General features: G+C 66.0%; 57 protein-coding genes (1 of these 57 only partly in view). 43 read left to right on the top strand and 14 right to left on the bottom strand.

Going from position 1 to position 55,008, the window contains the following annotated elements:
* Both AC5P67_RS12980 and AC5P67_RS12985 read right to left on the bottom strand, forming a co-directional pair.
* On the bottom strand, positions 1–246 hold a 246-nt coding region (locus tag AC5P67_RS12980), incomplete at its 3' end, for a hypothetical protein (RefSeq protein ID WP_495214754.1).
* Positions 246–488, bottom strand: a complete 243-nt coding sequence (locus AC5P67_RS12985; protein ID WP_062605950.1) for a hypothetical protein — start codon at positions 486–488, stop codon at positions 246–248. The genes AC5P67_RS12985 and AC5P67_RS12980, both read right to left, overlap by 1 nt.
* A 243-nt stretch (positions 489–731) precedes the next feature.
* On the opposite strand from AC5P67_RS12985, the gene AC5P67_RS12990 reads away from it, so the two are divergent.
* On the top strand, positions 732–1,688 hold the full coding sequence (locus tag AC5P67_RS12990) for a hypothetical protein (RefSeq protein ID WP_495214757.1): 957 nt from the start codon (positions 732–734) through the stop codon (positions 1,686–1,688).
* A 317-nt stretch (positions 1,689–2,005) separates the two neighbouring features.
* Positions 2,006–2,191, top strand: coding sequence for a hypothetical protein (locus AC5P67_RS12995; protein WP_146257105.1), 186 nt, complete (start codon positions 2,006–2,008; stop codon positions 2,189–2,191).
* A gap of 966 nt (positions 2,192–3,157) precedes the next feature.
* Here the strand turns inward: AC5P67_RS12995 and AC5P67_RS13000 are convergent.
* Together AC5P67_RS13000 and AC5P67_RS13005 are read right to left on the bottom strand one after the other, a co-directional pair.
* Positions 3,158–3,961: a hypothetical protein gene (locus AC5P67_RS13000; protein ID WP_146257106.1), complete on the bottom strand. Its 804-nt coding sequence runs from the start codon at positions 3,959–3,961 to the stop codon at positions 3,158–3,160.
* Positions 3,958–4,167, bottom strand: coding sequence for a hypothetical protein (locus AC5P67_RS13005; protein ID WP_062605944.1), 210 nt, complete (start codon positions 4,165–4,167; stop codon positions 3,958–3,960). Before AC5P67_RS13005 ends, AC5P67_RS13000 begins: the two co-directional genes overlap by 4 nt.
* A 61-nt stretch (positions 4,168–4,228) precedes the next feature.
* On the opposite strand from AC5P67_RS13005, the gene AC5P67_RS13010 reads away from it, so the two are divergent.
* The 3 genes from AC5P67_RS13010 (at position 4,229) to AC5P67_RS13020 (ending at position 6,116) form a co-directional block, all read left to right on the top strand.
* The gene (locus AC5P67_RS13010) at positions 4,229–4,912 is read left to right on the top strand and encodes a hypothetical protein (protein WP_062605942.1); all 684 of its coding nucleotides are present in this window, start codon (positions 4,229–4,231) and stop codon (positions 4,910–4,912) included.
* Between the two features lie 427 nt (positions 4,913–5,339).
* On the top strand, positions 5,340–5,525 hold the full coding sequence (locus AC5P67_RS13015; protein ID WP_231098201.1) for a phage major capsid protein: 186 nt from the start codon (positions 5,340–5,342) through the stop codon (positions 5,523–5,525).
* Positions 5,526–5,582: 57 nt separating this feature from the next.
* The gene (locus AC5P67_RS13020; RefSeq protein ID WP_053091941.1) at positions 5,583–6,116 is read left to right on the top strand and encodes a hypothetical protein; all 534 of its coding nucleotides are present in this window, start codon (positions 5,583–5,585) and stop codon (positions 6,114–6,116) included.
* Between the two features lie 5 nt (positions 6,117–6,121).
* Here the strand turns inward: AC5P67_RS13020 and AC5P67_RS13025 are convergent, their stop codons facing one another.
* Positions 6,122–6,772, bottom strand: a complete 651-nt coding sequence (locus tag AC5P67_RS13025) for a hypothetical protein (protein ID WP_146257112.1) — start codon at positions 6,770–6,772, stop codon at positions 6,122–6,124.
* Positions 6,773–7,379: 607 nt separating this feature from the next.
* On the opposite strand from AC5P67_RS13025, the gene AC5P67_RS13030 reads away from it, so the two are divergent.
* On the top strand, positions 7,380–7,808 hold the full coding sequence (locus AC5P67_RS13030; protein WP_180849171.1) for a hypothetical protein: 429 nt from the start codon (positions 7,380–7,382) through the stop codon (positions 7,806–7,808).
* A gap of 333 nt (positions 7,809–8,141) precedes the next feature.
* On the opposite strand, the gene AC5P67_RS13035 is transcribed toward AC5P67_RS13030, so the two are convergent.
* The gene (locus AC5P67_RS13035; RefSeq protein WP_143568313.1) at positions 8,142–9,107 is read right to left on the bottom strand and encodes a hypothetical protein; all 966 of its coding nucleotides are present in this window, start codon (positions 9,105–9,107) and stop codon (positions 8,142–8,144) included.
* An 891-nt stretch (positions 9,108–9,998) separates the two neighbouring features.
* Between AC5P67_RS13035 and AC5P67_RS13040 the strand changes: the two genes are divergently transcribed.
* The 4 genes from AC5P67_RS13040 (at position 9,999) to AC5P67_RS13055 (ending at position 12,758) form a co-directional block, all read left to right on the top strand.
* Complete coding sequence (locus AC5P67_RS13040; RefSeq protein ID WP_329754706.1) at positions 9,999–10,388, top strand: hypothetical protein; 390 nt, start codon at positions 9,999–10,001, stop codon at positions 10,386–10,388.
* 585 nt (positions 10,389–10,973) lie between these two features.
* On the top strand, positions 10,974–11,426 hold the full coding sequence (locus AC5P67_RS13045; protein WP_171968966.1) for a hypothetical protein: 453 nt from the start codon (positions 10,974–10,976) through the stop codon (positions 11,424–11,426).
* 240 nt (positions 11,427–11,666) lie between these two features.
* Positions 11,667–12,131, top strand: a complete 465-nt coding sequence (locus AC5P67_RS13050) for a GFA family protein (protein ID WP_329754705.1) — start codon at positions 11,667–11,669, stop codon at positions 12,129–12,131.
* A gap of 162 nt (positions 12,132–12,293) precedes the next feature.
* A complete protein-coding gene (locus AC5P67_RS13055) occupies positions 12,294–12,758 on the top strand; it encodes a GNAT family N-acetyltransferase (protein ID WP_171968977.1) in 465 nt (154 codons plus the stop codon).
* 7 nt (positions 12,759–12,765) lie between these two features.
* Here AC5P67_RS13055 and AC5P67_RS13060 read toward each other — a convergent pair whose 3' ends face one another.
* A complete protein-coding gene (locus AC5P67_RS13060) occupies positions 12,766–13,326 on the bottom strand; it encodes a GNAT family N-acetyltransferase (RefSeq protein WP_099485195.1) in 561 nt (186 codons plus the stop codon).
* A 146-nt stretch (positions 13,327–13,472) separates the two neighbouring features.
* Between AC5P67_RS13060 and AC5P67_RS13065 the strand changes: the two genes are divergently transcribed.
* Positions 13,473–14,366: an AraC family transcriptional regulator gene (locus tag AC5P67_RS13065; protein ID WP_171968967.1), complete on the top strand. Its 894-nt coding sequence runs from the start codon at positions 13,473–13,475 to the stop codon at positions 14,364–14,366.
* On the opposite strand, the gene AC5P67_RS13070 is transcribed toward AC5P67_RS13065, so the two are convergent.
* Entirely contained in the window at positions 14,314–15,144 is an 831-nt protein-coding gene (locus AC5P67_RS13070) for a universal stress protein (protein ID WP_111193875.1), read from the bottom strand. The two genes, AC5P67_RS13065 and AC5P67_RS13070, sit on opposite strands and share 53 nt — an antisense overlap.
* Before the next feature lie 172 nt (positions 15,145–15,316).
* On the opposite strand from AC5P67_RS13070, the gene AC5P67_RS13075 reads away from it, so the two are divergent.
* Complete coding sequence (locus tag AC5P67_RS13075) at positions 15,317–15,883, top strand: TetR/AcrR family transcriptional regulator (protein ID WP_005409404.1); 567 nt, start codon at positions 15,317–15,319, stop codon at positions 15,881–15,883.
* A 31-nt stretch (positions 15,884–15,914) separates the two neighbouring features.
* On the opposite strand, the gene AC5P67_RS13080 is transcribed toward AC5P67_RS13075, so the two are convergent.
* Positions 15,915–16,274, bottom strand: coding sequence for a response regulator (locus AC5P67_RS13080; RefSeq protein ID WP_005409405.1), 360 nt, complete (start codon positions 16,272–16,274; stop codon positions 15,915–15,917).
* Positions 16,264–17,427, bottom strand: a complete 1,164-nt coding sequence (locus AC5P67_RS13085) for a two-component system sensor histidine kinase NtrB (RefSeq protein WP_425519437.1) — start codon at positions 17,425–17,427, stop codon at positions 16,264–16,266. Before AC5P67_RS13085 ends, AC5P67_RS13080 begins: the two co-directional genes overlap by 11 nt.
* Before the next feature lie 151 nt (positions 17,428–17,578).
* Here AC5P67_RS13085 and AC5P67_RS13090 point away from each other — a divergent pair, with 151 nt between their 5' ends.
* Genes AC5P67_RS13090 through AC5P67_RS13110 form a run of 5 tightly spaced genes read left to right on the top strand, consistent with a single transcriptional unit; the run spans position 17,579 to position 23,395 of the window.
* Positions 17,579–20,680, top strand: coding sequence for a hybrid sensor histidine kinase/response regulator (locus AC5P67_RS13090; RefSeq protein WP_043035067.1), 3,102 nt, complete (start codon positions 17,579–17,581; stop codon positions 20,678–20,680).
* Positions 20,677–21,501: a CheR family methyltransferase gene (locus AC5P67_RS13095; RefSeq protein WP_005409408.1), complete on the top strand. Its 825-nt coding sequence runs from the start codon at positions 20,677–20,679 to the stop codon at positions 21,499–21,501. The genes AC5P67_RS13090 and AC5P67_RS13095 overlap by 4 nt, the downstream gene beginning before the upstream one ends.
* The gene (locus tag AC5P67_RS13100; protein ID WP_005409409.1) at positions 21,501–22,076 is read left to right on the top strand and encodes a chemotaxis protein CheB; all 576 of its coding nucleotides are present in this window, start codon (positions 21,501–21,503) and stop codon (positions 22,074–22,076) included. The genes AC5P67_RS13095 and AC5P67_RS13100 overlap by 1 nt, the downstream gene beginning before the upstream one ends.
* Positions 22,073–23,206 carry a hybrid sensor histidine kinase/response regulator gene (locus AC5P67_RS13105; RefSeq protein WP_043035068.1) on the top strand — a complete coding sequence of 378 codons (1,134 nt, stop codon included), beginning with the start codon at positions 22,073–22,075 and terminating at the stop codon, positions 23,204–23,206. The genes AC5P67_RS13100 and AC5P67_RS13105 overlap by 4 nt, the downstream gene beginning before the upstream one ends.
* 54 nt (positions 23,207–23,260) lie before the next feature.
* Complete coding sequence (locus AC5P67_RS13110) at positions 23,261–23,395, top strand: hypothetical protein (RefSeq protein WP_005413152.1); 135 nt, start codon at positions 23,261–23,263, stop codon at positions 23,393–23,395.
* Between the two features lie 15 nt (positions 23,396–23,410).
* Here the strand turns inward: AC5P67_RS13110 and AC5P67_RS13115 are convergent, their stop codons facing one another.
* The gene (locus AC5P67_RS13115) at positions 23,411–23,731 is read right to left on the bottom strand and encodes an ArsR/SmtB family transcription factor (RefSeq protein ID WP_087803408.1); all 321 of its coding nucleotides are present in this window, start codon (positions 23,729–23,731) and stop codon (positions 23,411–23,413) included.
* A gap of 86 nt (positions 23,732–23,817) precedes the next feature.
* On the opposite strand from AC5P67_RS13115, the gene AC5P67_RS13120 reads away from it, so the two are divergent.
* From AC5P67_RS13120 to AC5P67_RS13130, 3 genes are all read left to right on the top strand, one after another.
* Positions 23,818–24,255 carry a YeeE/YedE family protein gene (locus AC5P67_RS13120; protein WP_111687203.1) on the top strand — a complete coding sequence of 146 codons (438 nt, stop codon included), beginning with the start codon at positions 23,818–23,820 and terminating at the stop codon, positions 24,253–24,255.
* Positions 24,252–24,665, top strand: a complete 414-nt coding sequence (locus tag AC5P67_RS13125; protein WP_024956887.1) for a DUF6691 family protein — start codon at positions 24,252–24,254, stop codon at positions 24,663–24,665. The genes AC5P67_RS13120 and AC5P67_RS13125 overlap by 4 nt, the downstream gene beginning before the upstream one ends.
* Positions 24,666–24,734: 69 nt before the next feature.
* Positions 24,735–25,787: a linear amide C-N hydrolase gene (locus AC5P67_RS13130; protein ID WP_099524042.1), complete on the top strand. Its 1,053-nt coding sequence runs from the start codon at positions 24,735–24,737 to the stop codon at positions 25,785–25,787.
* Here the strand turns inward: AC5P67_RS13130 and AC5P67_RS13135 are convergent.
* Positions 25,784–26,563, bottom strand: a complete 780-nt coding sequence (locus AC5P67_RS13135) for a DUF6491 family protein (protein WP_099473053.1) — start codon at positions 26,561–26,563, stop codon at positions 25,784–25,786. The genes AC5P67_RS13130 and AC5P67_RS13135 overlap by 4 nt on opposite strands.
* Before the next feature lie 81 nt (positions 26,564–26,644).
* On the opposite strand from AC5P67_RS13135, the gene AC5P67_RS13140 reads away from it, so the two are divergent.
* Both AC5P67_RS13140 and AC5P67_RS13145 read left to right on the top strand, forming a co-directional pair.
* The gene (locus AC5P67_RS13140; RefSeq protein WP_005409417.1) at positions 26,645–27,343 is read left to right on the top strand and encodes a helix-turn-helix transcriptional regulator; all 699 of its coding nucleotides are present in this window, start codon (positions 26,645–26,647) and stop codon (positions 27,341–27,343) included.
* A 120-nt stretch (positions 27,344–27,463) separates the two neighbouring features.
* Positions 27,464–28,414 (top strand): DMT family transporter, encoded by a 951-nt coding sequence (locus AC5P67_RS13145; RefSeq protein WP_005409418.1) that lies wholly within the window; start codon positions 27,464–27,466, stop codon positions 28,412–28,414.
* A gap of 9 nt (positions 28,415–28,423) precedes the next feature.
* On the opposite strand, the gene AC5P67_RS13150 is transcribed toward AC5P67_RS13145, so the two are convergent.
* The gene (locus AC5P67_RS13150) at positions 28,424–28,744 is read right to left on the bottom strand and encodes a hypothetical protein (protein WP_162292024.1); all 321 of its coding nucleotides are present in this window, start codon (positions 28,742–28,744) and stop codon (positions 28,424–28,426) included.
* A 27-nt stretch (positions 28,745–28,771) separates the two neighbouring features.
* Here AC5P67_RS13150 and thrA point away from each other — a divergent pair, with 27 nt between their 5' ends.
* Genes thrA through thrC form a run of 3 tightly spaced genes read left to right on the top strand, consistent with a single transcriptional unit; the run spans position 28,772 to position 33,503 of the window.
* On the top strand, positions 28,772–31,276 hold the full coding sequence (gene thrA, locus AC5P67_RS13155; protein ID WP_099524040.1) for a bifunctional aspartate kinase/homoserine dehydrogenase I: 2,505 nt from the start codon (positions 28,772–28,774) through the stop codon (positions 31,274–31,276).
* A complete protein-coding gene (locus tag AC5P67_RS13160) occupies positions 31,273–32,187 on the top strand; it encodes a homoserine kinase (protein ID WP_099524038.1) in 915 nt (304 codons plus the stop codon). The genes thrA and AC5P67_RS13160 overlap by 4 nt, the downstream gene beginning before the upstream one ends.
* Before the next feature lie 29 nt (positions 32,188–32,216).
* On the top strand, positions 32,217–33,503 hold the full coding sequence (gene thrC / locus AC5P67_RS13165; RefSeq protein ID WP_495214762.1) for a threonine synthase: 1,287 nt from the start codon (positions 32,217–32,219) through the stop codon (positions 33,501–33,503).
* A gap of 102 nt (positions 33,504–33,605) precedes the next feature.
* On the opposite strand, the gene AC5P67_RS13170 is transcribed toward thrC, so the two are convergent.
* The gene (locus AC5P67_RS13170; RefSeq protein ID WP_111687206.1) at positions 33,606–34,358 is read right to left on the bottom strand and encodes a Crp/Fnr family transcriptional regulator; all 753 of its coding nucleotides are present in this window, start codon (positions 34,356–34,358) and stop codon (positions 33,606–33,608) included.
* A gap of 126 nt (positions 34,359–34,484) precedes the next feature.
* On the opposite strand from AC5P67_RS13170, the gene hisS reads away from it, so the two are divergent.
* The 18 genes from hisS to cueR all read left to right on the top strand — a co-directional run.
* Positions 34,485–35,879: a histidine--tRNA ligase gene (gene hisS, locus AC5P67_RS13175; RefSeq protein ID WP_150359776.1), complete on the top strand. Its 1,395-nt coding sequence runs from the start codon at positions 34,485–34,487 to the stop codon at positions 35,877–35,879.
* A 306-nt stretch (positions 35,880–36,185) separates the two neighbouring features.
* The gene (locus AC5P67_RS13180) at positions 36,186–36,494 is read left to right on the top strand and encodes a YerC/YecD family TrpR-related protein (RefSeq protein ID WP_150359777.1); all 309 of its coding nucleotides are present in this window, start codon (positions 36,186–36,188) and stop codon (positions 36,492–36,494) included.
* Between the two features lie 34 nt (positions 36,495–36,528).
* Positions 36,529–37,440 (top strand): ATP phosphoribosyltransferase, encoded by a 912-nt coding sequence (hisG, locus tag AC5P67_RS13185; RefSeq protein WP_012480030.1) that lies wholly within the window; start codon positions 36,529–36,531, stop codon positions 37,438–37,440.
* On the top strand, positions 37,437–38,732 hold the full coding sequence (gene hisD, locus AC5P67_RS13190) for a histidinol dehydrogenase (RefSeq protein WP_495214764.1): 1,296 nt from the start codon (positions 37,437–37,439) through the stop codon (positions 38,730–38,732). Before hisG ends, hisD begins: the two co-directional genes overlap by 4 nt.
* Positions 38,729–39,823, top strand: a complete 1,095-nt coding sequence (gene hisC / locus AC5P67_RS13195) for a histidinol-phosphate transaminase (RefSeq protein ID WP_043035078.1) — start codon at positions 38,729–38,731, stop codon at positions 39,821–39,823. Before hisD ends, hisC begins: the two co-directional genes overlap by 4 nt.
* Positions 39,820–40,893: a bifunctional histidinol-phosphatase/imidazoleglycerol-phosphate dehydratase HisB gene (hisB, locus tag AC5P67_RS13200; protein ID WP_005409428.1), complete on the top strand. Its 1,074-nt coding sequence runs from the start codon at positions 39,820–39,822 to the stop codon at positions 40,891–40,893. Before hisC ends, hisB begins: the two co-directional genes overlap by 4 nt.
* Positions 40,890–41,492 (top strand): imidazole glycerol phosphate synthase subunit HisH, encoded by a 603-nt coding sequence (hisH, locus tag AC5P67_RS13205; RefSeq protein WP_024956882.1) that lies wholly within the window; start codon positions 40,890–40,892, stop codon positions 41,490–41,492. The genes hisB and hisH overlap by 4 nt, the downstream gene beginning before the upstream one ends.
* A complete protein-coding gene (hisA, locus tag AC5P67_RS13210) occupies positions 41,489–42,223 on the top strand; it encodes a 1-(5-phosphoribosyl)-5-[(5-phosphoribosylamino)methylideneamino]imidazole-4-carboxamide isomerase (protein WP_005409430.1) in 735 nt (244 codons plus the stop codon). Before hisH ends, hisA begins: the two co-directional genes overlap by 4 nt.
* Positions 42,217–42,993, top strand: a complete 777-nt coding sequence (gene hisF, locus AC5P67_RS13215; RefSeq protein WP_005409431.1) for an imidazole glycerol phosphate synthase subunit HisF — start codon at positions 42,217–42,219, stop codon at positions 42,991–42,993. The genes hisA and hisF overlap by 7 nt, the downstream gene beginning before the upstream one ends.
* Positions 42,983–43,603, top strand: a complete 621-nt coding sequence (gene hisIE / locus AC5P67_RS13220; RefSeq protein WP_005409432.1) for a bifunctional phosphoribosyl-AMP cyclohydrolase/phosphoribosyl-ATP diphosphatase HisIE — start codon at positions 42,983–42,985, stop codon at positions 43,601–43,603. Before hisF ends, hisIE begins: the two co-directional genes overlap by 11 nt.
* Before the next feature lie 154 nt (positions 43,604–43,757).
* A complete protein-coding gene (locus AC5P67_RS13225; RefSeq protein WP_044570028.1) occupies positions 43,758–45,347 on the top strand; it encodes a calcineurin-like phosphoesterase C-terminal domain-containing protein in 1,590 nt (529 codons plus the stop codon).
* Positions 45,348–45,383: 36 nt separating this feature from the next.
* A complete protein-coding gene (locus tag AC5P67_RS13230) occupies positions 45,384–45,668 on the top strand; it encodes a hypothetical protein (protein ID WP_012480039.1) in 285 nt (94 codons plus the stop codon).
* Between the two features lie 84 nt (positions 45,669–45,752).
* Positions 45,753–46,775, top strand: coding sequence for a glucokinase (locus AC5P67_RS13235; RefSeq protein ID WP_495214767.1), 1,023 nt, complete (start codon positions 45,753–45,755; stop codon positions 46,773–46,775).
* A gap of 51 nt (positions 46,776–46,826) precedes the next feature.
* Complete coding sequence (locus tag AC5P67_RS13240) at positions 46,827–47,825, top strand: glycosylasparaginase (protein WP_099524021.1); 999 nt, start codon at positions 46,827–46,829, stop codon at positions 47,823–47,825.
* Positions 47,822–48,553, top strand: a complete 732-nt coding sequence (locus AC5P67_RS13245; protein ID WP_099524019.1) for a copper homeostasis protein CutC — start codon at positions 47,822–47,824, stop codon at positions 48,551–48,553. The genes AC5P67_RS13240 and AC5P67_RS13245 overlap by 4 nt, the downstream gene beginning before the upstream one ends.
* A gap of 401 nt (positions 48,554–48,954) precedes the next feature.
* Complete coding sequence (locus AC5P67_RS13250; protein WP_060381152.1) at positions 48,955–51,912, top strand: TonB-dependent receptor plug domain-containing protein; 2,958 nt, start codon at positions 48,955–48,957, stop codon at positions 51,910–51,912.
* 173 nt (positions 51,913–52,085) lie between these two features.
* Positions 52,086–54,587 carry a heavy metal translocating P-type ATPase gene (locus AC5P67_RS13255; protein WP_099524017.1) on the top strand — a complete coding sequence of 834 codons (2,502 nt, stop codon included), beginning with the start codon at positions 52,086–52,088 and terminating at the stop codon, positions 54,585–54,587.
* Positions 54,588–54,598: 11 nt separating this feature from the next.
* Positions 54,599–55,008 carry the 5' portion of a Cu(I)-responsive transcriptional regulator gene (gene cueR / locus AC5P67_RS13260; RefSeq protein WP_279938919.1) on the top strand. Its footprint extends 46 nt past the window's final position, so the window shows 410 of its 456 coding nt (coding positions 1–410); its start codon is at positions 54,599–54,601; its stop codon lies beyond the right edge, outside the window.

Genomic DNA, 55,008 nt, shown 5'->3' on the forward strand with positions numbered 1-55,008 from the left:
CGGGACACCCAGCGCGGCGCTGATCTGGTTGACGGTGTTGCCGCTGGCCCGGAGCTGCCGGGCGCGGCGTTTAGTGGTGGCCGGCCAGTACCGGGCATGACGCTGGCGCGGTACCGGCATCCCTTGGCAGCGGGCCATGTCTTGAACCGCACGGGGCGAGCGTCCGAGGGCATCCGCGACGGTCATCGCGTCGCGGCCCTCCATCTGGCGCAGGGCCTGCAGTTCGCTGGTGCGCCAGAGCTCCATCACGCGGCCAGCGGGTACTGGTCGGCCGCATCCTGCAGACCGTGGATCATGGCCCGGCACATGTCCGGGAACTGCGCCTGGTCGTAGAGCTTAGTGGCACCGGTGGGATTGATCGGCTTGAACCCCAGCAGGGCCAGACCGTCGGCGCTGATCAAGAGCGGGGCGATGCGCGCGTTGATGTCGCCCGGCTTGATCTTGGCGACCTCGCGCGGCGCGGCGTTCGGTGCCGGGGTGCTGGCCATTGCCGTCGGAGCGCTTCGCGCCGGTGCCGCAGTCGCTGCCGGCGCGGCTGCCACCGGTTCGGTCTGCTGCTGGGCCGCTGCCTCTGCCGCGGCGTCGGCTGCCGCCTTCTGTGCGCGGGCAAGGCGCGTATGGTGGCTGAGAGGTATGGCGGTTCGTTAACGATTCGACAGTATCGCTATGAGCTAGTCAAGGCCCTAGACTGGATCCGGGGCCGAATGGCGGTGTGACGTCAGGGGAAGATCATGGCAGGCGATCCTGCGGCGGAGAATGCAGCAAATGTGAAGAGTGGCACTCCAACGTCCGGTGGAGGGGCATTCTATGGTTTTGGCCGTTGGCTCGTAGGAGTGGTTAGACCTTGGGGAGTATTCCTGAAGGTCGTTCTGGACCCCTATACTTTTCTACTCATAGCCGTCGGCGTCGTGCTGGGCTGGTTCGGACCCAAAGCTGTAGGTGAGAACTACAATGCCTTGCTGCAAATCGTTGTCGCTGTGGTAACGGGCGTGGTCGGGGCGAGGATCTCGACAGCGATTGCAGCTATCAACCAAGACGGTAAGCTATATGCAAGTGGCCGGATGGCTGTGCGTGGTCTGCGTTTGATTCTGACCAAAACGCTTGCGCTGGAGCGAAGGGTCGCCACTTTCGTTGCTGACTCTCAGAAGCAGCAGGTTCCAGAGGTCCGAGCTCAAGTCGCTATGCGCAACCTTGATGAAGTGCTCGAATCAATCCGGACGCTCCAGCTAGAAGTAGTTGGGTCGATCGAGAATTGGGTGGATGTCGTCCCCGATGCTGATGTTTCGAAGATATTCATGGCGGTAGGGGAGCTCCGTGACCAGCTGACCCAGAAGGACGAACAGCTCCGCGAAGCTGTGGAAAGCAAAGAGCGGCTCGAGAGTAAAGGTGAGACTGACACGCAGGCACTCAAACATGCAGAAAACCGCATTCGTGAGCTTGAGCGCGACAAGGCCGGGCTAGCAAATCAGATGCATTCGCTCAAGCAAGCCGCCACCCAGGGGTCGCAGTCCACCAGCGTCATGAATATGCTGACATTGGGCGATTACTTGAATCGAGTGGAGAATTCGCGCAAGGTCAGAAACCAGCGTTCTGAGATTACAGATCTTTCGCAAGCCATCCTCCCGATGAACGAGACTGGCGAGAAGGCCGGCTTGCATGAGGAGCTGGGTCGCCCCATCCCGAAGTGATTGACAGTGACGTTAGGAAATGAACTAATTCTGCAACTGTCAATAATTGTCCCTGAAGCCCCGGCCCTGCGCTGGGGCTTCTGCGTTTCCGGGACCCGAACACCGATCAACCTCCGCGCCGAAAGCCCCTCCGCTCGCCGTGAGGCGATTGGGGTTGGCGACAACGCAGGCGTGCGGTCTGCGCACGGCCTTTAGAGGCCGGGCAGCGCCTAGGCAGCGGTGGTGATCGGCCCTCTGCGCCCGCAGCCCCCCCGGACCAACCACATCCTCGCGCATCAGCCGGTTGCGGGGCGGGCACCTATGCAGGAGAGACCATGGTGAGCACCGAAACCGTAGCGGCCGCCATGGGCGCCGGCCAGTACGCGCAGCCGCTGGGGGATGCGTGCATCCAGTTCGGTACTGTGACCGTGCTTCAGAAGGCGCACTTCTTGGCTCAGGAAGGCCGCAGGAGGCGCCAATGGGCGCCGCTGAAAGGCTCGATTTATCAGTGGAGGATTGGCTGACCGTTGACGAAGCCGCCCACTACTGCGGCGTCTCCAATAGCCAGTTCAGGAAGAACGCCATGTGCTATGGGCTCACTCCCGCCGCTTCATGGGAAAGCAGTTGTACGAAAAGGCGGCGCTCTATGCCGCGATCGAAGGTGCAGAGGAATGGCAAAGGTTCGACTCTACTGGCGCGGCAGCAAGGCCCACCTCGACTGGGCGGAAGGCGGCGAGCGCTTTCGTTGGTCCATTGGGCAACCTGACGCCCGTGAGGCGGAGAGAATACGTGCCGCGAAAGAAGCAGAACTGACCCAAGGGGGGGCGGATCTCGGCGCGCCTGCCAAAGGTCCGCGACTACTTGGAGTGGTATCTGGACTGGTACGAGGCCAGGTTGCTAGACGACAAGGCGGCAAAGGAAACTGTGGGGAAAGGCAGCAGATCCGAGCACCGTGGCTCCTGGCGCTGACCGGTCGCTCGCCGATTTGTTGGATGCACTGGCTAGGCAGGTTCACCACGGTGAGCATCTGGAGGGGGATGCGGCGCAACAGCTTCTGGAGCCGGGCGCAACTCTGCTCATGGTGTTCGGCCCTCGGCTCGCGAATGGGTAGAGGAATGCTCGCCACTAGGTAGTTCTGGAAGCGGCAAACCTGGTGCTTCGGACGTGGGCGATGGAATGGCTCAACTCGGGAAAGCCTGGGGAGACCCGGCATGATCGAGCGATTGCCAGCAATCGCGGCTTGGCGGCTGTGCTGGGGGAGCTTGAGGCTGAGCGGAAACGCTAGAGCGCTCATGCGAACAGATCCAGTTGGGCCGGCAGTGCCGGTGCGCGCGGCGGCTCCGGCAGTGGGGCGGGGCGGTGGCGCGCAAACGCGCGCGCTGAGCGGCGTTGAACGAGAACCAGTAGCCCCGAGGCCATGCCGCCGCACTCGCGCCTCGCTGAGGAAGACGCGCGCTGTGTGCTTGGCCTGTACAGCGGTGAGCAGCCGGTCACCCATGGCAGCTCTCCACGCGCCATGGCGTGGCAGAATGCCGGCGAATCCACAGGGGGATCAGCGAATGAGTATGCTGGATGGCGTCAGTCAGTGCTGGTGGCTCGGCAGTAAATGTCTGGTTGACTGGGATGCATGGTCGGCAATTGGGACGTTCTTTGCCGCGTTTCTGGCGCTGCAAATATCGCTTCGAGAACAGAGACGCAGACGGGAAGAAGCGCTGGAACGAGCCCTTGGCCTGTCCACGCTCTTGGAGCCCGATGTTCAGGAGTGGCACGAACGCATTCGGAAGTTGCGGCACCACATCCAACACGATCACGCCCAAGCGATTAATGAAAGCTTTGAGGCAGAGGGCGGTGACGTTCTTCAAGCTCCGGCTTCCGTACGAGAAAACCTCCATCGCATCCACGAGCTGCACAAAGCGGCCCAAGGACTTGCGGTCGCGGTGGCCTGCGCTGTCGCGGCCAGGAAAATGAAGTACCAAGTTAGAAGTGCGCTGCGACCTGGCGCTGAAGATCGGATTCTGATTTTGAACATTCTGGACACGCATCTGGAGATTGCGGACACGGAGCTGGAGAAAGCCCTCGAAGAGATCAACGCACGTATATTCGCGGGGCCTAAGAAGAGGCCGCGGTGGGCTCCATGGCGGCGCTGGTGAGAGCCGTTGAAGCCATACGGAAGAAAGGTCGCTTGCGTCGCTGTAGGCCTTGTAGGTCGTCCACGGTAGCGGTGGCAGCACATGCTCCAGCCTGGCCGTCCCACCGAGCCACACGTCCGCTTGGGTCGTCTTGTGGTTGCTCATGCATGCATGTCCTTGCTGTGGGTGGAGCGCTCGCTGTGCGCGGGGAGGTGTTCCCAGCGTTCGGCTTCGCCCAGGTAGTACTCATGGCGTTCCTGTCGGACGGTGGCGGTGAACTGCACGTGGTGCAGTGCGCGCTCGGCGGCTGCTCGGTTGGCCGTTGCCATGCGGGCTGGGTCGTGATCGAGGATGTCGAGCTGGCTATGCACAGCACGCCTCCGGGCACCGGGCCATGGCAGAATGCGGCCGAGTCCAAAGGGGGATCAGGGAATGAGCATGCTGGACGGCGTAATTCAGTGCTGGCCGCTTAGCAGTACTTGTGAGGTGTGGTGGGACGCTTGGGCTGTTGGTGTGGCAATGGGTGCTGCGGAAATTGCTCTCCTCGGCGCTATCGCGGTTGCGTATCTCGCTTATCAGGCCAACGAGCTCTCTCAGACTAGTCAACGAGAGGCTAGGGAAAAGGCGGCGACTGCTGAGCAACGTGAAATGGAAGAGAGAGCTCGTCAGGAGCGGGTCATTCTTTCCTTTCTTTCTGCTGAGCTCGAAGCCGTCGTCCGATGGTCGACGGCTTGTATTAGCTTGATGGAAGACGGGAGAGCTTTCGCTTTCGAAGAGTTCATTGCGAGCAAATCTGCACGTAAGACAATGTCCGATCAGGCGCATAGCCTCAGTGTCGAGAATGCTGGGCGGATGCTTCCGAGTTTCCACGTTTGTAGCCCCGCCATAGGGCTGAGGCTTGGACGGTTGCTGGGCGACCTCTACATTCAAAGGAGCTCGTTTTCTTCCTACAGCAATTGGCCCGACGTTGGACAAACGGAGGATGGGTTCACTGTGAGGCGAGCGGAGTGGCAAGTCTCGTTCAATCTCACCCTGTCCAGGCTTCGACGGATCCGATCCGACGCAGAGCATTGCTCTGCCGCCGCATTCGAAGTTGCGCTGCAGGACCCCGCCTGAGGTTCCTGCGCTCAGACCGCAGCATGCTGTGGCGGCAGTAGGCAAGCGCACCGCTGCTGCAATGCGGGCGAGGTCGTGATCGAAGATGTCGAGGTGGTTGCGCACGCTGGACTCCTGGGATGGGTTGCCGGCCGGTGGAGCCCGGCCGGCGCGGGCTCCCTGCGCTACAGGGGGAGAGCGCAGGGCAGGGGGGCAGTGGGTGGGGTGATGGGCGGGGTGCCGCCGGCCATGGCGGCGAAGAAGTCGTAGTCGGTCACGGCTGGCCGCCTATAACGCGAACGCTCGGCTTGCCGGCGACTTCGACGGGCCGGCCGATCTTCGTGCCGGGTTACGAGCAGGACAATCCGGGCGGTGCGCCGGATCGTCTGCTGAACCGCGATATCCAGATCAACCAGCACGCCCCGCCCCGGCCGCAGGCGCCACCTCGATCGCGTTCGGCGACTTCAGCTACTACGAGATCCGCGACGTGATGGCAGTGACCCTGTTCCGCTTCAACGACTCGGCCTATGTGAAGAAGGGCCAGGTGGGCTTCATGGCCTGGATGCGCTCTGGCGGCAACCTGGTTGACGTGGGCGGCGCGGTGAAGACCTTCAAGCACGGCGCTGCGGCTTAACTGCCTCGGCCCACGAACGGAGGGACGCCCCAGCGCGGGCGTCCCTCGGAGACCATCATGGCAAAGCAGAAGAACACCTCCGCGCAGGCGGCCAATGCCGTCGACCAGCGCCTGCTACGCGATCGCAAGTTCCGCGTGGGCCGGGAGACCCGCGGCGAGCTGAAGCAGCCGCGCGAGGAATCGCAGCACCGCCTCATCCACAAGATCGGACACCTGATGGTCGACATCGTCGAAGGCGGGGAGCAGCTGGGCGCGCACGATGCGGTGAAGCGTCTGCAGCTGGACGCTGACGTCTGCTGCGAGATCGTGGAAATGGACGCCACCCCAGTGATCGCCGCGGTGCTGGACGCCTGCGAGGCGCCTCTGGGTGCAGGCGCCCGCAAGGTGCCGGCCGGCGCGCTGCCGGAAATCCGCACCATCCCGGTCAAGCGCGCAGAGAGCCTGTCATTCGGCGAGATGGAACAGGCCCGGTTCCAGGAGCTGTTCGACGGTCTGACCGAGTACATCGGCCGCCGCTACACCCATGTGATGCTCGACGACGTGCGCGCCGAGTTCTGGAAAATGGCCGGGCAGAACAGGAGAGTGGCGTGAAAGAATCAATCAGAGGGATTAAGCGCGGAAGGGCGGAAGAAAAACGCCTCGATGCGATTCTGCGAAGTGGTCAGAGCCGCCAGCGTGTCCCAGAGCAGGCCATAGAACTTGCTCTTGCTGTAGGTGGCCATTCGAGATTTATACAGAGGGCCGCTTTGAAGGTGCTCGACGGTGGCGCCGGTGACGATCATCAGCTCGCGAGCGCGTGTGACGTTGTAGATCGCGCGCTGGAGGCCTTCGGCTGCAGGGCCAAGTTCATGAATTCGCGAAATCACTGCGGTGATAGCTGGTGGAATGTTCAGTGCACTCTCAGCGAGCGGACCGATCACGCAGGCATCTTCACCGAGAGACTGCGCGTGTTCGTCCGGATCCTCGTCGGTCCACACAGCATTGTTTCTTTCGGCAAACTCTTGGATGTGTGGCAGCAGCATCAGCCCCAGGCTGCGCGCCTTATCGGCCATCTCGCGCTCTTGTTTTCTCTCAGTCAGATAGTGCTGAGCCGAAGGAACTGCAACAGCGATAAGGATGGCCACGATGCTACCAATGGCCTGAACCCACGCGGGCGCGTCTTTGCCAAGCGATATCTGTCCGGTCAGGGACAGCAGCCCAAGAGCTGCACCGAAGCCCGCCGTGATCAGCGCGACGTACAGCAGCACCGTGATCCAGTTGATCCGATTCCTCGAGCCCATGTCGATATTTCCCCCTATCCATGGCGGGAGGATACGCACTCCCCTGCCGATCTGGGAGGGCTGCTGATGCGCTCGAAGAACTAGAAGGCGTTCACTCCTGCAGAGGAGCGGCACATGGAAGCAGTAAAGCTGCTGCCATGCAGTGTCTGTAGCCGACCAGGACCGAGCGACGCCCACCACATCAAGTAGGGGCAGCACTACACCACCGTGGCCTGTGCAAGGGCTGCCACCTGGGCAGTTTCAACGGCATCCACGAGCAACGCCGCATGTGGCTCGTCATGAAGATGGACGAGCTGGCCGCCCTGAACGTCACCCTTTCCCGGCTGCAGCTGAAGGAGGCCGCACGATGATTCACCTTACCCTGCCGTAAGGGCTTCACCGGCCTGTTCAATGCCGCTGGCGTGATTCCGACTGCTGCCCCGACTGGCAGCTGGACAGCTTTTACCGACTCCGAGCTGATCGTGGGTATGCTCAATCAGGCGCTGCTCAACGTGTTCAACGGCACGAACACGGCGTTGATCGCCAACACGCTGCTGCTGCCTGGTCGAAGTTCAACCTGCTCGCCACCCGCAAGATGTGCGAGCACAGCGACAAGACTATCATCCAGCGGTACCTGGAGAACAACCTGCACACCGATCTGCCCGAGACCGAGTTCAAGGCCCTGACCTTCGCGCAGGTGAAGAAGGTCGGCAGCATCGGTGAGCGCGGCATCAGCACCAACATCGTCCAGTACGACACGCTGGACACCCTGGTGGCGCTGAAGGGCAAGGGCATCACTAACGCCGGTGACCCTCAGGTGGAGGTGGCCGAGGACCTGACCGACCCGGGCCAGGTTGCCCTTCGCGCTGCGGGCGACCCCAATGTGCCGGACGCCTATGCGTTCAAGGTGGAACGCGCCGACGGTTCCATCGAGTATCGGCTGGAGGCGCGTGCGAGGGTGACCTGTCGATTCAGGCGAGAGAGCACTGGTGCTGTAGGGCGCAGCCCTCATGAGGAAATGTGAGCCCCACCGCCATCACGACGGCAGGGCTCAGTCATCAGAAGGGTGCTACTGAAAGAACAAGCCCAACTGCGCAGGCAATCCAAGACAGAGTAAGCAGGAACAGCGTCCGTGGCTTATTGGTGAACCATTCGGCATTCCGCACCCTCGCTCTATAGGAAACGATGAGCGCGATGAAGACGAGGGATGGAATGATGTACGGCCAGACAAGAGCGCCCTTGGCACCCCTTCCGATCGACAGTCCGGCCAGCATCCATACTGCAGAGCTCATCGTCAGGATCAAAAATGCCCGGATAAGAATGCCGTTTCCGTGGATCAGTCGCTCTGATCCACGTTCTATGGGGTTAGGGAGTTCACTTGGCATTGTGCACCTGAGGGAGTGTAGGAACAGCCGATTCGGAAACCAACATATACCGGTGGAGAGTTTGCGCCGATCCAACGGACACCCAGGTTGTCGAGGTGTCTTATCATCTCACCACCCGGGCCTGCCGCAAGTGGGCCCGTCGGATAAATGTACGTTTGGGAAGCTTGATCGGGGCTCGCAATATCCTTCTGCCCGTCAGGAATCACATTGCCTGCTGCGTCTCGCCCGGATCCACGGATGTATCTGTACCCGTGATCTTGATAGGTGTATTGCACGAGAATGTAAGAGCCGTCAGGGAAGGGAATAGTGGTTACGATGCTGAAGGGGCTCGGCAGCTTTGTGATGTTGACGGCTTGAGAGAAGCCTGAAACGAGAACACGAAGGGTCTCTCCCACAAACCGCAAAGGCCCGAGATTGTCGTAGGATAGTGTTTTCGCAATAGCCGCCTCACGCCAAGCCGGTGTCGTCACCGCATCCATTGCATTCATCGGGTAGGTCTGAGGTGGATCGGCGAGTGGTATAGCCTGGGTGGGCGCTGCGGCGATCGCGCCACCGAATGAGTTGAGCGCAGCGCGGCTGTCATATACAGGCGCTTGGACTCTAACCGTCTCAGACCGGCCATTCGCGTCGTAGAGCTGCATGCCCGCATTGAACATTGCTTGTTCGTCCGCAGTCAGCATGATTTCCTTTACTTTTGTTCCGCCTGGAGCGGCAGCTGCGCGATAAAGCGGGCCGCCACTACCGGATACGTTCATGTGGTACAGGCGTCGATTCTTGAAATCCCAGAAGTAGTAGTCTCCGTCTCCTCCTGCCTTTGACTGCATCTGACGCTTTGTCAAAGTGCAGTCATCACAGGTTATTGAGTCGATTGCGTGTGCGGAGAGGGCACTTGTGAAAAGCGATATTCCGAGAATGACCTTTGCAGCCTTCAAACGCATTTCAGTTCCTTCCTGGAGTTGTAGATTGGCGTGCAATGTAAGCGCAGCGTGAACGTGCTGGCGCTTCACTTATACTCTTCAACCAAGCGCGAGCTTTTGCCGATTTTGGCGGGAGAACTCTTTGGTCACGTAGCATGGGTTGTTGGGAAAGGTGGACATTTGCCAGCCCTGCCTCTTGGGTTCCCTGATGGGGCAGTAATCACCAGCGTCGTGTGATCGAGTGGCAATGGACCCACGCTGGTCCCAGGCACTTCGTAAGTTGCTGATTGAGCGGGCGACGAAATCCCCTCCTAAGGGGAAGGTCGACCGTTCGAATCGGGCCGGGGTCGCCAGAATCAACAGCTTGCGAAAGCCGCTATATCGCCACAGGCCATATCGGGCCATCAAAAGGCGCCATTTGGTCACAGTGGTGGTAATGGCGAATCAATAGGTTGGCTTCGCCACCGCACCGTCATCGCCCTCAGGGGGAGAGGTGCTCGTAGCACTTCCAGTAGTGGCCTAGTCGGCATGCCCGGCCAGGATCTGCACCTGTCGCAACGGCACTCCGGTGATGGCCATACCGTGTTCTTGTGCACGGCGACAAGCGGATCGGATAGACAGCGAAGTGCCCAGCGCACATACCGGCCCAGCGGCGCCTCGCGCTACTTGCCGACCTCGTGCACCCCCGGCCATCTTCGTCTGGATCGCTCTCAACACTTTGGCTGCCCACCTCTGCCGGGAGGCTTGGTGGGCGGCTGGAGTTGGATTGCCGCGCGGCAATTGAATCGCAATGCCGTAAGGTAATTTTTCTGCCAATCCCCTCGGAATTGCGCAGGGGCGGACGCGCAGTAGAATCAGCCAACAATAACGGAGGGGATTATGCGGAAAGGAATGCTTGGTGCTGCGGCCGCAATGACCACGTTGATCGGCTGTTCCACGGTCCCCGTCACGGAGGAAACCGCCAGGCCGGTGCCTCCTGATCGTATCTACAAGGCCGAACGCTTGGCGCCGTCGCCGGACCGTAGTGCGCAGATCTACATCATGCGGGACAAGGGTTTCCATGGATCTGCCTGCACGCATGCCATCTCTCTCAACAATGAGAAGGTGATGGACATTCGCCAGTCCGAAGCCGCCACTCTGTATGTATCACCAGGCTCCTACTTCGTGAAGCTCGACACAGGTGGTGGCGCCTGCCCGAACATTTCAACCTCTCAGAACCTGACCATCAAGGCGGGCGAAAGGCAGGTCTATCGAATCCTGCTGCCGTCCGATGGGAGCCTTCGCCTGACCCGCGAGCAATAACCAAGCGCGGCAGGTCATGCAACGCCATGCAGGTGCTGGGTGAGGCGGACTCGGCCGCCGATGATCGAATCGTCAATCAGGCGGAATGACGGATAGAGGCCATCTTCGACGAACCCGGTGTACCCCGTGTCGACTAGCACTACTACTGGCGCAGTGCGTCCGGGCTGGGTACCTGGCCTGGGTGGAGGCTGGATTCACGCGGCCGCAGGCCATGCAACCGGTGTCCGCCAAGCTGGGCCCCGGCAAAATGTAGGCAGCGTCGGATTGTCGGTCCCGTGAAAACCGCAATCCTGTGGTAGTAAAGGCCCCAGCGGTGGCATGACGCCGCCGACAGGGGGCAACATGAAGGCGATGACCGCTGTTCTGGTTGCGGCTGTGCTTTGCGTTGTTTGTTCAACCAAGGGGGGTTCCACTGCACCCTACAACGTCTCTTTCGTTGGCCATCCTTCCCGGGCCGCCGTAGCACCACCTCTACCTCCACCTCCGCCGCCCCCCGTTGACGGTCAGGCCCAGGCGCCTGATCCCAGCGGAGTCAAGCCTCCGAGGAGGCTTCCCCGCGACGGATGGTATGAGCCTGGAGAGGAGGTGGATGACGCCTCGGGCGTTGAGGAGGCGTTGCCAGCGGTACTGGCGGAATGCAAGAAGCTCATCCTCGGGATGGAGAACAAATCCGTTGATCAGCGAAAGGCGTCCCTCTGGGTGTACGGGATCGGGCTGGTCGCGGGCACGGTCATCGCACCTGCACTTACGGCGGCGAACGCTGCCAAGCACGCCGGTGCAATAGCGGGACTAAGTGCATTGGGGGGCGCCTCTGGTATGGCGGGAAAGGCGCTGGAGGACTCTGGGTTCGGGGGATCCGCGGCAATTGCTGATCGTAGAGCTGTCGCTGACGTGATTCGTCTGAAGCTCCCAGTGATCACGGATCGCAGAGAGGCGTCGCACGATCGACGGAAGGCGCTTACGGAAATGCAGGCTGCATGCTTTGCCTACGATCTGACCACCCCGAAGCCCATCCAGTCGTCAACAACCGGCAAATGAACAGGGAAGGGCCCGCTCTCCGACGGGCCCTTCTCTTTTACACCCGCGTTAAGTTCGCTGCCGTCACTTTGCTCCGGGTGAAGAAGGTGGGCAACATCGGCGAGCGCGCCATCAACACCATCGTCGTGCGGTACGACATGCTGGATACCTTGCTGGCCCTCAAGGGAAAGGGTATCGGGAGGAGGCGCCCGAAGACCCCGAAGTCGATGGACGACACTTTGCGTCTGTGGGTGAGGCCGATTGAATTTTCTGCTGGGGCAGTCGGCATGTGTTCCGGATATGGCAGTAGAATCCGCGCCAGCGCCTCTCTTTCGGGTCATCATGTCGTTACGAGTAGCGTGCCTGTGCGGGAACGTCGCCATTGAGCTGGCTGGAGAGCCGGTCGCACGCGCCAATTTCCACTGTTCATCGTGCAGGGACTTCTACGGTGTCACCGTGTTCTCCGCGACGGCATGGGAGGCTTCGTCGGTTCAGATGGCCTCCTTCGATGCGCGAAGCTTCAGCCATCCCCATAAGCAGCTGAAGAAGACCTTCTGTGCTACGTGCGGCGAGGTTGTGTTCGGCACGAACCGTCTGAGCATGCGTGTCGTTCCCAACGCCATGCTCGCCCGCGCTGGCGGCGGATGGCTGGACGTTGCCATGGCGCCCACAATGCATCTCTACTACCGGCAACGCGTAGTTGAGGTTCGCGATGAGTTGCCGTAGTACCTTGATGGCTGGGACGGCCCTGCCTACCTGCAGGGCTGAAGCTGCGACTGTGATGGTGCAAGGGCATTGTCGCAGGACAACATTCAACGGCTGCCGCGCAGCGTGACGGCGCTGGGCGGGCCGCTCACAATCAGTGGACCATACCACACAGGCATCCTCATGCCCGCACAGTTGCAACCGGTTCAACCTCGGCATTACCCGCGTATCGCTGGCTGGCTCGATTCGGTTGCAGCGACGCAACGCTGGGCTGGCCCGGGCGTTGCGTTTCCTCTGCTGCCTGAGGCATTCGCACGGGCTCTTGAACTGGCCGAGCGCCCGGGTTGGGTGCTGTTGGACGGGGAGGGTGCTTGCATGGGGTTCGGCCAGTACTGGTTGACCGCGCCCGGCACTGCCCACCTGGGCCGCATCATTGTCTCGCCGCAGGCGCGTGGGCGCGGCCTGGGCCGGGTGCTGATGCAGTTGTTGTGTGCCGAGGCCCTGCGGTCGCCGGATGTGCAGCGCCTGAGCCTGCGTGTCTATCGTGACAACGTCGCAGCGTTGGCGCTCTACCGCGATGTCGGCTTCCAGCCGGTGGAAGATGCCTCGACGCTGGAATTGTTGTTCATGCTGCGCAGCGAGGGCTGAGCCGTGATCACGTGGGCAGCGGTACGGTCTGCTGCGCCTGCCATTCCCTGGCAGTGATGCGGCTGATGTGCTCGGTGCGGTAGTCGGCGAGGAAGCGGTTGAACTGGTTGACCTCGGTGTGGTGATGGCGGAAACCGCATTTGGCCTGCGCGCTCATTGATTGCAGGTTGTCGGCGAAGTAGCCGCACCACAACGCATCCAGCTGCAGATCCAGGAAGGCATGCCGCATCACCTCACGTACAGCTTCGGGTACCAGGCCACGACCCCAGTACGGTACGCCGATCCAGTAGGCGATCTCTCCCTCGCGCTCGCCCAAGCTGAAGTTGCTGTCAGCACCGATCAGGATGCCGACGCATCCGATGGCACGCCCGTTCTCGCGGCTCTGCAGGGCGTAGACCTCCGGTCGGTTGAACACGGTGCGGATGATGTCGGCACTCTCCTCTACGCTGGCATGCGGTGGCCAACCGGCGATGGGCCCCACGCGCGGGTCGCGGGCGTACTCGTACAGATCGGCGGCGTCACTGTCGCGCCAGGGGCGCAGGATCAAGCGTTGGGTGGCCAGTTGCATGGCGGGTCCGTCGGTGGAAAGAGAGTGCACAGGCTAGGTTTCGACGGGCGGGGAGCACAGGGCGGGACCTTGATGGTTTCGGTACTTTTCACAACTTCTTCGTTCGGGCGGATATGCTCTGCCGCGATATCCCAGTCGATCGGCCCATGGATCGCATTCCCCAGCTTCTGGAACAGGACGAATCCATGCGCTTGGAAGTCAGTACGTTGGCTGAAGGCTTGGGTGTTCCGCTGTCGTTCGGGCACGCCTATCTGACGGTGCTGGTGTGCGTGTCCGGGCGTGCGCGGTTCGCACTGAACTTCCGCGAAGTGGCGGTGCAGCGGCACGACGTACTGGTGCTGGCGGAGGATACGCTGACGCTGCTGCGGCAGCGTTCGCGCGGCTTCCTTGTGGTGGCCTGCCTGGTGCCGAAAGCGCTGGCCTCGGAGGTGGCCTATGTGCTGCCCAATGCACTGTTCAAGTTCCTGCACGAGCACCCTCATTGTGTACCGTCACCGCTGGAGGTGCCGCTGCTGCAGGGTTGGCTGCAGCAGTTGATGGATGCCCAGCACAACGGTGGCCGCCATCGGCAAGTGATGCTGCGCAACCTGCTGCAGACCTTTTTCCTGAAGTTCGCCACATTGCTCCCGGCATACTACGAGGCGGCGCCGCAGGTCGGCCGGCGCGAGCGCCTGGCCTGGAGCTTCTGGGAGCTGGTCGGACAGCGCAGCACGCGCCAACGCGACGTGCAGTCCTACGCCGAGGCGCTGTGCATTACCCCGTTCTATCTCTCGCAGGTGACCCGGGAGTGCTTCGGCGAAACGCCGAAGGCGTTGATCGACCGCCAGGTGGTGCTGGAGATCAAGGCGCTGCTGAGCTACAGCGAACTGCCGATCGGACGCATCGCCGAACGCCTGTGTTTCGAGGACGCGTCCTACCTGTGCCGCTATTTCCGGCGGCACACCGGCCAATCGCTGACCGGCTACCGCCGGGCGGGGCAGGGCGGTATCAGTGCGATACGAACAAGGGCGCCGGTACTTCGGCAAGCAGATCCTCGGTGACCCCGCCGAGCACGCGCTCGACCACGCGACTGCGGCTGTAGGGCCCCAGCACCAGTAGATCGGCTTCGGCATCAAGTACATGCTGGCGAATGGTGGCAGCTACGCCCCCTTGGCTGGAGCTGATCGCCTGGATCTCAACTTCAACGCCGTGCCGCGCCAGATGCTGGGCCATTTCAGCGCCGGGTGCCGCTTCAGCCTTGGGCGTGTCGACCATCAGCAGGTGCACGGCCTGCGCCCGGGCCAGCAGAGGCAGGGCATCTGCCACCGCACGACGGGCCTGCTTGCTGGCATTCCAGGCCACCACGATACGCCGGCCGACCTGCTCGCCCTTCCAGTGCGGCGGCACCAGCAGCATCGGTACCCCGGTCTGGCGCAGCGTGACCAGTGGATGCCAGCCGGAGGGCGCGCCTGGTGTGTGCGGATAGCCGGCGATGATCAGGTCGCAGTACAGCGACTGCAGCGCCAGGTCGGCGCCACCCAGGTAGTCCGAGACGATGCGCAGTTCGGTGCTGATCTGCAGCGGCTCGGACACGGCACGCAGGTTCTGCATCAGCTGTGCGGTGCAGGCGGCATCCGCGCGGGCCTCGTGGTCCAGCGCGGCGGCGATGCCGGCACCGCGCGCGAAGCCGTTGGCGATGTCGGTGGGATGCAGGGCCGTGGAGACTGCGACCAGATGCGCCTGCTGGGCCTGCGCCAGGTCGGCGGCGATGTTGAGAACGCGGTGCCCGGTGTCGCTGGCGTCGAACAGCACGGCGATATCGCGTAGTGGGTGCAGCATGGCGTTGTCTCCCTCGATGCCTGTGACGCGTTCCCTGCCGTGCACCGACCCGGGTGCACCGGACGCACCGCTGTTGTAGCGCATTCGTGATTCGTGTGAATCATATTTGATTCAGTTTATTAATTGATGATTCATGCTAGCGTGAGGGTCAGCCCACACCCCCTCGCTTTTCATGCGACCTGCCGCAGCACGTACACGACGCGACCTGCCCCATGCGCTGGCGGCCACCCTGGTCAGCCATCCACGCTGCACCCTCAGCGAACTCGCGCGCGGGGCGGGCATCAGCCGCGCGACCCTGTACCGGTTTGCGCCTACCCGGGAGGCGATCGACGAGGCCCTGTTCGCGGCCGGTTTCGAGCGCGTGGAAGCGGCGGCGGCCTGGTTCGACCAGGGCGGTGATGCACGCCACGTGCTGGAGCAGGTCACCGCCACGCTGCTGGCGGACTGGGAGCTGGTGACGCTGCTGTTCGCACGGATGATGGAAGAACAGCAGCGCCTGGGCGACCTGCACCTGCTGCCGGAGCGCTGGGCGCCGATCGGCGAGCGCTTCGAGGCCTTCTTCCTGCGGGGTCAGGCGGCCGGAGAGTTCAACGTCGGTTTCACCGCGGTGTGGCTCGCGGACTTCTACTGGAGCTGTTTCTACGGCATCACCTGGTCACTGGCACGCGGTCGGCTGGCGCCGGCAGCGGCAGCCTCTACGCTGCTGGCGTCGTTCCAGCGGGGGGCGATGATGGGTTGACCGCAGGGGTTTCCTGCGGGGGCGCCGTGGCTTACGCCTGCCTGAGCAGCTGCACCAGTTGGCGCAGGCGATAGGGCTTGGGCAGGAACTCCACCTGCTCGGGCAGCGGCGGCAGCTGCGAACGGGCATAGCCGGACGAGAGGATCATCCGTGCCTGCGGCTGTTCGCGTGCCACATGTTCGCTCAGCTCGATGCCGGACATGCCGTTGGGCATGCTGACGTCGCTGAACACCACGTCGAAACGTGCTTCGCCCTTGAGCAGTTCCGCCGCCTCGTGGCCATCGGCGGTCGTGGCCACATCGATGCCGAGGTCGCGCAGGGCCAGGCCGATCATTTCACGCAGATCGGTCTGGTCTTCCACCATCAGTACGCGGATCGGGTCATCGGTCATCGGCAGGGTCCTCCATTGCGGGTAGCAGCAGGCTGACCGTGGTGCCGACACCGGGCGTGGTGGACACGTCGACGAAGCCGCCGCTCTGGGTAGTGAATCCGAACACCTGGCTCAGGCCCAGGCCGCTGCCTTTGCCGATGTCCTTGGTGGTGAAGAAGGGCTCGGTGGCCCGTTCGGCGATATCGGCCGCCATCCCGTGGCCTTCATCGCAGACGCTGAGGGTGACATAGCCACGTTGCAGCGTGGAGTCCGCGTCCGGGTCGAGGCGATGCTCCAGCGCGGTGCCGATCAGGATGCGACCGCCTTCAAGGGTAGCATCGGCGGCATTGGCGACCAGATTGGCCAGCGCCGTCTGCAGCTGCGCCGCATCGGTGTTGACCGCAGGCAGGCCGGGTGCCAGCTGGGCATCCAGCATCACCGTGGACGGGCAGGCGCGTTGCAGGTCCGGCAGCCACTGCTGTATCAACACGTTGATATCCAGTGGTTCGCGGATCAGGGTCTGGCCAGTGCTGAACGCCAGCAGCTGGCGGGTCAGCAGCGCACCACGATCGGTCGCGCTCTGCGCAGCATCGAGCAGCTCGGCGGCGCGCGCATCGTCACCGCCAACGCGCAGGGACAGCAGGTCCAGTGCGTTGCCGATGGTGGTCAGCAGGTTGTTGAACTCGTGCGACAGGCCGCGGCTGAGTCGGCCGACGGTCTCGAACTGTTGGGTATTGCGCAGCGCTCGTTGGGCATCACGCAGCAGGCGCTGTGCCTGCCACTGCTCGGTGATGTCGCGGGTGATCTTGACGAAGCCGAGCAGCTCACCCGCTTCAACCACCGGCTCGATGACAACACTGGCACGGAATGACGAGCCATCGCGGCGTACCCGCCAGCCCTCATTGGCAACGTGGCCATGCTGCGCTGCATGACGGAGCAGGCGTTGCGGTTCTCCTGCCTCGCGGTCGGCGGCCAGGTAGAAGCGACCAAAGTGGGTGCCCACCACTTCATCGGCTGAATAGCCCTTGATGCGCTCCGCACCAGGGTTCCAGCTGCAGACGATGCCATCAGGATCAAGCAGGTACAGCGCATGGTCGCGCACGCTGTCGATCAGCAGTCGCAGTTGGCGGGAAGGGTCCGTCAGCACGGACGTCGTAGAGGCGGCAGCGTCCACGTAAAAATAAGTGTTACCCCTGTGAGGGACGTGAAGCTAGGCATTCAAGTGTGAAGGAGGCGTGGAGGCGGGACACGTGCCATTTGTCCTGTGCGGCTGAATACGACACGGAGTACCATCACCCACCCTTTTTGTTCTGGAACCGACCTGCATGCGTCCTGGTGCGACTACGCGTGACCGCTGGATCTGGATGACGTCCGCCGTGCTACTGGCTGCGACCATCGCATTGGAGCTGGTGGTACCGCTCGGTTATGCAGTATGGCTGGCGTATTTCCTGGCCGTGGGCGTCACGGTGTTCCAGCGCAGTGCGCGCGCGCCGTTCATCGTGGCTGTGCTCGCCTGCGTCCTGCTGGTCATCGGTTTCAACATCGCCCCGGCCAGCTCGAACTCGGCGTTCTCGCTGGTCAACCGAAGCATCGGTGGTTGTGCGTTCCTGATGATCGCGCTGATCGTCTCCCGCGCGATCCAGGCACGCCGGGACGCAATGCGGGCGTTGTGGCTGCAGGAGGCCGAGAACGCGGTAGCGATGAGCCTGCGCGGCGACCTCGGCCCGGAGCAGATTGCCGAGGCGGCAGCCACCAGCCTGGGCGCGCAACTGGAGGCCGACGTCGGCGCCGTGTACCGGCTGGAAGGCGGACGACTGCAGCTGACCGGCGGCCTGGCGTTGCCGTCCGGCATGCCGGCGTCGCTGGCATTGCAGGAGGGCGTGGCCGGGCAGGTGGCGCGGGATGAGTGCATCCGTCACCTGGAGGGCAGCGACGATGCCGTACTTGAACTGCAGACCAGCCTGGGGCGGTTGCCGGTGCGCGAGCGCATCCTGGCGCCGATCAGCAGTGACGGCACCGTGGTAGGCATCGTCGAGCTGGGACGCGCCCGGGCGGGTGCGCAGCGCGACCTGGATCGCGAGCTGCTGGAGCGCTGCGCCGAGACCATCGGCATGGCGCTGCGTGCATCGCTGCTGCGCGCACAACTGGTGGTGCTGCTGGAGGAATCGCAGCGCCAGGGCGAGGAGCTGCAGGCCCAGCAGGAAGAGCTGCGCGTGGCCAATGAGGAACTGGAAGAGCAGAGCCGCAGCCTGCTGCAGTCGCAGAGCCATCTGGAAGAACAGCAGGCCGAGCTGGAACAGAGCAACGTCCAGCTGGAAGAGCGGACCCACGAGCTGGAGGCGCAGAAGCAGGCACTGCTGGTCGCGCAGAGCCAGCTGGTGCGCAACAGCAACGAACTGGCCGCGACATCGCGCTACAAGTCCGAGTTCCTGGCCAACATGTCGCACGAACTGCGCACGCCGCTGAACAGCTCGCTGATCCTGGCCAAGCTGCTGGCCGACAACAAGGACGGCACGCTCACCGAAGAACAGGTGAAGTATGCGCGTGCGATCCTGTCGTCCAACAACGATCTGCTGGCGCTGATCAACGACATCCTGGACCTGTCGCGCATCGAGGCCGGCCACGTCGAGCTGGCCGATGAAGTGGTGGTGACCGACAGCGTGCTGCAGCGCCTGCGCGAGACTTTCGAGCCGATGGCGCGGCAGAAGGGCCTGGCCCTGCAGATCGAGGCCGACGCGCTGGCGCCGAGCCAGCTGATGGTCGACAGCCAGCGACTGCAGCAGATCCTGAAGAACCTGCTGGCCAATGCGGTGAAGTTCACCGAGCATGGAAAGGTCAGCCTGCACGTGCGCGCGGCCGGCCAGGGGCGCATCCGTTTCGAGGTCTGCGACAGCGGTATCGGCATTGCCCGCGAGCAGCTGCAGGTCATCTTCGAAGCCTTCCGCCAGGCCGATGGCAGCACCCGTCGCCGCTACGGTGGCACCGGCCTGGGGCTGTCGATCTCGCGCGATCTGGCCGAGCGCATGGGCGGCAGCATCCAGGTCGACAGCGAACCGGGCCGTGGCAGCTGCTTCATTCTGGAACTGCCGTTGCAGGGCGCGCCCGCGTCGAGCGCCGCGGACATCGCCGCAGCCCCCGTGGCCTCGCCGGTCGCGGCCGCTGTGCCGGCGATGCAGGTGCCAGCAAGGGCTCCGGTGGCGCCGACGACGACGGTGCCCAGCGTGGCCGACGACCGCGGTCGTCGCCAGCACCCGGGCCGCCTGATCCTGGCCGTCGAGGACGACGCCACGTTCGCCGAAGCGCTGGTGGCCCTGGCCCATGAACTGGATTTCGACTGCGTGGTGGCCGGGACGGCCGAAGAGGCGCTGGCCCTGGCCGGCGAACTGCGACCGAACGGCATCCTGCTCGATATCGGCCTGCCGGACGTGTCCGGCCTGAGCGTGCTGGAGCGCCTGAAGCGCAACCCCGATACCCGCCATATTCCTGTGCACGTGGTCTCGGCAACGGACCGCAGCCAGGTGGCGCGCGAGCTTGGCGCGATCGGGTTTGCGATCAAGCCGACCACGCGCGAGCGCCTGGTAAGCGCCATCGAGCAGCTGGAACAGACCAGCCAGCGCGACGTGCGGCGCCTGCTGATCGTCGAGGACGACAGCGAGCTGCGCCACAACCTGGAACTGCTGCTGGGCCGTGATCAGCTGCAGATCGTCGCCGTGGGAACGCTTGCTGGCGCGCTGGAGCAGCTCAGCACGGTCACCTTTGATTGCATGGTGATGGACCTGTCACTGCCTGACGGCAGCGGCTACGACCTGCTCGAACACATGGCCGGCAACGATGACGTCGGCTTCCCGCCGGTGATCGTCTATACCGGTCGCGCGCTCGGTCGCGAGGAAGAACAGCGCCTGCGCCGCTATTCCAAGAGCATCATCATCAAGGGCGCACGTTCGCCCGAACGCCTGCTGGATGAAGTCACCCTGTTCCTGCACAGCGTGGAAGCCAGCCTGCCCACCGACCAGCAGCGCCTGCTGCGCGAGGCGCGCCGTCGCGACACCGTGCTCGATGGACGCACCGTACTGCTGGCCGAGGACGACGTGCGCAACATCTTTGCGCTGTCCAGCGTGCTCGAGCCGCTGGGCGTGACGCTGGAGATCGCGCGCAATGGGCAGGAGGCAGTGGACCGCCTGGCCGAGCGCGAAGTCGACCTGGTGCTGATGGACATCATGATGCCGGAGAAGGATGGCCTGGCCGCGATGCGCGAGATCCGCGCGCAGCGTCACCTGCAGGACCTGCCGATCATCGCGCTGACTGCCAAGGCCATGCCTGACGACCGTGAGCGTTGCCTGCAGGCGGGCGCCAACGATTACATCGCCAAGCCCATCGACGTCGACAAGCTGGTCTCGCTGTGCCGGGTCTGGTGCTCGCGGCAATGAACGAACAGGCGCTGTTCGACCTCGAACTGAAGGTCCTGCTGGAGGCGCTGTACCAGCGCTACCACTACGATTTCCGCAGCTATGCGGTGTCGTCGCTGCGCCGACGCATGCGCCAGGCGATGCAGCGCTATGAGTGCGAGCGGCTGGTCGACCTGCAGTACCGGCTGCTGCACGAGCCGGACCTGTTCGCCCAGGCCATGCAGTTCTTCACCGTGCAGGTCTCGGAGATGTTCCGTGACCCTGCGTATTTCCGTGAGCTGCGCGAGCAGGTGGTGCCAGTGCTGCGTACCTATCCCTCGGTGAAGCTGTGGGTGGCCGGCTGCAGCACGGGCGAGGAAGTGTGGTCGCTGGCGATCCTGCTGCATGAGGAAGGCCTGCTCGAGCGCAGCATCGTCTATGCCACCGACATCAATCCGGCCGCACTGGCCACCGCCGAGGCGGGCGCCTATGGCATCGACCGGATGGCCCAGTTCAGCCGCAACTACCTGGCCGCCGGTGGCACCGCGTCGCTGTCGGACTACTACGCTACCGCCTACGATGGTGCGGTGTTCGACCGCCAACTGCGCCGCAACGTGGTGTTCGCCGACCACAGCCTGGCCACCGATACCGTGTTCTCCGAAGTGCACCTGGTGTCGTGCCGCAACGTGCTGATCTATTTCAACCGCGACCTGCAGGATCGTGCCGTCGGCCTGTTCCGCGAAGCGCTGGTGCACCGGGGCTTCCTTGGCCTGGGCAGCAAGGAGTCGCTGCAGTTCGGGTGCCACCACGATGCCTTCGAGGTCTGTTCGCGAGAGCACCGCCTGTACCGGAAGGTGGCCTGATGACGCTGCCGGTGCGTCCGGCCGTGCTGGTGATCGGCGCGTCCGCCGGTGGCGTGGCGGCCCTGCAGGCGGTGCTCGGTGCACTGCCGGCGAAGCTGCCGGTACCGGTACTGGCCGTGCTGCACCTGCCGCGTGACCGTACCAGCCGCATCGCCGAGGTGCTGGCGCCGTACTGCGCGTTGCCGGTGCGCGAAGCCGAAGACAAGCAGCCGTTGCAGCCGGGCACGGTGACGTTCGCGCCGCCGGATTACCACCTGCTGGTGGAGGACGAGGGGGCGGTGGCGTTGTCGGTGGATGCACCGGTGCTGTTTTCCCGTCCGGCCATCGATCCGCTGTTCGACTCCGCTGCGGCGGTGTTCGGCGCGCAGGTATTGGCCCTGCTGCTGACCGGTGCCAGCAGTGATGGCAGCGAGGGCGTTGCCGCCGTGCGCCGTGCCGGTGGCCATGCCTGGCTGCAATGTCCCGAGGAAGCCGAGGCGTCGATGATGCCCGCTTCCGCCCTGCAGTACGCCGGCGCCGATGCCGTGCTGCCCCTTGAACTGATGTGTCGCCGCCTGAAGGAGTTGTTTGCATGAACCTGTTGCCACCGGAACCTGCGCAGTCGCGGACCCCGGTCAACCTGCTGATCGTCGATGACGTGCCGCAGAACCTGGTAGCCATGCAGGCCCTGCTGCAGCGCGAAGGGGTCAACCTGCTGCTGGCCGGCTCGGGCGCGCAGGCACTGGAGCTGCTGCTGGAGCACGAAGTAGCGCTGGCCCTGCTTGACGTGCACATGCCGGAGATCGATGGCTTCACCCTGGCCGAACTGATGCGCGGTTCGCATCGCAGCCGCGACGTGCCGATCATCTTCCTGACCGCCTCTCCGGATGATCCCCTGCGCGTGTTCAAGGGCTACGAAAGCGGTGCGGTCGATTTCCTGCACAAGCCGGTGGCGCCGCAGGTGATCCTGAGCAAGGTCAACGTCTTCATCGAGCTGTACCAGCAGCGGCAGCTGCTGAAGGCGCGCAACGAGGCACTGGAGCGCGCGCTGAAGCTCAACGAGACGATGGCTGCCGTTTTGACCCACGACCTGCGCACGCCGTTGTCGGCGATCCTGCTGTGTGCCGACAAGCTGGCGCTGGAGCTTCCGGAAGACAACGCAGGCGCGCAGCAGACCCTGCAGTACCTGGAAGCCAGCACCCTGCGGATGGCGCGGATGGTCGAGCAGCTGCTGGATTTTTCGCGGATCCGCAGCGGTGGCCTGAGGCTGGAGGCAAGTGCCTGCGATCTGGCCGACGTGACGCGCGCGGTAGTCGCCGAGGCGGGCAGCGCGCATGGGGCGGACCGGATCCACCTGGACCTGCAGGGAGACACGCGGCTGCAGGGCGATCTGGATCGCCTTGGCCAGGTCGCCGCCAACCTGGTCGGCAATGCGCTGACCCATGGCAGCGAGGCGAGGGTGGAGGTGGATGGGCGCGACCCGCGCGGCGTACTGCTGCGGGTCAGCAACGCCGGCCGGATCGATGACGCGCTGTTGCCGCGACTGTTCGAACCGTTCAAGGCCAGCTTCCACCAGAGCAAGGGCCTGGGCCTGGGCCTGTACATCGTCGATCAGTTCGTCCGCGCGCACGGCGGGCGCATTGCGGCCCGCAACGAAGCGGGCCAGGTGGTGTTCGAGGCAATGCTGCCACGACGCTGCGACGGCACGGTCTTGGCGGCAACCTGAACGCTTCGGCCAGCGTTCCGGCGGACTGAGACGGACTGGTCCGCAACTGCCAGCGTGGGTGCCTATTCTCGCCAGCTTTCCTGCAGTGACTGGTCCGGATTCTCCCGGCGCCTGCAGGGCGATCGTTCGGCACCGACGCCAGTGGACCTGCTCGATCAGGTGGTGCAGCCGGCGCTGCACGCAGGCTGATGGTCTGCGCCGGATTCAGCGCGAAGCAGCACCGCAGTACGCCGCATGCAGCGCCTGCAGCACGCCCAGTGCGGGCCCTTCAAGAACCCGGTAGTGGATCGCCTGCGCTTCGCGCCGGGTCGCCACGATATCCAGTCCGCGCAGCACCGCCAGATGCTGTGACAACGCCGATGCGCTCAGGCCGGTCAGTGCCTGCAGTTCCGGTACCGGCGCTTCACCTTCCACCAGGCGGCACAGCACCCGCAGCCGGGCCGGGTGGGCCAGGCTTTTGAGCAGCGTGGCTGCCTGCGACGCGTGTCCGGCCATCGCGGCGCTGTCGAGCTGGGTCCGGGCCATGGTTGACCATTTTGTTTAGGATGATCTAATTTAGAATAATCTAAACAAATGGGCAATCCCATGTACGGCAGCGAGGAGGGCAGGGCATGAACCTGCCATGGAGTGCGGCGGCAGGTGGTGCGTTGATCGGCACCGCCGCGGTGCTGTTGTTCGCCACCATCGGACGCGTGGCGGGCATCAGCGGCATCACCGCAGGCAGCCTGCGGGCAGGCAAGGGCGAGCGTGCCTGGCGCTGGGCCTTCCTGGCCGGCCTGACAGCATCGGCGGGGCTGGTGCTGTGGTGGCAATCGGTGCCCGAGGCATCGCCGCGTGCGCTGCTGCGTGATGCGCTGCCGGCATGGCAGTTGATGGGAGCCGGCCTGCTGGTCGGCTTCGGTACGCGGCTGGGCAATGGCTGCACCAGCGGTCACGGTGTGTGCGGCATGGCCCGCGGTTCGAAGCGATCGCTGGCGGCTGTGCTGGTGTTCATGGCCTGCGCGATGCTGACCACCTTCCTGGTCCGTCATGGCGGAGGCCCAACATGAGCCGCGCAGTCTGGGCCGCCGGCGCGGCGGGCGCATTGTTTGGCATGGGGTTGGCACTTTCGGGAATGACCGACGCGCGTCGTGTCCTCGGCTTCCTCGACATCACCGGTGACTTCGATCCCACGCTGCTGTGGGTGCTGGGCTCGGCGCTGCTGGTCAGCGCGATCGGGCAGCGGTGGGTGTTGCGGCGACAGCAGCCGCTGTACGCAGACCGCTTCCGGCTGCCTGTTACCCGGCGTGTGGATGCTCGCCTGCTGCTGGGTGCCGCGCTGTTCGGGATCGGCTGGGGTTGGGCGGGCTATTGCCCAGGACCGGCCATCGCCGGGGTGGTCGTGGCGTCGCGCGAAGCCCTGTGGTTCGTGCCTTCGATGCTTGCAGGATTCTGGCTGCACGACCGCTTCGTCCGTTGAGGCTTTCACCCCTGTCTCACCCTGCCTGGGGTCCTATCTTCGGATCACGGGGAAAAGGAGTGCAACGACATGGCACGGATGAAGTGGATGGGAAGGGGAATGCTGGCGGTCGCGCTGGCCGCAGCCGTGGCACCGGCACTGGCCTGCACGCGCGCGGTGTACCTGGGTGACAACGGCGATGTGATCACCGCGCGCTCGATGGACTGGAAGGTCGATGTGGCGACCAACCTCTACATACTGCCGCGCGGCATTGCGCGCACCGGCCAGGCCGGCCCGAAGTCGCTGGCGTGGACCGCGCGCTACGGCTCGGTGGTGGCCACCGGCTACGACGTGTCGACCACCGATGGCATGAACGAAAAGGGCCTGGTGGCCAACCTGCTGTGGCTGGTCGAATCGGAGTATCCGCAGCAGCGTGGCAACAAGCCGGGCCTGGCGATTTCGCTGTGGGCGCAGTATGTGCTGGACAACTTCGCTACCGTGGAAGAGGCGGTCACCGCGTTGAAGCGCGAGCCGTACTCGATCGTCACCGACAAGGTGCCCGGTGAAGATCGGCAGGCGACGCTGCACCTGTCGCTGTCCGATGCCAGCGGCGACAGTGCCATCGTCGAGTACATCGGCGGCCGCCAGGTGATCCACCATGACCGGCGCTACCAGGTAATGACCAATTCGCCGATCTTCGAGCAGCAGCTGGCGCTCAACAGCTACTGGCAGCAGATCGGCGGCACGGTGATGCTGCCGGGCACCAACCGCTCTGCTGACCGCTTCGCGCGCGCCTCGTTCTACATCAACGCCATTCCCAAGGCCGAGGATCCGGTGGAGGCCCTGGCCAGTGTGTTCAGCGTGATCCGCAACGCGTCGGTGCCGTATGGCATCACCACGCCGGGTGAGCCGAACATCTCATCCACGCGCTGGCGCACCGTGGCCGACCACAAGCGGCGGCTGTACTTCTTCGAATCGGCATTGACCCCGAACACCTTCTGGGTCGATCTGAACAAGGTCGATTTCGCCGGCAAGGTGCTCAAGCTCGACCTCGGCAAGGACCAGCGCAATACCTTCGCCGGTGATGCACTGGGCCAGTTCGTGCCCAGCGCACCGTTCGCCTTCCTCGGCGTCGACGGTTAGTTCGACGCCTGGCTGGAGGCCGGGTAGACCGCCTGGATCGTGCAGCTGCCGCGGGTGTACTGCGGCAGCGGGGCGATGCCTTCACCGCGCAGATCGTCTGTCTCGAATTCGGCAGTCATGATCCGATCGCCGGGATTGCCACAGATCAGGCCGTTCTGCAGGCCCGAGTGGAAGCTCAGCTGCGGCGCGCGGTCGAGCTGGCGGCAGTGGCTGCCGAGTTCGACCCGGTAGTAGCGATGGCCGCCATTGCGGCGCGGATTGGTCTCCACCAGCATGCCCTGCGGGTCGGATGACCAGGCACGCACGTTGCGCGTGGCAAAGCAGTAGGACGGTGAGCCGCCGAAGCTGCGACGCACCTCCTTGCGTTCGCGGATGGTCACGGCAGGTAGGGTAGCGGTGCGCAGGCGGTCGCTGTCGCGGGCGACGCTGGCATAGTCGCGATTCTGCAGCGGAGTGACCGCGCTGATGGTGCATCGGCGGCCGTCGACCACGACGCGTTCGCTGGGGCGGCCGCAGGCCCAGCCGGCGGGGGCTTCCAGTTTCAGCGAAGTGGCACCGCGGACGCCGGGACAATCTTCGTTGAAGTCGATCCGAAAGGCCTGGCCGGAGGCGGCGCGCAGTGCAATCGAGCGCGGTGATGCCTGCTCCACTTCCTGTACGCCGACAGCGTCCATGCAGTGCGGAGCGGGTGGCGTACGCTCCTGTGCGGAGACCGAAGCGGCGAGCGCCAGGCCGAGGCCGGTGGCGAGCGCCAGGGACACCTGCTGATGGGTCATGTCCTGCACTCCCTGCGTTGGATGACGGATCGACTATAGCAACGGTTTGCACGGCCGTTGTTACACGCGCACACTGCCCGGATGGGCGCCATCTTCCATCTGCGGCACTACGGCCAGGCCACCGGCCTGGACCGCCATGACTACGCGCAGTGGGTGCTGCCAGTGCAGGGTGAACTGCAGTTCGAAATGGAAGGTCGCGGAGGTCGGCTGGACGTGCTGCAGGGGGCATTCGTGGCCGCCGGTGAGGCGCATGACCAGATGGCTGATGGTCCCAATGGTTTCGTGATCGTTGACTGTCCTCCGGGCGTACTTGATGACGGCACGCAGGAGCATCTGTGCCGGCAGCGCTGGCTGCATCTGCCGCTGGCATTGCGCCGACGCCTGGCTGAGGTGCAGGCAGGGCAGTCAATGCCGGCGCTGCTGCCGCAGTTGCTGCAGGTATTTGCACCTGCCGGCAGTGGCGCGCGCATGCAGGGTCTGTGTGCGGCGGTGCAGGCCGACCCCGGGCAGGCGTGGCCGGTGGCGCGCATGGCGGGGTTCGTCGGGGTCAGCGAGAGCCGTTTGCATGCGCTGTTCCGGCAGGAGTTCGGGCTCAGCCCGCAGGCCTGGCTCAGTGCAAGCCGGTTGCGTTGGGCCAAGCACCAGCTGCGCACCAGCGTGGCGCCGATCAGCGATATCGCGCTGGCCGCGGGCTATTCCGAGCAGAGCGCACTGACCCGTGCGCTGCGCCGCGAGTGCGGCCAGACTCCCGCAGCGTGGCGCCGGGGCGCCGGACTGTAGGGTCGAGCCACGCTCGGCTTTTGCGCACGCGCGGCCGGTCAGGGCAATAGCCTCGGTCAAGAGCGCCCGCTGGCCAGCGCTTACACTGCGCGGCCTGTTCTCTCCCCCCGAAGAACCCGAATGCGCAACAACCCGATGGCCCTGGGCATCGCCAATGGCGTTGCCGCTGGCGCGCTGTGGGGCGTGGTCTTCCTCGCGCCCGCCGTGCTGCAGTCGTTCAACGCCCTGCAATTGTCGGCCGGCCGCTATCTGGTCTACGGCCTGATCGCCGTAGTACTGCTGCTCCCGCGCTGGAAGCGGCTGGCACCCCAGCTGGGTCGCACCGAATGGATCGGGCTGCTGTGGCTGAGCCTGGCCGGGAACCTGGTGTACTTCCTGCTGCTGGCCACGGCGGTGCAGTGGGCTGGCGGTGCGGCGGCGTCGCTGATTGTCGGCCTGATTCCGGTGGTGGTCACCCTGGTCGGCGTGCGCGAACAGGGTGCAGTGCCTTTGAAACAGCTGCTGCCGGCACTGGGCCTGTGCGTGCTGGGCGTGGCCCTGGTTGGTTGGGAAGCACTGATGTCCGAGCACCTGGCAACCCCGTGGCGGCAGCGCCTGATCGGCCTGCTGTGCGCGTTCGGCGCGCTGTTCTCGTGGGCGTTGTACTCGATCGGCAACAGCCGCTGGCTGGCGCGTCGACCGGACTTGTCCAGCCACGACTGGTCGCTGCTGACCGGCGTCACCACCGGCGGCCTGGCCCTGCTGCTGGTGCCGATGGCCTTCATCGGCCACACCAGCGGGCACACGGCGGCGCAGTGGAGTGGTTTCTGGGCAATCAGTGCCGGTGTGGCGGTGGTGGCCTCGATCCTCGGCAATGCGTTCTGGAACCGCGCCAGCCGCCTGCTGCCGCTGACCCTGACCGGCCAGATGATCGTGTTCGAGACGCTGTTCGCGCTGGCGTATGCCTTCGCCTGGCAGCAGCGCTGGCCTTCGCTGCTGGAAGCGCTGGCGATCGTGTTCCTGGTGGCCGGCGTGATGCTGTGCGCGCATGCCCATCGCAGTCCACGGGCGATCGCCGAACATGCCGGCTGAATGCGTGCGTCAAGCGTGCTGATGCTGCCTTGGTCTCAGATGCAACCAAATGCCGGCACGTTGAGCGATGATCGCGGCACTGGTTTTTTGCATCGCAGCACTTGACAGCAGGCCGGCGCACAGTGTTTTCTGTGCGTCATGGTTCTTGATGCCGCCCACGCCAGCCTGATCGCTCCCGCTACCGCGGGCCGTTCGACTGCGCCGGTCGCCACCACCACCATTACCACCACCACCGTCACCACTGCCCTGGTGCGGCCCGTCGTCTTCGTGTAACTCCCGAAAACCACGGCCCCGCACCATACAGGTGGCGGGGAAACTCGACACCTGCATGCGACGGGGCCTCCTGCCGAGGTCTGCATGTCTTCCCACGCCCCCGCTCATCCCGTTGCCCCGGCCGATCTGGCTGCACCGTCCATCGTCGTGCACAAGTTCGGCGGCACCTCGGTGGCCGATGCCGAACGCTACCGCCATGTCGCGGGCCTGCTGCTGGCCCGTCCCGAATCGCTGCAGGTCACTGTCGTTTCGGCAATGAAGGGCGTCACTGACGCGCTGATCGAGCTGGCCCAGCTGGCGGCCAAGGGCGACGAAGCCTGGCGCGAGGCCTGGCATGCGCTGCGCGCGCGTCACCGTGGCGCCGCCGTGGCCCTGCTGGGCGAGCAGGTGGGCGAGACCGTCGAATGGATCGACGCCCGCTTCGATCAACTGGCCGAAGTGCTGGCGGCGCTGGCGGTGATCGGCGAGCTGCCGCGCGAAGTGCTCGACCGCGTGCAGGGCCTGGGCGAAGTATTCTCCGCGCAACTGCTTGGCACCCACCTGCGTGCCTTGGGCGAAGACTGTGCGGTACTCGATGCACGCGACGTGCTGGTGGTCGGGCATGGCGAACTGGGTGTGGATGTCGACTGGGAGTCCAGCGCGGACCGCCTGGCCAAGTGGCGCCTGCGGCATCCGCAGATGCGCCTGGTCGCCACCGGTTTCGTTGCCCGTGACCGCCATGACCGCATCACCACGCTCGGCCGCAATGGCAGCGACTATTCCGGCGCGATCTTCGCCGCGTTGTTCAATGCCGATGAACTGCACATCTGGACCGACGTCGACGGCGTGCTGTCGGCCGACCCGCGACTGGTGCCCGAAGCGGTGCAGCTGGAATCACTGAGCTACGACGAGGCCTGCGAGCTGGCTTATTTCGGCGCCAAGGTGGTGCACCCGCAGACGATGTCGCCGGCCATCCGCCTCGGCCTGCCGATCTTCATCCGCAATACCTTCCAGCCGGCGCATCCGGGGACGCGCATCAGCGCCGAGCGCTCGCCGCGCGGGCCGGTGAAGGGCCTGACCCTGAGCCCCGGGCTGTCCCTGTTGAACCTGGAAGGCACCGGCCTGATCGGTGTGCCCGGAACCGCCGAGCGCGTGTTCGCGGCGCTGCGCCAGGCGCAGGTGTCGGTGGTGATGATCTCGCAGGGTTCGTCAGAGCATTCGATCTGCTGCGTGGTGCGCGCTGCCGAAGCGGCGCGTGGCCGTGAGGCACTGCTGCACGCGTTCGCGCATGAACTGTCGGTAGGGCAGGTGCAGCGCGTGCAGGTCAGTGAGGGCGTCAGCGTGCTGGCGGCAGTGGGTGACGGCATGGCCGGCCAGCCCGGTGTGGCGGCGCGCCTGTTCGAGGCACTGGGGCGTGCGCAGGTGAACATCCTGGCGATCGCGCAGGGCTCGTCGGAGCGCAATATTTCTGTGGCGGTGGACAGTGCCGATGCCACCCGCGCATTGCGGGCCGCACATGCGGGCTTCTGGCTGTCGCCGCAGACGTTCGCGGTCGGCGTGATCGGGCCGGGCAACGTCGGCGCGGCACTGCTGGACCAGCTGCTGGCGGCCCGCCCGCAGCTGCTGGCCAAGGCCAATGTGGATCTTCGCCTGCGCGCGCTGGCGTCGCGTTCGCGCATGCGGCTGGAAGTGGATGGCCTGCACGCCGATTGGCGGGAGGCATTGCAGGACGCGGGCGAGCCCAGCGACCTGGATCGCTTCACCGAACACCTGCTGGCCGCGCACCTGCCGCATGCGGTGGTGATCGACTGCAGTGGCAGCGCCGACGTGGCCGAGCGCTATGAGGGCTGGCTGGCAGCCGGCATCCACGTGGTGACCCCGAACAAGCAGGCCGGTGCTGGCCCGCTGCCGCGCTACCAGCGCATCCGCGCTGCTGCGGCGGCCAGTGGTGCGCGCTTCCGCTACGAAGCCACGGTGGGCGCGGGCCTGCCGGTGATCACCACGCTGCGTGATCTGGTCGATACGGGCGACGAGGTGCTGGCGATCGAAGGCATCTTCTCCGGCACGCTGGCGTGGCTGTTCAACCGCTTCGACGGCAGTCAGCCGTTCTCGCAGCTGGTCGCGCAGGCGCGGTCGATGGGCTACACCGAGCCGGACCCGCGCGATGATCTTTCGGGCGTGGACGTGGCGCGCAAGCTGGTGATCCTCGCCCGCGAGGCCGGCCATGCGCTCAGCCTGGAACAGGTACAGGTGGAAAGCCTGGTGCCGGCGCTGCTGCGCGACGGCAGCGTGGATGACTTCATGGCGCGGCTGGGCGAGTCCGATGCCAGCCTGTTGCAGCGGTTGCAGGACGCGCGGGCGCGTGGCGCGGTGCTGCGCTACGTGGCACAGCTGGGCGCTGACGGTGCCTCGGTGGGCCTGCAGGAACTGCCCGCCGACCACGCCTTCGCCAACCTTCGGTTGACCGACAACGTGGTGCAGTTCCGTACCCGTCGCTACTGCGACAACCCGTTGGTGGTGCAGGGTCCGGGCGCCGGCCCGGAAGTCACCGCCGCCGGTGTGTTTGCCGACCTGCTGCGGGTCGCGGCCGGTGAAGGAGCGCGCCTGTGATCGCACGTGCGTTCGCGCCGGCCTCGGTGGCCAACGTAGCGGTGGGCTTCGATATTCTCGGTCACGCCATTTCCGGTGTTGGCGATACCGTGAGCGTGCGCCGCATCGACGAGCCGCTGGTGCGCATCGAGGCGATTCGCGGCAGTGCCGTCGAGCTGCCGCTGGAGGCAGCCGGGAACACCGCCGGCGCTGCGCTGATGTCACTGCGCGACGGCCTGGGCCTGGACTTCGGTTTCGCGGTGGAGATCGACAAGGGCATTCCGTTCGGTTCCGGCATGGGCGGTTCGGCAGCGTCATGCGTTGCTGCGCTGGTTGCCGCCAACGCGCTGCTGGATGTACCGCTGTCGCGCGAGGCGCTGTATCCGTTTGCGCTCGATGGCGAGGCGGTGGCCAGCGGTGGCCGCCACGGCGACAACGTGGGGCCGCTGCTGCTGGGTGGTTTTGCGCTGTGTACGGCCGACCGCCTGCTGCCAATTCCTGTGCCGGCGGCCTGGCACAGCCTGCTGGTGCATCCGCACGCGGTGCTGGAAACACGCCGTGCGCGCCAGGTGCTGCAGGGCAGCTACGCGCTGGGTGAATTCGTGGCACAGAGTGCGAACCTCGCGCTGGTACTCAGTGGTTGCCATCGTAGTGATGCGGCGCTGGTGCGGGCTGGATTGCGCGATGTGCTGGTGGAACCACGGCGGGCCGGCCTGATTGCAGGTTTCGAAGCAGCTCGCGATGCGGCGCTGTCGGCCCATGCAATGGGGGCGGGCATCTCCGGTGCCGGACCCAGCGTGTTCGCCTGGTTCGAGGACGCCGACCAGGCCCGCGCCGCTGCCGCACCGGTGCAGGCGGCATTTGCCGCCGCCGGTTTCGACAGCGATGCCTGGGTGTCGCCGCTGGATGCAGCGGGAGCCCGCTTGTGCTGAATCCTTCCCCTTTACTGGATACCGAACCCATGCAATTTGTTTCGACCCGGGGTCAGTCCCCGGCCGTTGGCCTCAGTGCGGCGATCGCTGCAGGATTGGCGCCCGATGGAGGGCTGTATGTTCCGCAGGTGCTGCCGGCGGCACGTGAGCTGCGGGCCGGCGCAACGCTGGCCGATACCGCCGCCGATCTGCTGGCACCGTTCTTTTCCGGCGACGCGCTGGAGTCTGCGTTGCCGTCGATCTGCCGGGTAGCGTTCGACTTTCAGGTTCCGCTGCGTGCACTGGGCGGCGGTGACCATGTGCTGGAGCTGTTCCATGGGCCGACGGCGGCGTTCAAGGATATCGGTGCGCGCTTCCTGGCCGGAACACTGTCGCGGCTGCAGGCCGGCAAGGACCGCGATCTGACGATTGTTGTCGCCACGTCTGGCGATACCGGCGCCGCCGTTGCTGCGGCCTTCCATCGCCAGCCCGGCGTGCGCGTGGTGGTGCTGTATCCGGATGGCCGCGTGTCACCGCGCCAGGCGCATCAGCTCGGTTGTTTCGGCGACAACATCCAGGCGCTGCGCGTGGCCGGTGCCTTCGACGATTGCCAGGCGATGGTCAAGCAGGCACTGGCTGACCGCGAACTGCAGGCGCAGGTGCCGCTGAGTTCGGCCAACAGCATCAGCCTCGGCCGCCTGCTGCCGCAGATGAGTTATTACGCGCATGCGGCGTTGTCCCATTACGCGACGCATCGTCGTCGGCTCAACCTGGTGGTGCCGACCGGCAACCTTGGCAATGCGATGGCGGCCGTGCTGGCGCGCGCGCTGGGCGTGCCGATCGGGCAGATCGTGCTGGCCACCAATGCCAATGCGGTACTGCCGGCGTACTTCAATGGCGGCGACTACCAGCCGCAGGCCAGCGTGGCCACCGTGGCCAATGCAATGGACGTAGGGGCGCCCAGCAACTTTGAACGCCTGCGCTGGCTTTACCTCGGAGATGACGCCGAGCTGCGCGCTGCGTTCCGCGCGTTCGCGGTGGATGACGTGACCATCCGCGCGACGATTGCGGCGGCGCATGCCAGCAACGGCGAACTGTTCTGCCCGCATACGGCCGCAGCGGTGAAGGTGCTGCAGGACCTGCGTGCGCGCGGCGCCAAGGGCGACTGGGCGGTGGTGGCCACGGCGCACCCGGCCAAGTTCGAGGCCGTGGTCGAGCCGCTGATCGGCGAAACGGTGGCGGTGCCGCCTGCGCTGGATGCGTTGCTGCAGCGGCCCGCGCACGCGGAACCGTTGGCCGCGGAGTATGCGGCGTTGCGCGAGGTGTTGCTGCGTTGACCGGAGATGGACGTGGTTGCCGGCCAGCGGCCGGCACTACCCGTGCTGCGTCCACTTGGTAGTGCCGGCCGCTGGTCGGCAACCCAGCCAACCGCGATGCGGTCAGATCAACCCTTCACCGGCCAGCGTGCGCAACCCGTCCTCGTTGAGGATCTCCACCACGTTCAGGTGGGGCAGGGCGATCAACCCCTGCTGGCGCAGCTTGGTGAAGGTACGGCTGACCGTTTCCATGGTCAGGCCCAGATGGTCGGCGATGTCGCCACGCCCCATCGGCAGCGAGACGCGCAGGCCATCGCCACCCAGCTTGGCCTCGCGCGCGGCCAGGCGCAGCAGGAAGTCGGCCACTTTCTCGGCCGGCTGCAGCCGCGCCAGTGCCAGCGCGGCATCCTGCGCGGCGTCCAGCTCCTGGCAGGCACGCTGCAGCAGCTTGCGTTCCAGGTGCGGGAAACGGCTGCGAAGCGCCTTCATCTGCGGCAGCGCGACACGGCATACGCGGCTGTCTGCGATGGCCTCGATATCGTAGCGGTGGTGGTCACTGCCGCTCAGGCCCAGGTAGTCGCCGGGAAGCACGAAGCCATTGATCTGGCGGCGGCCATCGGCCAGGGTGCGCACCAGGCGCAGGGCGCCGCCGGTCAATGTATAGACATGGTCGCGCTCTTCGCCGGTGCGGGCCAGGGTACTGCCCATGCTGACCTGCTGGGAAACGGTGACCTGTTCCAGTGCCTGCACTTCATCGGGCGACAGCGCCGAGCACACCGCAAGGTGGCGAACCGAGCAGTGCAGGCAGTCCAGCGTGTTGCAGGACGGCGAGGCGGGATCGTTGGTGGCGGGCGGAGCGCCGGAAGGCCGTGACATGTTGCGGGGGCGTATCGCGGGCGGGGAGGGCCTTATGATACTTCAAGCGGCCGTTCGACCCTGCCCGAGGCGGGGGCGCTAGAATGTCGCCCCCTCCCACGTCCCGTTCCAGCAGGAGTTCCGCCCGTGATCAAGCCCCGTACCCCGCCCGGCACCCTTGAACTGTTGCCGCGCGAGCAGATTGCGTTCCAGCGCATGCTGGACGTGATCCGTCGCAACTACGAGCGCTTCGGGTTCCTGCCGGTGGAGACGCCGGTGTTCGAGCTGTCCGACGTGCTGCTGACCAAGTCCGGTGGCGAAACCGAGCGCCAGGTGTATTTCGTGCAGTCCACCGGTGCGCTGGCCAACGCCGCCGAATCGGGTGACCGTTCGCTGCCGGAAATGGCGCTGCGCTTCGACCTGACCGTGCCGCTGGCGCGCTACGTGGCCGAGCACGAGCATGAACTGACCTTCCCGTTCCGTCGCTACCAGATGCAGCGGGTGTACCGCGGCGAGCGCGCCCAACGCGGCCGCTTCCGTGAGTTCTACCAGTGCGACATCGACGTGATCGGCAAGGACAGCCTGAGCGTGCGATACGACGCCGAAGTGCTGGCGGTCATCCACGCGGTGTTCTCGGAACTGCGCATCGGTGACTTCAGCATCCAGCTGAACAACCGCAAGCTGATGCGTGGCTTCTTCGAGAGCCTGGGCGTGGCCGAGGGCGAGCGCCAGCTGGCAGTGCTGCGCGAAGTGGACAAGCTGGACAAGCGCGGCGCCGATTACGTGCGCGAGACGCTGGTGGGCGAGGGCTTCGAGATTCCGGCCGAGCAGGTCGAGAAGATCCTGGCGTTCGTGGCCGTGCGTTCGCAGGGCCATGCCGATGCACTGGCGCAGCTGGCCACGCTTGAAGCCGACGCCGGTTCTTCGGAGATCCTGCGTACCGGCGTCGCCGAACTGCGCGAAGTGCTGCAGCTGGTGCAGGCGCTGGGCGTGCCGGAAACCGCGTACTGCCTGAATTTCTCCATTGCGCGCGGCCTGGACTACTACACCGGCACCGTCTACGAGACCACGCTGACCGACCACCCGCAGATCGGTTCGATCTGCTCGGGCGGCCGCTACGAAGACCTGGCCAGCCACTACAGCAAGTCGAAGCTGCCGGGCGTGGGCATCTCCATCGGCCTGTCGCGCCTGTTCTGGCAGCTGCGCGAAGCCGGCCTGATCGATGGCATCGAGGGCAGCAGCGTGCAGGCGCTGGTGGCGCTGATGGACGAGCAGGGCATGCCGCAGTCGCTGGACATCGCGCGCCGCCTGCGCGCCGGTGGCATCAATACCGAAGTGCAGATGGAGCCGAAGAAGATCGGCAAGCAGTTCCAGTACGCCGCCAAGGCCGGCATCCGCTTCGTGGTGCTGGTCGGTGAGGACGAGCTGGCGCGCGGCGTGGTGGCAGTGAAGGACCTGCTGCGCGAGCAGCAGTTCGAAGTCTCCCGCGACGAGCTGGCCAGCACCCTGCAGGTCGAGCTGGAGCAGTCGAAGGTGATGTAACGGCCCCTGGCAGCATGCAGCGCTTCAACGAAACGCCCACCAACCGGTGGGCGTTTTCGTTTCCGGGCCCCGTTCCGGGGTCAGAGCCGTTTTCCTCTGGAAAACAGATCCGACCCCGGCCGTCCCAACAGCTCGCGGCCACCTGTCGAGGGCGGGGTCGGTCCGGAACCCAGCTGTGCCGATGCTCCGGCCTCTGCGGGTGCGGGGCAGCAGCCCTGCCGCACCCTCAACCCTCGATTTGACGCACTGCGCAAGAATGCGATAATGTACTAACGCGCTATTACATTGATGCATGGAAACGACCCCGTGAAAGCCCGCCCCGAAATTGCCGCCAAAGACCCGAAGGCCGACCTTGAAACCCTGGCCCGGGCCTTTGCCGCCCTGCGCGAGCCGGAACAGGTCGAGGCCTTCCTGCGCGATCTGTGCACACCGGCCGAGCTGGAAGCCATGGCCGACCGCTGGAAGGTGGTGCCGCTGCTGCAGCAGGGCGTGCCGTACCGCGAGATCCACGAGCGCACCGGCGTCAGCGTGACCACCACCGGACGGGTGGCACGCACCCTTGAGCATGGCCATCGAGGCTATGCCGCCGCCATCGACCGCCTTGCCTCGCGCTGATCCGCGCCCCGTTCCGAACTTCGAGACCTCCCCCATGAGTGCAACCCAGGCAGCGCCGGCACGAGACCGGCTGCGTATCGCCATCCAGAAGAGTGGCCGGCTGGCCGAACCCGCGCGCAACCTGCTCAGCGCCTGCGGCCTGAGCTGGCGCGAGAGCCGCGACAAGCTGTTCTGCTACGGCGAATCGCTGCCGGTGGACCTGCTGCTGGTGCGCGACGACGACATCCCCGGCCTGATCGCCGACGGCGTCTGCGACCTCGGCATCGTCGGCCGCAACGAGCTGGACGAGCAGGCCGCGGCACGTCGCCAGATCGGCCTGCCAGATGCCTACCAAGCACTGCGCGGACTGGGCTTTGGCCAGTGCCGGCTGATGCTGGCGGTACCCGAGGAGTGGCAGTGGCAGGGACCGGCGCAGCTTGCCGGTGCCCGCATTGCCACCAGCTACCCGGCCATCCTCAAGCAATGGCTGGCCGAACAGGGCGTGGACGCACAGGTGGTCGAGCTGTCCGGGTCGGTGGAAATCGCCCCGCGCCTGGGTACCGCCGACCTGATCTGCGATCTGGTCTCCAGCGGCGCCACGCTGCGCGCCAACCAGCTGACTCCGGTGCACAACCTGCTCGACAGCGAGGCGGTGCTGGCCGGTGCGGTGCGCGTGCCGGATGATGCACGTGCATCGCTGCGCGCGATGCTGCTGCGCCGCCTCGACGGCGTGGTGCAGCGCCAGGACCGCAAGCTGTTGATGTTCCGCGCCAGCGAGGATCGCGTCGACGCGCTGGCGCAGCTGCTGGCCGATGCCGAGCCGCTGGTGCGGCTGCCGGCCGACGGCGGCGCACTGCGCCTGCAGACCATGTGCCCGGGCCCGCTGAGCTGGCAGCGCATGGAGGAACTCGAGCGCGCCGGCGCGCAGGGCTTGATGGTACTGAGCGTGGAGCGGTCGCTGGCATGAACCGTCTGATCTGGTCCCGACTTGATGAGGCCGCGCGCAGTGCGGCACTGACCCGCCCGGTGCAGACCGTGGCGCAGCAGACCCGCGATGCGGTGGCTACGCTGATTGCACAGGTGCGCGGGCAGGGCGATGACGCGCTACGTGCGATTACCGCACGTTTCGACGGCGTCGAGCTGCCATCGTTCGAAGTGAGCGAAGCCGAGTTCGCAGCGGCCGATGCCGCCGTCCCCGCCGAGCTGCGCCAGGCGATGGTCGAAGCTGCCGAACGCATCGCCCGTTTCCACGCCGCCGGCATGGGTACGGGGTATGCCGTGGAAACCGCACCGGGCGTGGTCTGCGAACGCATGCTGCGCCCGATCGGCCGGGTGGGCCTGTATGTGCCGGCCGGCAGCGCACCGCTGCCGTCCACCGCGTTGATGCTGGGCGTGCCCGCGAAGCTGGCCGGCTGCCCGCAGGTGGTGCTGTGCACGCCGCCACGCGCCGACGGCACGGCCGATCCTGCGGTGCTGGTGGCCGCACGCCTGACCGGCGTGCAGCGCGTGTTCAAGCTGGGCGGCGCCCAGGCCATCGCTGCGATGGCTTACGGCACGGCCAGCATTCCGGCCTGTGACAAGCTGTTCGGGCCGGGCAACAGCTTCGTCACCGAAGCCAAGCAGCAGGTCGCACAGGACGGCGCCGCCGCCATCGACATGCCGGCCGGTCCCTCCGAAGTGCTGGTGATTGCCGATGCAGGTGCAAACCCGGCGTTCGTTGCAGCCGACCTGCTGTCGCAGGCCGAGCACGGCCCGGATTCGCAGGTGCTGCTGCTGACCGACGATACCGCGATGCTGGCGGCGGTCGAGGCTGAAGTCGAGCGCCAGGTGGCCTTGCTGCCGCGCCAGCAGATCGCATGCCAGGCACTGTCGGCCTCGCGGCTGATCCAGGTCGACTCCTTGGACGAAGCCTTCGCGATCAGCAACCGCTATGCACCGGAGCACCTGATCCTGGCATTGCGTGATCCGCGTGCGTGGCTGGACAAGGTGCAGGCGGCCGGCTCGGTGTTCCTGGGTGATTACACCCCCGAGGCACTGGGCGACTACTGCAGCGGCACCAACCACGTGCTGCCCACCGCGGGTGCCGCACGTGCCTACAGTGGTGTCGGTGTGGCCAGCTTCCAGAACCTGATCAGCGTGCAGAGCGCCAGCGCCGCCGGCCTGGCAGCGATTGGCGGCTGCGCGCGCATCATCGCCAGTGCCGAAGGCCTGGATGCACATGAACGTGCGGTCGCAGTGCGCATGGAGGTGGCAGCATGAACGCGGCTATCGATGATGTGCTGGCACTGGTTCGCCCGGATCTGCAGGGCTTCGCCGGCTACAGCTCGGCGCGCAGTGCGGCGGTGCAGGGCGAGGTCTGGTTGAACGCCAATGAATCGGCCTGGGCCAATCCCGCTGATGCCGCGGGCAGCAGCCGGCGCTATCCCGAACCGCAGCCGTTGGCATTGCGTGAGGGACTGGCGGCGCTGTACGGCGTGACGCCACAGCAGCTGCTGATCGGTCGCGGCAGCGACGAAGCCATTGATCTGCTGGTGCGCGCGCTGTGCGTGCCGGGCCGCGATGGCGTGCTGGTCACGCCGCCGGTGTTCGGCATGTACGCCGTCTGTGCACGCCTGCAGGGCGCCGCATTGATTGAAGTGCCGCTGGTGGACAGCGAGGATGGCCTGCGCGCCGACCTGGATGCGGTGATCGACACCGCCAGGGCGCGCAATGCCAAATTGGTGTTCCTGTGCGCACCGTCGAACCCGGCCGGCAGTGATATCGCCCTGGACGAGGTCGAACGGGTGGCGGTTGCGTTGCGCGGGCAGGCACTGGTGGTGGTGGACGAGGCCTATGTCGAGTACGCGCAGCGTCCGTCGGCGACCACGTTGCTGGCCGCGCACGCCAACCTGGCGGTGCTGCGCACGCTGTCGAAAGCACACGCGCTCGCGGCCGCGCGCATTGGAACGCTGATCGCCGCCCCGGAACTGATTACCGTGCTGCGGCGTTGCCAGGCGCCGTACCCGGTGCCGACCCCGTGCGCCGAGCTGGCCGTGCAGGCCCTGCAGCCGGCCGCGCTGGCACGCACCGCCGAACGCGTGGCCACGGTCATCGCCGAGCGCGAACGCCTGCGAACGGCACTGGCCAGCCTGCCCGGTGTACGCCGGGTGTACGCCTCGTCCGGCAACTACCTGCTGGTCCGCTTCGCCGATGCGCAGGCGGCGTTCGATACGCTGCTTGCTGCAGGGGTGGTGGTGCGCGACCAGCGCGCCGCGCCGCAGCTGGGCGATGCGCTTCGCATCAGTATCGGCAGCCCGGAAGAGAATGACCGCGTGCTCGCGGCCCTGTCGGCGCGGAGGGCCGCAGCATGACCCCGATCCTGTTCATCGACCGCGACGGCACCCTCATCGAGGAGCCGTCCGATTTCCAGATCGACGCCTACGAGAAGCTGCGCTTCGTGCCGCAGGTGATCCCGGCGCTGCTGAAGCTGCGGGATGCCGGCTACCAGTTCGTGATCGTCACCAACCAGGATGGCCTGGGCAGCGACAGCTACCCGCGTGCCAGCTTCGATGGCCCCAACGAGCTGATGCTGCAGATCTTCGAAAGCCAGGGCATCACTTTCCGTGACGTGCTGATCGACTGCAGCTGGCCGCACGACAATGCGCCGACCCGCAAGCCGGGCATCGGACTGATGACGGCTTATCTGCAGGACCGCAGCATCGACTGGGCGCGTTCGGGCATGGTCGGCGATCGCATCACCGACCTGCAGTTTGCCGACAACCTCAACATCCGCGGTTTCCAGCTGCGCACCGCGCAGTTTGGTGGCGAGTGGGATTGGCCGGGCATTGCCCATGCGCTGGCCGATGCGCCGCGCACCGCCGTGGTCCAGCGCAACACGAAAGAAACGAAGATCCGCGTCGAACTGGACCTGGATTGCGCGGGTGATGCACGCATCTCCACCGGCCTGCCGTTCTTCGACCACATGCTGGAACAGATCGGCAAGCACGGTGGCTTCGCGCTGGACATCCAGGCCGAGGGTGACCTGCACATCGACGAACACCACACCATCGAGGATACGGGGCTGGCCCTGGGCCAGGCGCTGCGCGAGGCGCTGGGCGACAAGCGCGGCATCGGCCGCTACGGTTTCACCCTGCCGATGGACGAGACGCTGGCCAGCGCTGCGCTGGACTTCAGTGGCCGCCCGTACTTCGTGTTCGAGGGCGAGTTCAAGCGCGAACGCGTGGGCGATATGCCGACCGAGCTGGTGCCGCATTTCTTCCGCTCGCTGTGCGATGCCAGCGGCCTGAACCTCAACCTGCAGGTACGCGGCGACAACGATCACCACAAGGTGGAGGCGTGCTTCAAGGCCCTGGCCCGCGCGCTGCGTCCGGCGCTGGCCCGGCAGGGCACGGCACTGCCGAGCACCAAGGGGGCGCTGTGAGTGACGTTGCGCTGATCGATGCCGGCGGCGCCAACCTGGGCTCGGTGCGCTACGCACTGGAGCGCCTGGGTGCGACTGTGCGGCTGGTGCGCGATGCGGACGGTCTGGTCGGTGCGCAGCGGGTGATCCTGCCCGGCGTCGGCGCCGCCGGTCCCGGCATGCAACGCCTGCATGCGCAAGGCCTGGTGGAACCGCTGCAGCGACTGGAGGTGCCGCTGATGGGAATCTGCCTGGGCATGCAGCTGCTGTTCGAACGCTCCGAGGAGGCGGGTGTGGAGACACTGGGACTGATTCCCGGCGTGGTGCGCAAGCTGGTGCCGGCCTGCGGCATCCGCGTGCCGCACATGGGCTGGAACCGCCTGCTGCCGCTGCGCGAATCGCTGCTGCTGCGCGGCGTGCCGGAGCGTGCCAGCGCCTACTTCGTGCACAGCTACGCGGCCCCCCTCAATACCCACACCGTCGCTGCCTGCGACCACGGCGGCCTGTTCACTGCCGTGGTGGAGCAGGGGCGCTACTACGGCGCACAGTTCCACCCCGAGCGCTCCGGCGAGACCGGCTCGCTGATGCTGCGCAATTTTCTCGAGGGCACTGCTGCATGAGTTTCATCGTCTACCCCGCGCTGGATATCCGCGACGGCCGCGTGGTGCGGCTGCGCCAGGGCGACTACGCGCAGGAAACCTCGTATGGCGACGATCCGTTGCCACGCGCGCAGGCCTTCGCCGCGCAGGGTGCGCAGTGGATGCATCTGGTCGATCTGGACGCTGCGCGCGCCGGTGGCTACACGCTGGCGCCGCTGCTGTCGTCGATCCGCGCGCAGACATCGCTGCAGGTGCAGACCGGCGGCGGCGTGCGCGGCCGCGACGATGTGGCGCGCATCCTCGATGCCGGCGCCGGTCGCGTGGTGGTCGGCTCGCTGGCGGTGCGTCGCCCCGATGAAGTGGTCGGCTGGCTGGAGGAATTCGGCGCCGAGCGCATCACGATTGCGCTGGACGCGCGCCAGGACGCACAGGGGCAGTGGCAGCTGCCGGTGCACGGCTGGACCGAGAATGCCGGGGTGACCCTGGATGAGCTGGCTCAGCGCTACGCGCGCGCCGGCATGCGCCACCTGCTGTGCACCGATATCGCTCGGGACGGCATGCTGGCCGGGCCCAACATCAGCCTCTACCAGCACCTGTCGGCGCTGCTGCCGGGCGTGGCCGTGCAGGCCTCCGGTGGCATCCGTGACGTGACCGATGTGGCCGAGGCGCGTGCCGCCGGCTGCGGCGGTGCGATTCTCGGCAAGGCACTGCTGGAGCAGCGCATGGACCTGGCGGAGGCACTGGCATGTTGAGCCGCCGCATCATTCCCTGCCTGGACGTGCGCGATGGCCGTGTGGTCAAGGGCGTGCGCTTCCGCGACCACGTCGACATGGGCGACATCGCCGAGTTGGCGCAGCGCTATCGCGACCAGGGGGCGGACGAGCTGGTGTTCTATGACATCGGCGCCAGCCCCGAGGCGCGTTCGGTCGACGTGGCGTGGATCGAGCGCATCGCACGCTTGATCGACATTCCGTTCTGCGTGGCCGGTGGCATCGACAGTGTGGAAACCGCGCGCCGCGTGCTGTTTGCCGGTGCCGACAAGGTGTCGATCAACTCGCCGGCGCTGGGGCGCCCGGAGCTGATCACCGAGCTGGCGGACGAGTTCGGCGTGCAGTGCGTGGTGGTGGGCGTCGATTCGGTGCGCGAGGCCGACGGGCAATGGCGGGTGCGTCGTTTCAGCGGCGATCCGGACAAGACCCAGGCGGTGCCGCTGCGCACCCTGGACTGGATCGTCGAAGCACAACGGCGTGGCGCGGGCGAGATCGTACTGAACTGCATGGACAGCGATGGCGTGCGCCGTGGCTACGATGTCGTGCAGCTGCAACAGGCGCGGGCACTGTGCCAGGTACCGTTGATCGCCTCGGGCGGTGCCGGTGCGATGGAGCACTTCGCCGAAGCCTTCGACCAGGCCGACGTCGACGGCGCGCTGGCCGCCAGCGTGTTCCACAGCGGCGCCATCGCCATTCCAGAATTGAAGCGCTACCTGCGCGGACAGCAGATCGAGGTGCGGGATGTCTATTGAAGTCAGGCCGTCGTTGGACGCATTGCAGGCGCTGGACTGGGCCAAGGGTGACGGCCTGCTGCCGGCGGTGGTTCAGGATGCCGATACCCTGCAGGTACTGATGCTCGGTTATGTCAGCGCCGAATCGCTGGCGGCCACGCTGGCCATCGGCCACATGACCTTCTTCAGCCGCAGCAAGCAACGGTTGTGGACCAAGGGCGAGCAGTCCGGCAACGTGCTGGTGGTGCAGTCGATCAGCGTCGACTGCGATGCCGATACTTTGCTGGTGATGGCACGGCCGGCGGGGCCAACCTGCCACACCGGTGCAGAGAGCTGCTTCGACCAGGCGCCGAAGGATTTCCTGGGCGGGCTGGGCCAGCTGGTGGCGATGCGTGAGGCGCAACGCCCGCCGGGCAGCTACACCACCAGCCTGTTCGAGGGCGGCATCCGCCGTATCGCACAGAAGGTGGGCGAGGAGGGCGTGGAGACCGCCCTGGCGGCGGTGGCGCAGGATGATGAGGCGTTGCTGGGCGAGGCCTCGGACCTGCTGTACCACCTGCTGGTGCTGCTGCGCGCGCGCGGGCTGTCGCTGGATGATGCGCGCGCGGTGCTGGAAAAACGCCATCGTTGACGTGTGGTAGTGCCAGCCGCTGGCCGGCAAGCCCCGGATGCCCGACGTTCATGAGGCTGCCGGCCAGCGGCCGGCACTACCGGCATGCGTCATCGCGTGCGCGATGTCATCAACGGAATCTACAATAGGCGGTCTTTCTTTACCCGGACCGCCCATGAAACTGCCTGCCGCCTGGCTGTGCTGCCTGTTGCTGACCTCGCCGGCCTGGGCCGCGGATACCGTGGTCACCGGCAAGGTCTATCTGGAGCGCGACGGCAAACCCGGCCGCGGTGCGACCGATCCGGGCCTGGCCGGCGTGCAGGTCTCCAACGGCGAGGCCATCGTCAAGACGGCTGCAGACGGCAGCTACAGCCTGCCGGTGCGTGATGGCCAGACCGTGTTCGTGATCAAGCCCGATGCGTATTCCTTCCCGAAAGCGGCCGACGGCCTGCCTTCGTTCTGGCGGCACTATCGCCCGAACGGTTCGCCGGCGTTGAAGTACGGCGGCATCGCCGCGACCAGCGACGTCACCCGCAACTGGGATTTCGCCCTGCAGTCGGATCGCCATGACAGTCGGCGCGGCTTCCAGATGCTGGTGTTCACCGATTCGCAGACCGCCAGCCTGAAGGATATCGGCTACTACCAGCAGTCGATCGTCGCGCCATTGGTGGGAAAGACCAAGGCGCGCATGGGCACCACCCTGGGTGACATCGTCAACGACGACCTGACCCTGTATCCGGCGATCAACAAGGTCACCACCGGACTTGGCGTGCCGTGGTTCCATGTGCCGGGCAACCACGATCTCGACTTCGATGCGGCCAGCGACGAACACTCGCTGGACAGCTGGCGCAACATCTACGGTCCAGACACCTATGCGGTGGAAGAGGGCGGCGCCAGTTTCGTGTTCCTGGACGACGTGGTGTTCGACCCCAAGGCCAAGCCGAAGTACATCGGCGGCCTGCGCGAAGACCAGTTCGCCTTCCTCGCCAGCTACCTGAAGGGCCTGCACAAGGATCGCCTGCTGGTGCTGGGCATGCACATCCCGCTGTTCGACGCGGCGCCCGGACGCGAGACCTTCCGCCATGCCGACCGCCAGCGCCTGTTCGACCTGCTGAAGGACTTCCGCAACGTGCTGGTGCTCAGCGGCCACAGCCACACCCAGCAGCACGTCTACCATGGCAAGGCCGAGGGCTGGAACGGCGACAAGCCGCTGCACGAATACAACGTCGGCGCCAACTGCGGTGCGTTCTGGTCAGGCGTGAAGAATGCCGCCGGCGTGCCGGACAGCACCATGAGCGATGGCACGCCGAAGGGCTATGCGTTGCTCGACGTGGCCGGCAATGGCAGCTACAGACTGCAGTACCGCGTGGCCGGAAAACCGGCCAGCGAGCAGATCGGCCTGCATGCGCCGAAGGTGCTGCGCCAGGGCGCCTACCCGGCCTGGGGCATCTATGCCAACGTCTACATGGGTGAGGATGCCAGCGTGGTCGAGTACCGCGTCGATGGAGGCGCCTGGCAGCCGATGAAGCAGGTCAGCCAACCCGATCCGCGCCTGATGGTGGAGAACGTGGCCGACGATCTTGCAGACAGCCTGCGTGGCTACGACCGCTCGCCGGAGGCCACCGCATCGCCGCACCTGTGGCGTGGCGCGCTGCCGACCGATCTGGCCGTGGGCAGCCACAAGGTCGAGGTACGCTCCACCCAGCCTGATGGTGCAGTGTTCACCGCCAGCACCAGCTACAGCCTGCAGACTGCCCAGCCCTGATCCACGGCGCCGCTGCCCAACGCGAAAGGACCCCGCATGGATATCCGCTTCATGGCCGGCACCACGCCGGTGACCCTCAGCCGCCACTGGTTCACCGGCGCGATGCAGTTGCAGAGCGCCACCGAGACGGTCTGGGTGCAGCACCCGCTGCATCCGGGCACCCACTTCTCGTTCTCGCTGGTACAGTCGTGGCTGCGCCACATCGCCGGCCACGAAGTGCTGGTCGAGCGCACCCGGCCGCTGCTGTTCGCCGGCTTCCGCCCGCAGCGGCTGCGGGTGCTGGTGGATGGCGTGCAGGTGGCCGAACAGGAAGGCATGTAGGCCAACCTGAACCATCGGCGCGCTAGGCAAAGCCGCCCCGATGCCTGAGAATCGGGGCGATTCAATCGATCCAAGCAGGCCAGCGTGACCATCGCAGCAGCGTCCCCGGTTTCCTCCGACTCCGCCCGCGGCGGTCTTCCGCGCCATCTGGTCGTCGCCGATGTCGGCGGCACCTTTGCCCGCCTTGCGCTGGCTGAAACCCAACCCGGCCAGGCGCCGCTGCTGGGCAGCCATCGCATCTATGCCTGCGCCGAGCATCCCAGCCTGGCGGCGATCCTGGCCGATTTCACCGCAGGCCTTGGCCAGCCGGTGCAGACCGCGGTGGTGGCCATTGCCGGCCTGCTCGATGGCGATGTGCTGATCAATTCCAACCTGCCATGGACGGTCTCGCTGTCGGCCACCCGCGCGCAGTCCGGGTTGGGCGAACTGCAGCTGATCAACGATTTCGAGGCGGTGGCGCTGGCCATCCCTTATCTGCAGCCGGACACGCTGGTGCCGCTGAACGGCGATGCTGATCCGGCGCAGGCATTCCCGGCGCTGGTGCTGGGTGCCGGTACCGGCCTGGGCGCCGCACTGCGCTTTGCCGACGGCGAGCGCCCGGTGCTGGCCAGCGAGATCGGCCATGCCGCGCTTGGCGCCGGCAACGCGCTGGAACTGCAGGTGCTGGGCAAGCTGCTGCAGCGTTGGGCGCACGTGGACAACGAACGCGTGCTGTCCGGCAGCGGTCTGATGAACCTGTATCCGTGCCTGTGCGAACTGCGCGGCGTCACCCCGGTGTGGACCAGCACCGAGGCACTGATCGGCGCCGCACGCAGCGGCGAGGATGCGCTGGCCGTGGAAACGCTGCAGGTGTTCTGCGCGTGGCTGGGCAGCCTGGCCGGCGACGCAGCGATCGCCGTCGGTGCGCGCTCGGTGTACCTCGCCGGGGGCATTTCCGCGCATGTGCAGGATTTCCTGGCCGATGGCCGCTTCCGTGAGCGCTTCCTCAACAAGGGCGTGCTGACCGAGGTGCTGCGCCAGGTGCCGGTATGGCGCGTGGAGCACGGCCAGTTGGGCGTGCTCGGCGCAGCGGTCTGGCACGCCGCACGGCAGCCCACGCACGACTGATCGGCAGGGTCGGCATCGGGCCGGCCGTGCATTGCAGACTGGGAGGGGAAGATGGTGGATCGCAGGCAGTTCCTGCAGGCCGGTGCACTGGCTGCAGGCATGGCGGCCTTGCCGGGCGTGCAGGCGCGCACGCAGGGTGGGGCCAAGGTGGTTTCGACCTGGGACTTCGGCGTACCGGCCAACCAGGCCGCGTGGAAGGTACTGGCGCAGGGCGGCAGCGCGCTGGATGCGGTGGAAGCAGGCGCACGCTGGGCCGAGAGCGAGCTGTGCAACCCCACCGTCGGCCATTGTGGCAACCCGGATCGCGACGGCGTGCTGAGCCTGGACGCGAGCATCATGGATGGCGATGGCCGTTGTGGCGCCGTGGCCGCGCTGGTCGACATCCTGCATCCGGTGTCGGTGGCCCGCAAAGTGATGGAGAACAGCCCACACGTGCTGCTGGTGGGCGAGGGCGCGCAGCAGTTCGCGATGCAGCAGGGTTTCGAGCGCAGGCACCTGTTGACGCCGCAGGCCGAAGCGGCCTGGCGCGAGTGGCTGAAGACGGAGAAGTATCAGCCGCAGATCAACGCCGAGCGCCGTGGTATTCCCGGCAACAGCGACAACCACGACACCATCGGCATGCTGGCGCTGGATGCCAAGGGCCACCTTGCCGGTGCCTGCACCACCAGCGGCATGGCCTGGAAGCTGCACGGCCGGGTCGGCGACAGCCCGATCATCGGTGCCGGCCTGTATGTCGACAACGACGTGGGCGCGGCCACTGCCTCGGGCGTGGGCGAGGAGATGATCCGCAACGCCGCGTCGTTCCTGGTGGTCGAGCTGATGCGCCAGGGGCGCTCGCCGGCGCAGGCTTGCCGCGAAGCCATCGACCGCGTGGTGCGCAAGCGCCCGGAAGCTAGCAGAACGCTGCAGGTGTGCTTCCTGGCCATGAACAAGCAGGGCGAGGTGGGCGCCTACGCGCTGCATCGCGGCTTCGTCTACGCCGTGTGCGATGGGCAGCGCCAGGATGACCTGCGCGACTCGCCGTCGATCTACACGAGCACCCAGGCGTGAGCACGCGGCTGACCCTGGAGATCGCCAGCAACTCGCTGGCCTCGGCGCTGGCCGCCCAGGCCGGCGGCGCCGACCGCATCGAGCTGTTCGACAACCTGGCCGAGGGCGGCACCACGCCGTCGTTCGCCACCATCGCGATTGCGCGCGAACGCCTGTCGATTCCGCTGTTCGTGCTGGTGCGACCCCGCCCGGGCGACTTCCACTACGACGCGCTGGAAACCGAACTGATGTTGCGTGACATCGCGCAGTGCCGCGCGCTCGGCTGCGATGGCGTGGTGATCGGTGCGCTGGATGTGCAGGGCGGCATCGACGTGGCGCTGTGCCGTGAACTGGTGCAGGCTGCCGGGCCGCTGCAGGTGACCTTCCACCGCGCCTTCGATGCCGCCCGCGATCTGCCGGCGGCACTGGAACAGGTGATCGAACTGGGTTGCCAGCGCGTGCTGACCTCGGGCGGCCAGGTCAGTGCCGAGGCCGGTGCCGACGTGCTGGCAGGCCTGGTCACCCAGGCGGCGGGACGTATCACGGTGATGGCCGGCGCCGGGCTGGGCCCGGCCAATGTCGCCGCCGTCGCACGACGCAGCGGCTGCACCGAACTGCACGCCTCGGCCAAAGGCCTGCGGCGCTCGGCCATGCAGTTCCAGAACCCGGACCTGCGCGGGCTGGACCCGGACTGGAGCCAGACCGCCACCGCGACCGTGGCCGCGCTGCGACAGGCGCTGGACGGCTGAGAGCTGCCCGGGGTCGGATCCCTTCGCAGAAGGGCTCTGACCCCACCCGACGCAATCGGGTCAGAGCCCCTCTGCGAGGGGATCCGACCCCGGACGCTGGCTTGCGCCGGACAAATACGTTCCGCGCGCGATTGTCGCGATCGTGTCATTGACGTGTGCGCTGTTCTCTCAGCGATGTTTCGCAACCCTTTGATTGTTCTTGATACCTGCGGCCGATAGCGGCATTGCACCGGGCATTGCTGCGTCGCCGCATGCCCAGCGTGGTTCAGCTGTGCTTTAGTTTGGATCGATCCACAGGGGAGGGCGTCGGGACGGTCTTGAACCGATCCAGGTGCCCGGATCAGCTGTAGTGCCGCGCCACCACCCGTCCGTGCGTCCACACTTTCGAAGAGCAACCACCCATGGCTCAGATCGTCCGCAAGCGTCGTCACCTGCTGTCCCAGGCCCTGGTCCTGGCCCTGTTGCCCCTGGCTGCCAGCGCGCAGGAGGCCGCCAGTTCATCCACCAAGGATCTCGACGCGGTCACCGTCACCGGCTCGCGCATCAAGCGCGCCAGCGTCGAAGGCCCGGCGCCGGTCAACGTGATCACCGCCGCGCAGATCCAGAAGGAAGGCTTTGTCAGCGTGTACGACGCGCTGAAGACCCTCACCGAAGCGACCGGCACTGTTGAAGCTGCCTCGCAGTGGGGCTCGCACACGCCTAATGCCAGCGGCCTGAACCTGCGCGGGATGGGCCCGAACCGCTCGCTGCTGCTGGTCAACGGCCGTCGCGTGGCCGACTACCCGCTGCCCTATGGCGGTGAAACCAACTTCTCCAACTACGGCAACATTCCGGCCGCGGCGGTGGAGCGCATCGAAGTGCTGACCGGTGGCGCCTCGGCCATCTATGGCTCGGATGCGATCGCCGGCGTGGTCAACGTCATCCTGAAGACCAACTACGACGGCGACGAGGTGCGCGTGCGTGGCGGCACCTCCACCGAGGGTGGGCGCGACACCTGGGACCTGTCCTGGGCCGGCGGCAAGACCGGTGACAACTGGAGCGTGACCTACGCGTTGCAGTACACCAAGCGCGATCCGTTGTTCGGCCGTGACCGCCCGCAGATGGACGATGCCGATGATGCGCCGTACCCGTCCTGGAACATGGAACAACGCAAGGTCGGCTTCCGTCCTACCGCCGGACTGGCGTTGATCGATCCGACCACGGGCCAGCGCCTGGCGCCGCCCACCGGCACCTGCGAGAAGTTCGGCAGTGAGTACTACACCGCCGATCGACTGGTCTACAACTACGCCGCCAACACCATCACCAACACCGGCCGCCTGTGCGGCATGAGCGCCGACTACGCCAACTGGCTGCTCACCGGCGGTGCCGAGAACGTGTCCGGCAACCTGTATGCCACCTTCGATTTCAGCAACGACCTGCAGGCCTGGACCAATCTGGCGGTCTACCGTTCCGAAGCGATCTGGGGCACCAATCCGCCCGGCGTGTCGCTGATCGACGATGACAACGGCTACTACTGGGACGCCAACCGCAACCGTCCGATTCTTGGCGTGCGCCAGTTCACCCCGAATGAGGTTGGCGGGCTGGATACGTTGCGCAACACCAACCGCGAACTGTCCTGGGACTGGAGCGCCGGCCTGCGTGGCCGCCTCGCCGACCGCTTCGACTGGAGCGCCACGGTGGGGCGCTCGTACTACCGCGTGGAAGAACGGCAGAACGTGGTCGACAAGCAGAAGTCGTACAACTACTTCCTCGGCCCGAAGCTGGGCACCACGGCCGATGGCGAGGCGATCTACGCCTTGAACGAATCGCGCTGGTGGAATCCGCTGACGCCGGACCAGTACTGGCAGATGGGTACGGTGGCGAAGAACCGTGCGGCGTCCTGGGTCAACCAGGCCTCGGCGGATATCACCGGCGAACTGTTCCAGGGCTGGGCCGGCCCGATCTCGTTCGCCGCGGTGGCTGAAGTCGCGCAGCAGGGTTATCACCTCAGCCCCGACCCACGCGCAGGCATCGACTTCGACCTGCAGAACGTCGATCGCGGTGGCGGCGAGCGCACCCGCTATTCGGCCGGCGTCGAATTCAAGATTCCGCTGCTGGACAGCGTGACCGCCACTGCGGCCGCGCGCTATGACCGCTATGGCAACTACAAGGCCGACGACAGCAGCGAAGCACTGGACATCGGCAGCCAGAAGGAAACCACCTGGAACGTCGGCCTGGAATGGCGCCCGGTTGAATCGTTGCTGGTGCGTGGCTCCTATGCCACCAGCTTCCATGCGCCGGACATGCATTACCTGCTGGGCCAGCCGAGCAGCTCCGAAGTGCAGACCTATGACCGCCTGCGCTGCATCCAGAGTGGCGCGTACCTGGTCAACAACTGCGGCGTGGGCAACACCGATGTCTGGTACACCTTCGACGTGAACCGGCGTGGCACGCCGCTGCTGCGCTCGGAAACCGGTGATTCGTGGACGGTCGGTTTCGTCTGGGACGTGATGCCGAACCTGTCGGTCAGTGCCGACTACTGGGCGATCAAGCTGGAAGACATGATCGTCGACGTCGGCGCCGATGAGGTGCTGGCCAGCGAGGCCGGCTGCCTGACCGGCAAGAACATCGATGGCACGCCATGGGCCAATCCGGCCGGTGGCGAATACTGCGCCGGCATCCTGGCCCGCGTGAACCGTGACAGCAGCGGCCGCCTGGTGTCGATCGAGCGCGGCCCGTTCAACCTGGCCAGCCGCGAAGTGCGTGGTGTCGACCTGACCGCACGCTATCGCCTGGAAACCGCGCAGTGGGGCAGCTTCCAGCTGGGCCTGAACTACACCAACCAGATCTCGACCAAGGAACAGCGCTACGCCAACGACCCGAATCCGGAACGCCGCGACCGCGACCTGCGCAGCAAGCTGCGCGCGAGCCTGGCCTGGCAGCGCGGCAACTGGAATGCCAATGTCTATGCCGACCGCGTGGGCTCGGTGCCGGGCGTGCGCTACCACTGGGGCACCGACCGCCTGGACAACCCCGGCGGCTGCCTGCCGTTCGCCGACGGCTACGTGCCCAGCGACAGCCCGTCGCTGAACTGCCTGGAGCCGGCGACACGTCCGGACGGCTCGCCGAACCCGAACCCCAATGCCGGGCAGCAGACGGCGCGCTACTACGGTCGAGTGGGGCCGTTCATCACCTGGAACTTCAACGTGGGCTACCAGGTGACCGAACACGCGAAGGTAAACGTGTACGTCAACAACGCCTTCAACTCTGCCAGCTGGAACCACAAGGACCCGTACAAGCTGGATTACGACTTCGCCCCGACCCGCCTGCTTGGCGCGGTCGGCCGCGAGTTCGCGTTGGAGTACGTGTTCACCTTCTGAGCAGACCCGCAGGGGGCGCCGGGCCTGATCCGCCTGGCGCCTCCGTCCGCTCAGCAGTTCCACGCCATGCGTGGATGAACCCCAGCATGAACCCCGGGGTGGCTGGATTTGACCTTCCCACGATGGCAAGGTTTAGCCTGTCCGCATCCAGAAGGAATCCCGGGAATCCGATCATGAGCACGCCGCGCACCGCTGCCGTCCCCGCCAGCCCCTCCACCATCAGCCTGCCCATCGAGGGCATGACCTGCGCCAGCTGTGTCGGCCGGGTCGAGGCGGCGCTGTCCAGGGTCGAAGGCGTGGGCAGTGTTTCGGTCAATCTGGCCACCGAGCGCGCGGATATCCGCCCGTCCGGTCCGGTCGATCGGGCCGCGTTGATCCAGGCGGTGGAGCGGGTGGGCTACGACGTGCCCCCCGCCACCGTTGAACTGGCCGTGGAAGGCATGACCTGCGCCTCCTGCGTGGGCCGCGTGGAGCGCGCGCTGCTGGCGGTGCCAGGCGTGAGCCAGGCCAGCGTGAACCTGGCCACGGAGCGTGCGACCGTGCGCGGCGTGACTGATACGGCCGCCTTGGTTGCGGCCATCGACAAGGTCGGCTACGCCGCCCGCCCGATCGAGGCCGGTGTGCAGTCCGATGATGAAGCCGCTGAAAAGAAGGATGCCGAGCGCGCCGAACTGAAGCGCGACCTGATCGTGGCGACCGCGCTGGCGCTGCCGGTGTTCGTGCTGGAGATGGGCTCGCACCTGATTCCCGGCATGCACGAATGGGTGATGGCCACCATCGGCATGCAGGCCAGCTGGTACCTGCAGTTCGTACTGACCCTGCTGGTGCTGGCCATTCCCGGCCGCCGTTTCTACCAGAAGGGGTTCCCGGCACTGCTGCGGCTGGCGCCGGACATGAATTCACTGGTAGCGGTGGGCACCGCCGCGGCGTTTGGCTACTCGGTGGTGGCGACTTTTGCGCCGCGGCTGCTGCCGCCGGGCACGGTGAACGTCTACTACGAAGCGGCAGCAGTCATCGTCGCGCTGATCCTGCTCGGCCGCTTCCTCGAGGCCCGCGCCAAGGGCCGTACCTCCGAAGCGATCAAGCGTCTGGTCAACCTGCAGGCCAAGGTCGCCCATGTGATCCGTGACGGCCGCACCGTCGACATCCCGGTCAATGAAGTGCAGAGCGGCGACATGGTGGAAGTGCGGCCGGGCGAGCGCGTGCCGGTCGATGGCGAGGTGGTTGAAGGCCGCAGCTACATCGACGAATCGATGATCAGCGGCGAGCCGATCCCGGTCCAGAAGCAGCCGGGCAGCAGCGTAGTGGGCGGTACGGTCAACCAGAAGGGCGCACTGACGGTACGTGCCACGGCGGTGGGCGCGCAGACCATGCTGGCGCAGATCATCCGCATGGTCGAACAGGCGCAGGGCTCGAAGCTGCCGATCCAGGCGGTGGTCGACAAGGTCACGCTGTGGTTCGTGCCGGCGGTGATGCTGGCCGCGCTGGCGACCTTCCTGGTCTGGTTGATCTTCGGCCCGTCACCGGCGCTGAGCTTCGCGCTGGTCAATGCGGTGGCGGTGATGATCATTGCCTGCCCGTGCGCGATGGGGTTGGCGACGCCGACCTCGATCATGGTCGGGACCGGCCGTGGCGCCGAAATGGGCGTGCTGTTCCGCAAGGGCGAGGCGCTGCAGCTGCTGAAGGACGCGCAGGTGGTGGCGGTGGACAAGACCGGTACGCTGACCGAGGGCCGCCCGCGCTTGACCGATCTGGAGATCGCCAGCGGTTTTGATCACGGCACGGTGCTGGCGGCGGTGGCGGCGGTGGAGTCGCGCTCGGAGCATCCGATTGCCCGCGCCATCGTCGATGCAGCCACCGAGCAGGGCATCGCGCTGCCGTCGATGGTCGATTTCGAATCGGTCACCGGCATGGGCGTGCGTGCCAACGTTGATGGTGCGCGGGTGGAGGTCGGTGCCGATCGCTTCATGCGCGACCTGGGCGTGGACATCACTTTGTTTGCGACGCTGGCGGCAGAACTGGGCACCCAGGGCAAGTCGCCGCTGTATGCCGCCATCGACGGCCGCCTGGCCGCAATCATCGCGGTATCCGATCCGATCAAGCCGAGCACGCCGGCCGCAATCGCGGCACTGCATCAGCTTGGCCTTAAGGTGGCGATGATCACCGGTGACAATGCTGGTACCGCGCAGGCGATCGCGCGCCAGCTCGGCATCGACGAAGTGGTGGCCGAGGTGCTGCCGGAAGGCAAGGTCGAGGCGGTGCGCCGCTTGAAGGCCACACATGGCCATGTCGCCTTCGTCGGCGACGGCATCAACGATGCGCCGGCGCTGGCCGAGGCCGATGTCGGCCTGGCCATCGGCACCGGCACCGATATCGCGGTCGAGTCGGCCGATGTGGTGCTGATGTCGGGCAACCTGCAGGGCGTGCCGAATGCCATTGCACTATCGAAGGCAACGCTGGGCAACATCCGCCAGAACCTGTTCTGGGCCTTCGCTTACAACACCGCATTGATTCCGGTGGCGGCCGGCGTGCTGTATCCGGTCTGGGGCATGCTGCTGTCGCCGGTGTTCGCGGCCGGTGCGATGGCACTGTCCAGCGTGTTCGTGCTGGGCAACGCGCTGCGCCTGCGCCGCTTCCAGCCACCGATGGCGGATGCCGCCGCAGCGACCCATTGAAGGAGATCCGTATGAACATCGGTGAAGCTGCCAAGGCCTCCAGCGTGTCGGCGAAGATGATCCGCTACTACGAACAGATCGGTCTGATTCCCGCCGCTGATAGAACCGAGTCGGGCTACCGGGCGTATTCGCAGGCGGACATCCACCGTCTGCGCTTCATTCGCCGCGCGCGCGATCTCGGCTTCCAGGTGGCCGAGATCACTGATCTTCTGGGCCTCTGGAATGACACCTCGCGGCACAGCGCCGACGTGAAGCACCTGGCCGAACAGCACATTGCCGATCTGGAACAGCGCATCGAGCACATGCGGCAGATGGCCGACACGCTGAAATCGCTGATCAGTTGTTGTGCCGGCGACGAGCGCCCGGAGTGCCCGATCCTACAGCGGCTGGGTGAGGACGATGAGACGCCGGTACCGGTCGA

The sequence above is a fragment of the Stenotrophomonas sp. YJH_SMC_21 genome, from assembly GCF_059369555.1.

Bases quoted from the DNA above. Each gene is read 5' to 3' on its own strand.
- AC5P67_RS13040 (WP_329754706.1), top strand. From the start codon at position 9,999: ATGACCACGTTGATCGGCTGTTCCACGGTCCCCGTCACGGAGGAAACC.
- AC5P67_RS13100 (WP_005409409.1), top strand. From the start codon at position 21,501: ATGACGCTGCCGGTGCGTCCGGCCGTGCTGGTGATCGGCGCGTCCGCC.
- AC5P67_RS13140 (WP_005409417.1), top strand. From the start codon at position 26,645: ATGGGCGCCATCTTCCATCTGCGGCACTACGGCCAGGCCACCGGCCTG.
- AC5P67_RS13250 (WP_060381152.1), top strand. From the start codon at position 48,955: ATGGCTCAGATCGTCCGCAAGCGTCGTCACCTGCTGTCCCAGGCCCTG.
- AC5P67_RS13070 (WP_111193875.1), bottom strand. From the start codon at position 15,144: ATGCTGCACCCACTACGCGATATCGCCGTGCTGTTCGACGCCAGCGAC.
- AC5P67_RS13135 (WP_099473053.1), bottom strand. From the start codon at position 26,563: ATGACCCATCAGCAGGTGTCCCTGGCGCTCGCCACCGGCCTCGGCCTG.
- AC5P67_RS12985 (WP_062605950.1), bottom strand. From the start codon at position 488: ATGGCCAGCACCCCGGCACCGAACGCCGCGCCGCGCGAGGTCGCCAAG.
- AC5P67_RS13095 (WP_005409408.1), top strand. From the start codon at position 20,677: ATGAACGAACAGGCGCTGTTCGACCTCGAACTGAAGGTCCTGCTGGAG.
- thrA (WP_099524040.1), top strand. From the start codon at position 28,772: ATGTCTTCCCACGCCCCCGCTCATCCCGTTGCCCCGGCCGATCTGGCT.
- thrC (WP_495214762.1), top strand. From the start codon at position 32,217: ATGCAATTTGTTTCGACCCGGGGTCAGTCCCCGGCCGTTGGCCTCAGT.
- AC5P67_RS13065 (WP_171968967.1), top strand. From the start codon at position 13,473: ATGGATCGCATTCCCCAGCTTCTGGAACAGGACGAATCCATGCGCTTG.
- AC5P67_RS13230 (WP_012480039.1), top strand. From the start codon at position 45,384: ATGGATATCCGCTTCATGGCCGGCACCACGCCGGTGACCCTCAGCCGC.
- AC5P67_RS13125 (WP_024956887.1), top strand. From the start codon at position 24,252: ATGAGCCGCGCAGTCTGGGCCGCCGGCGCGGCGGGCGCATTGTTTGGC.
- hisF (WP_005409431.1), top strand. From the start codon at position 42,217: ATGTTGAGCCGCCGCATCATTCCCTGCCTGGACGTGCGCGATGGCCGT.
- hisB (WP_005409428.1), top strand. From the start codon at position 39,820: ATGACCCCGATCCTGTTCATCGACCGCGACGGCACCCTCATCGAGGAG.
- AC5P67_RS13150 (WP_162292024.1), bottom strand. From the start codon at position 28,744: ATGCAGGTGTCGAGTTTCCCCGCCACCTGTATGGTGCGGGGCCGTGGT.
- AC5P67_RS13010 (WP_062605942.1), top strand. From the start codon at position 4,229: ATGAGCATGCTGGACGGCGTAATTCAGTGCTGGCCGCTTAGCAGTACT.
- AC5P67_RS13240 (WP_099524021.1), top strand. From the start codon at position 46,827: ATGGTGGATCGCAGGCAGTTCCTGCAGGCCGGTGCACTGGCTGCAGGC.
- hisG (WP_012480030.1), top strand. From the start codon at position 36,529: ATGAGTGCAACCCAGGCAGCGCCGGCACGAGACCGGCTGCGTATCGCC.
- AC5P67_RS13075 (WP_005409404.1), top strand. From the start codon at position 15,317: ATGCGACCTGCCGCAGCACGTACACGACGCGACCTGCCCCATGCGCTG.
- AC5P67_RS13105 (WP_043035068.1), top strand. From the start codon at position 22,073: ATGAACCTGTTGCCACCGGAACCTGCGCAGTCGCGGACCCCGGTCAAC.
- AC5P67_RS13255 (WP_099524017.1), top strand. From the start codon at position 52,086: ATGAGCACGCCGCGCACCGCTGCCGTCCCCGCCAGCCCCTCCACCATC.
- hisC (WP_043035078.1), top strand. From the start codon at position 38,729: ATGAACGCGGCTATCGATGATGTGCTGGCACTGGTTCGCCCGGATCTG.
- AC5P67_RS13170 (WP_111687206.1), bottom strand. From the start codon at position 34,358: ATGTCACGGCCTTCCGGCGCTCCGCCCGCCACCAACGATCCCGCCTCG.
- AC5P67_RS13225 (WP_044570028.1), top strand. From the start codon at position 43,758: ATGAAACTGCCTGCCGCCTGGCTGTGCTGCCTGTTGCTGACCTCGCCG.
- AC5P67_RS13060 (WP_099485195.1), bottom strand. From the start codon at position 13,326: ATGCAACTGGCCACCCAACGCTTGATCCTGCGCCCCTGGCGCGACAGT.
- AC5P67_RS13130 (WP_099524042.1), top strand. From the start codon at position 24,735: ATGGCACGGATGAAGTGGATGGGAAGGGGAATGCTGGCGGTCGCGCTG.
- AC5P67_RS13055 (WP_171968977.1), top strand. From the start codon at position 12,294: ATGCCCGCACAGTTGCAACCGGTTCAACCTCGGCATTACCCGCGTATC.
- AC5P67_RS13115 (WP_087803408.1), bottom strand. From the start codon at position 23,731: ATGGCCCGGACCCAGCTCGACAGCGCCGCGATGGCCGGACACGCGTCG.
- AC5P67_RS12990 (WP_495214757.1), top strand. From the start codon at position 732: ATGGCAGGCGATCCTGCGGCGGAGAATGCAGCAAATGTGAAGAGTGGC.
- hisIE (WP_005409432.1), top strand. From the start codon at position 42,983: ATGTCTATTGAAGTCAGGCCGTCGTTGGACGCATTGCAGGCGCTGGAC.
- AC5P67_RS13120 (WP_111687203.1), top strand. From the start codon at position 23,818: ATGAACCTGCCATGGAGTGCGGCGGCAGGTGGTGCGTTGATCGGCACC.
- AC5P67_RS13145 (WP_005409418.1), top strand. From the start codon at position 27,464: ATGCGCAACAACCCGATGGCCCTGGGCATCGCCAATGGCGTTGCCGCT.
- AC5P67_RS13030 (WP_180849171.1), top strand. From the start codon at position 7,380: ATGTGCGAGCACAGCGACAAGACTATCATCCAGCGGTACCTGGAGAAC.
- AC5P67_RS13080 (WP_005409405.1), bottom strand. From the start codon at position 16,274: ATGACCGATGACCCGATCCGCGTACTGATGGTGGAAGACCAGACCGAT.
- AC5P67_RS13090 (WP_043035067.1), top strand. From the start codon at position 17,579: ATGCGTCCTGGTGCGACTACGCGTGACCGCTGGATCTGGATGACGTCC.
- AC5P67_RS13000 (WP_146257106.1), bottom strand. From the start codon at position 3,961: ATGAGCAACCACAAGACGACCCAAGCGGACGTGTGGCTCGGTGGGACG.
- hisA (WP_005409430.1), top strand. From the start codon at position 41,489: ATGAGTTTCATCGTCTACCCCGCGCTGGATATCCGCGACGGCCGCGTG.
- AC5P67_RS13020 (WP_053091941.1), top strand. From the start codon at position 5,583: ATGGCAAAGCAGAAGAACACCTCCGCGCAGGCGGCCAATGCCGTCGAC.
- AC5P67_RS13035 (WP_143568313.1), bottom strand. From the start codon at position 9,107: ATGCGTTTGAAGGCTGCAAAGGTCATTCTCGGAATATCGCTTTTCACA.
- hisD (WP_495214764.1), top strand. From the start codon at position 37,437: ATGAACCGTCTGATCTGGTCCCGACTTGATGAGGCCGCGCGCAGTGCG.